Origin of the sequence: Halorubrum ezzemoulense (assembly GCF_004126515.1) — an archaeon.
GTDB lineage: Archaea > Halobacteriota > Halobacteria > Halobacteriales > Haloferacaceae > Halorubrum > Halorubrum ezzemoulense.
In genome coordinates this window covers 2,012,973-2,067,664 of record NZ_CP034940.1, presented here as the reverse complement: position 1 = coordinate 2,067,664, position 54,692 = coordinate 2,012,973, and the positions used below count along the sequence as shown (strand labels likewise).

The following is a 54,692-nucleotide window of genomic DNA, read 5'->3' as shown; positions in this document are numbered from 1 at the left end:
GAGCCTCACGGGATCGCTTCGCCGTCGACGCTCAAATACCTTCAGGCGGATTGCGCGCGGCTGACGACCGCCCCCGGCGAGCGCGATGACTCCCGCACTTTCAATACCCGTCCCGTCGAACTCTCAGAACGGACCATGAACATCTCTGATATCGCAGTGCCGGAATACGTCGAGGTCGACGTCGACGAGCGTCTCGCCAAGGTCCGTTCTATCTTCGAGCGAGAGAACCCGAAGGGGATCGTCGTCGTCGAGGACGGCGAGTACGCCGGGGTCGTCGGGGAGAAACAGCTCATGCGCTCGCGCATGGAGGACGACACGAAGGTGTCGGCGGTAATGAAGCCGGCGCCCTCCGTCGACCGTCACGAGGACGTCCGCGAGACCGCCCGGCTCCTCGTCGAGGGCGACGTGAAGATCGCGCCCGTCTACGAGGGCGAGAAGCTCTTCGGTATCGTCACGGTCGACCAGATCCTCGAGGCCGTCCTCGACAGCCTCGACGCGATCACCGTCGGCCAGATCGCCACCGAGGACGTGATCGGCATCGGTGAGACCGAGAGCGTCGGGCGCGCCATCAACCGCCTCCGCGAGAACGGCGTCTCCCGACTGCCGGTCCTCGGCGACGACGGCGACCTCGTCGGCGTCGTCACCACGAACGACATCGTGGAGTTCGTCGTCCGCGACCAAGAGCGACAGGGCAGCGGCGACCGCGCGGGCGACATCGACCGGATGCTCGACATCCCCGTCTACGACATCATGTCGAGCCCCGTCGTCACCGCGCGGAACGACGAGACCGCCCAGGCGGTCGTCGAGCGCATGTTCGACAACGACGTCTCCGGGCTCGTCGTCACGCCCGAGGGCGTCGACACCGTCGCCGGGATGGTGACGAAGACCGACGTGCTGCGCGCGCTCACGTTCACCGAACAGGATTCGATGGACGTCCAGATCACCAACGTCGACCTGTTGGAGGGGACCTCCCGCGAACACATCGTTGAGTCCATCGAGCAGGTCGCCGACAAGTACGCGGACATGCACGTCATCCACGCGCACGTCCGACTCCACGCGCACAAGGAGAAGCTCCGCGGCACGCCCCTGATCCAGTGTCAGATCCGCCTCCGCACCAACGAGGGTCAGGTCGGCGGCTCCGGCGAGGGGTACGGCGCCGAACACGCCTTCCACGTCGCGCTCGACAAGCTGGAGCGGAACGTCTTGGAGATCAAGGGCGTCAACGCTGACGAAGAATACCGCGGCCAGCTCCTCCGGAAGCTCGGCGACCTCTAAGTCGGTAGCGACCCGCGACGGCGGACGCGCGCTTCGCGTCGCCGTCGACAGACCCCGACCGCACCGCCGGGACGGGACCGTCTCCGGCGTGCGTTTCCGTCGCTGCGTCTCATTCTTCCCCGCCGATCACGCGTCCGAGCCCTCGGCGAGTCCGTCGCCGACGATCCGGAAGGTCGCGGTGTCGCCGGCCGGCTTCGACCGGTGCTTCTCGAGGGTGGCACGGCGGTTCCCACCGCGGTACCGGTCGACGCGCAGGATGGCCCCGGTCCAGTGGTTGAGGGTGTTCCCGCCGAGCGCGCGGTCGCGGTCGCCGTCCGGGTCGGTGAACACCTGGTTCGTGATGATCACAGCGATGTCGTGACGGCGGGCTAACGAGAGGAGGTGCGTCACCTGCTTCGCGACCTTCCGGAGCGACTCGCCGCCCTCGGTGTCACCGGCGCGCTCCAGCCGGTAGAAGCCCGTCGCGGAGTCCAACACGATCAGCTCGACCTCCTCGGCGAGCTCCTCGGCGTCGCGCACCGCCTCGCGCTGGTCGTCGAAGTCGTACGCCTCGGAGATCACGAGCCGCGAGGCGATCGAATCGACCGTCTCGTCGGTGTCCGGGTCGTCGGCGCGGCCCGCGGCCAGCTGCTCGAACCGATCGATCGAGAGCCCCTCGGTGTCGACGTAGAGGGCGCGGTCGCCGCCGGCCGCGACCTCTACCGCGGCCGCGAGCGCGAGGTTCGTCTTCCCGGCGGCCGGCGGCCCGTACACCTGCGTGACGACGCCGCGCTCGAAGCCGCCGCCCAACAGCTCGTCGACCGGGCGACAGCCGGTCGGGATCGGATCGCTCACTGTGAAGTGATCTGCCCGCGCTCGTATTTAAACGGTCGATCGCGTCGCTGTCGGGAGAGCGCCGTCCCACATCGAAATGAGTCACTCCCCGTCGGAGAGAGCCGGCGCTCGTCGGGGTGTGATAAGTGTGAGAGAAACGGAGATAGGCGCCATTCGCGTCGAACGACGGCCGAAATCCGGTAGTGCGTGCGGACGCGCTGTCCGCTACGTGGGGGTTAGTTGCGGACGAGGTTCGTCGCGCGGGGTCCCTTGGGGGACGATTCGATGTCGAATTCCACTTCCTGACCCTCCTCGAGGTCCGGGCCGCCGACGTCTTCCATGTGGAAGAACACGTCTTCGTCGTCGTCGAGGTCGCCGTCGTCAGTCGAGATGAAACCGTAGCCGCCAGTGTCGTTGAAGAAATCAACCTTACCGTTTGCCATTGCGAATAAACGTACAGCCCGTTCGGAGATAACCCTTGCGAGGGCCACGGTACCACGGAGGTTCCGGATGTTCGTCTATCGGAGATGTTCCGTGTACGGCCGTCTCTCAGGGGCGTCTCGCCGGTCTGCGGCGGTCGCGGTCGTGTTCACCGCGCGCAACCAGCCGCGGGGTTCATTTACGAGCGACTACGTAGTTCGGGCAACGACATGGAGCGCCGCCACTTCCTCCGATCGCTCGCCGCCACCGGAACCGCCGCCGGCGCGACCGCCACGGCCGGCTGCGCCGGCGTCCTCGGCGACTCCGGCGACGACGGGACGATCCTCGGCCCGCCGGAACAGAATCGCGGCGAGCCGGTCCACCCGATCCACGGCGACGAGATGCCCGAGTTCACCGTTCCCGACCCGATCGCGGGCGAGGAGATATCGACGACGCAGTTCGAGGGCGAGCGCGCGTTCCTGTGGACGTCCTTCTACACCAACTGCCCCGACGGCGTCTGTCCGGCGCTCATCCTCCGGCTGCGCCGCGTTCAGGAGGTCGCCGCCGAAGAGGGGTTCGGCGACGAGGCCGCGTTCCTCCCGCTCACCTTCGACCCGGAGCGCGACACGGCGGACGTGCTCCGCGAGTACGCCGGGCAGCGCGGCGTCGACCTCGACGCCGGGAACTGGCACTTCCTCCGCCCGGAGAGCTACGAGGCGGGCGTGGAGCTGATGGACGAGAACTTCGGACTCAAGATCGAGAAGACGGACGGCGAACAGTACGAGAACCTGGAGTACGCGTTCCCGCACTACGGGCTCATCCTGCTGGTCAACAAGCGGGGTATCGTCGAGCGGGCGTACCCGCGCGGGCCGGCCACCGACGTCGAACGGGTCGTCGACGACTTCCGACGGGTGGTCACGGCGTGAGGCGACGGCACCTCCTGGCGGGGCTCGCGAGCGTCGGCGTCCTCGGCGGCGCGGGGGCCGTCGCGACCGGCGGGGTACCGGACGCGCTCGGTGGCAGCGACGCGCCCGAACTCGTCGAGCCGATAACGCTCGACACGGTCGACGCGCCGGGGAGCCGCGATGGCGAGGTGACGCTGCCCGCCCCGGACCGACCGACGTTCGTCGACTTCTTCGGGACGTGGTGTCCGCCCTGCGCCGAGCAGATGCCGGCCCTCGCGGAGGCGCACGAGCGGATCGGCGACGAGGTGCTGTTCGTGTCGGTGACGACGGAGCCCGTCGGTGAGGCGGTCAGCGAGGAGACGGTGGCCGACTGGTGGCGGGAGAACGACGGCGACTGGCTCGTCGCCGCCGACGTCTCCGCCGAACTCGCGGCGCGACTCAACGTCGGAAGCTACCCGAGCGCGCGCGCCGTCGACGCCTCCGGGCGCGTCCGCTGGGCCACGTCCGGGACCCACACCACCGAGGAGTTCATCGAGGGTATACGGCAGGCGCTCGACGGATGACGGGGCGACCCGACTCATGACCGACGTCTCGCTTGCGACAAACGTCCCGCTGGCCGTGACCGCGGGTGTGACAACGTTCTTCTCGCCGTGCGCGTACCCGCTCCTGCCGGGATACGTGGGCTTCTACGTGAACTCCGTCGACGCCGACTCCGCGTCCGTCGTCGGGGCGGGGGCTCGAGGGATCGCGGCCGCGGTCGGCGTGTTAGCGACGTTCGCGCTGCTCGCGGGCGCGACCGTCCGGATCGGCTACTCGACGCTGTCGAACATCACGGTGTTCGAGACGCTCGTCGGCGGGCTGCTGATCGCCTTCGGACTGCTCGTGGTCTCCGGGCGCGCGCCGTCGATATCCGTGCCGCTGCCGGAGCGGCGGTCGAGCGTGTTCGGGTTCGGCGTCTTCGGCGCGGGGTACGCACTGGCCGGCGCCGGCTGTGTGGCCCCGGTGTTTCTCAGCGTCGTCGCCCGGGCGATCGCGCTCCCGTCCGAGACGGCGGTACTCCTCCTCGCCGTCTACGCCGGAACCGTCGCCGTCCTGATGGCCGCGACGACCGTCGCGACGGGCGTCGGTCTCGTCAGCAACGCCAACCGGGTGATGAACCACGCGGGACTGCTGAAGCGGATCGCGGGCGCCGTGATGATCGTCGCGGGGATCGGCCAGCTGTACCTCTCGCTGGTCGTGTATTGAGGCCGGACTCGTCTCCCGAACACGGACGGGCCGCGTCTCGCTCCCCGAAACGGGTCCCGTAGATTCTTAACCGATACAGCGGAACTTCCGTACAGCCGAACCGATCGGTTCGGTCCCCGTATCATGAACCTAGACGAGTTCACCGCCGCGAACGCACCGACCGACAGCGCGGAACCGTTCCAGCGCGAGAACAGCTACACCCTAGACGTCGACGTCGACGGCACCGTCATGGCGAAGGCCGGCTCGATGGTGGCGTTCACGGGCGACGTGTCCTTCACCGGGAAGGCCTCCGCGGAGGGCGGTATCACCGGGTTCCTCAAGGAGGCCGCTACGAGCGAAGGAACGCCGATCATGGCCGTCGAGGGGCAGGGCCACGTTTACTTCGCCGACGACGGCAAGAAGGTCCAAGTCGTCGAGCTCGACGCCGGCGAGTCGATCACGGTCAACGGCGAGGACGTGCTCGCCTTCGAGGAGTCGCTCTCCTACGAGATCAACACGATCGACAGCCTCGCCGGCGCGCTCGCCGGGGGCTTCAGCAACGTCTATCTCGAGGGGCCGGGCTACGTCGCGATCACCACCCACGGCGACCCGATCGTCCTCGAACCGCCGGTGTCGACCGACCCGAGCGCGACCGTCGCGTGGAGCGGCACGTCGCCGGACGTGGAGGTCAACCGCAGCCTCTCGGACATGATCGGCCAGGAGTCGGGCGAGCGCTACCAGATGCGCTTCGGCGGCGAGGGGTTCGTCGTGGTCCAGCCGCGCGAGGAACACGTCTGAGGCGGCGACGGGAAGTCAGCCCGGTAGCCCGGGGCTATCGCGCCGCCAGCCAGCCGGCGAAGTCGTCGGTGAGGAAGCCGACGTAGTCGACGACGCCGAGGTACAGCACGACGACCACGACGATCAGGATCGGGACCCGGACCGCCCAGATCCAGACTGCGTCGAGGCCGGCGCCGTCAGCGATCCCCTTTCTGAGCTCCTCGCGGCCGACGTCCGGGATCACCCAGCCGACGAACAGCGCGAGCAGCAGCGAGCCGAGGACGAGCAGGATCCCGTCCGCGAGCCCGTCGTACAGGCCGAGGAAGATCGAGTCGATCGTGACCGGGACGCCGAGCAGGAAGACGGCGGCTCCGAGCGCGGCCGACGCGGGCACCCGGGCGACACCGACCTCGTCGATGAGGTAGGAGACGAGCACCTCGAGGATACTGATCGCGGAGGAGAGCGCGGCGATCCCGACCATGCCGAAGAAGACGACGCCGAGGATCCGGCCGCCGGGAATGCCCGCGAACGCGGCGGTGAGGCTCACGAAGATCGTCCGCGGGCCGCCGGCGCCCGGTTCGATCCCGATCGAAAAGAGGACGGGGAAGACGACGAAGCCGACGAGGACGGCGACGAGCGTGTCCAGCGCCGCAATGATCCCGGCGTCGGCCGCGAGGTTCCGGTCCTCGCCGAGGTAGGAGGCGTACGTTATCATCACGCCCATCCCGAGCGACAGCGTGAAGAACGCCTGTCCGGCGGCGGCGGGGAGGATCTCAGTCCAGTTCGCGGCGATTGTGGCGAAGTCGGGCGAGAGGTAGTAGGCGTACGCCGCGCTCGCGCCGTCGAGGGTGAACCCGTACGCGGCCAGTCCGACGAGCAGGACGAGTATGGCCGGCACCATCACCTTCACGCTCAGTTCGATCCCCCGCCTGACGCCGGCGGCGATGATCCCGACGACGAGCAGCATGAACATGGCGTGGAAGAGGAGGGTGTCGAGCCCGGTCGAGACCGACTCGTACAGCGCGTCCGCGGCCGCCGGGTCGGCGACGGTGAACCCCTCTGTGATCCCGATGAGCGTGTAGCGCAGGAACCACCCCGCGACGACGCTGTAGTACGAGAGGATGATGAAGCCGGTGACGACGAACAGCCAGCCGGCGGACGACCAGACGCCGCTGCCCAGTTCCCGAAGCGCCCCGACTGGGTTCCGGTCGGTGCGGCGCCCGATGACGAACTCCACGAGGATCGCCGGGAACCCGATCAGCGCGACGAACGCGAGGTAGGTGATCAGAAACGACGATCCGCCGTACTGGCCGGTGATGAACGGGAACCGCCAGATGTTCCCCAGCCCGACCGCGCTCCCGACCGCGGCGAGGATGAACCCCGCCCGCGTCGCCCACGTCTCGCGTGCCATTGGTGTGCTGGATGAAATCCCTCTCCCCGATAAAAACGTGTCTCTCTGGGCCGCTTACTGCTGATAATCGAACATGATCAATCGGTCACCGGCCCGGAAACGAACGTTCGCCGCCGTGCGTCCGTCGACACGTCGGCCGGTCGGACCCGCATCGGGGACCGTGAATTTAATAGCCGGACAGGGACCTCACGAGGTATGGAACGCGTAGATGTCGCGATCGTGGGCGGCGGGCCGGCCGGGTCGTCCGCGGCGCACGCGGCCGCGACCGGCGGGGCGGACGCCCTGGTCGTCGAGAAAGGGGTCCCCCGGGCCGACCGCGACGGCCTCGGTCCCGACTCGACCGACGCGGCCGGGATCTTGGACTACTGGGTGGACATCATGGGGATCCACCCCGACGAGTTCGACGACGGAGTAATTCAACGCGAGCTGAACCGCGCCGAGTTCCGGGGGCCCGACGAGTCGGCGACGCTCACTTCCACCGGCATCGACTCCTCGTACGACAAGTTCGGCTACACCTTCCAGCGGGCGCGGTTCGACGACTGGCTCCGCGACCGAGCCGAGGAGGCCGGGGCCGAGTACCGCGTCGGGACCTCCGTCCGCGGCGTCAACACTGACCTCTCGGTGGGCCCCGCCGACGGCGATCCGCGCCACACGCTCGAAATCGCGGACGGCGGCACCGTCGGCGCCGACTTCGTCGTTCTCACCGACGGCCCGCAGCGGACGGTGACGAACCGCGTCCTCGACGAGTACCTGCCCGCGGACGCGCAGGCCTCCGAGCGGTTGGCCTCCCGGACCGCCAACCACATCGCGTATCAGGAGTATCGGCGCGTTCCCGAAGACGTGTTCGAGGAGGTCGAGGACGCGCTCGTCTTCTGGTGGGGCGTGATGCCGGGCGAGACCGCGTACCCGTGGATCTTCCCGAACGCGGACCGCGTCTGCCGGGTCGGGCTGACGATGCCGATCGGCCTCGACATCGACGAGATCGACGCCTCGGAGTACGCCCTCCTCCGCGAGGACGACGAGTCGATCCCGCAGGGCGGCGAGTACATCCGCCGACTCTTGGAGTGGCAGTACGGCGAGGAGTACGACATCGAAGAGGAGTTCCCGCTCGTCGAGGACGCGGGCAAGCGGGGCGGGACGGAGACGTACCCGATCTCGTCTACCCGGCCGATCGACTCGCCCGTGGAGGCCGGCATCGCGGTCGCGGGCGGCGCGATGGGGACCACGTCGGCGTTCCACGAGGGCGGCGATCACGTCGCGGTCCGAACCGGCGCGATCGCGGGCGAACTCGCCGCCGAGGGCGACTTGGCCTCGTATAACCGCCGCTGGAAGGAAGCGATCGGCGACGAGGTCGTCCGCAACGTGACGATGGCCGACATGGTCGCGGAGTACGAGCCCGCCGACTGGGACCGCGTCATCGGCGCGGCCGACGCGATGCTCGCCGCCGAGACCGGCGACGACCTCCTCTCGCAGCCGTACCGCTCCGGGTGGGAGTCGCTCAAGCTGCTGGTCGGTTACAAGTGGAACAAGCGCCGGGTGAAGAAGGGGTACGTCGGCATCGACGAGAGCGAGTACGTGTACTGACCCGCGGACGCCGTCGACCGCGTCGCCGGCGGCGCTGCCCCCGACGAGACCGGTCCCGCTACCGGATCACGGGCGCCGCCAGCTCCACCGGCTCCGCGTCGATCCCCGCCACGTCAACCGGTTCGGTCTCGTGGGTTGGCCACCGACCGGTCTTCGTGAGCCGCTCCGTCAGGTCCGGCGCGACGAGGTGCGTGTCCTCGCTTTTCGTTCCTCGGACCGTCGGATTCCACGCGTAGCCCATCGGCCACCGGACGGGCTCGTCGCCGTCGGGCGTCGCTATCCACTCTCGGCCCGCGAACCCGGCCGCGCCGCCCTGGTGGTGCTTCTCCCATTCGTCGGCGAAGCCGACCGCGTCGTACGCCTCTCGGATCGCCTCGAACACGTCACCGGCGGCGTCGGGGGCGTCCGCGGACCCGGCGTCACCGTCTCCTCCGACGAGCGTCCCGGCCGCCGCGGCCTCGGTGGCTCGGATCGCGGTGGCCTCGACGCGCGCCGCGGCGCGGTGTCGCTCCTCGAACCAGTCCGGCGCGTCGAAGGCCACCGTCCGCGTCATCGAGGCGTAGAGCCCCGCCCGCTCCGCGGTGACCGAGACGAGCGCGTAGTCGCCGAGCGCGGCGTCGCTCGGGGTGTAGTGGCGGAACGCCTGCGCTCGCTCCGCGCCGCCGACGAGGACGACCGGCGTGTCCACGTCGCGGGAGGCGAGCGAGATGTCAATGCCGGCCGCGACCTCGTACTCCGGGTCGTCGGGTTCGAGGTTCCGGCAGACGGTCTCGACGGCGGCCGCGACCTCCCGACCCAGCTCGCGGTACCGCTCGACGTCGTCGTCGGTGAGGGGTTGTCGGAGCCGGCTCCCGTCGACCGCCTCGAAGCCGGACACGTCGAAGTCCGCGGCGGCGGGCTCGGGCGACCGCTCGGCGACCGCCGCGGCGAGTGAGTCGGCGTACCACGGGAACGACTCGACCGCGAACGCGTCCGGAAGCTCCTCGTCGGCGAGCCGGTCCGCCTCGATGTCGTCGGCGATCACGCGGAGTTCGCCGTCGTAGCCAGCGGCCGCGACGCCCGTCGCCGCGTCGGCGTCCACGACGTTGTCGCCGCCGGTGAGCCACGCGAACCCGTTCGGCCGCGCGAACCAGACCGCTTCGAGTCCGCGCTCGGCGAGGTAGGCGTCCAGCCTGTCCGTGCGGGCGGCAAGGTCGACCATACGGACGGACTGTCGCCGAACGGGTAAAACCGGTCGGAAGCCGTCTGCGCGCGGACGCCGTGCGACCGCTCCGTACCCGCCGTCCGGTCGACACCGACCGACGACCCGCCTGGGCCGCGACCGTCGCCGCGCTGTCTCCCGATCGAGCCGCCGGGCCGGCCCCGCGGGCGGTTCGAAACGAAAGGTTCAATTACGTCCCACGGAAACGACGAGACGCGTCAGTAAGCCCCTTCGGGTTGGTAGTCTAGTCCGGTTATGACACCTCCTTGACATGGAGGAGGCCGGCGGTTCAAATCCGCCCCAACCCACTTTCTTGCGGCCGATACCACACGACTGCGGGAGTCCCGGATGTAATCACCGGACGATATAGCGACGAGTTCAGCGGAGGCAGTGCGTTACTCTGTCTAACTGAACACTGAACGAGTCATCAGACTGTGATCGCAAACCCGTCGCTCGGGGAGATTTTCTGAGCAGAGATTCTTCCCTCCGAGCATAAGTTTCCGATCCGAGGCCACCTCCGAATTCGGCTCCCGATTTGCGCTACAACTCCCGGTTGTAATCGTCGCGGTCGTGGCGGTAACCGGATTGTCACTGTACCTCTCTGTGACTATGGCCGCGGCTTCCGGCCTCCTCGTCGGAACCATCGTCGCCTTGCTCGTCGCTGCTCTCGCAACGATACTCGATTAATTCCATCGGCTATCGGTGGACGACCCGGGACGGACGCTTGATCCGGCGGTACGTCGAGGGGTCCTGATCCGCCGCGAGCCGGGGGGCCTCACGGCGTCGGTCGGGGGTGGCTAATGAGAAGTTTCTTTTACCTCACCCCGGAGAATAGCGGTAGATGAGTGACCGAGGCGGTCGACCGTCGGACCGAACCGAATCCCCCGCTTCGAGCGGTGAAACGGCGGGTTCCTTCGATCCGGCGTCGCTGACCTCGTCCGCCCCGGTCGCCGACGACGGCGCGTCGACCGGGCGACTGGTCGTCGTCTGCGGGCTGCCCGGCGTCGGCAAGACGACCGTCGCCGAGCGGATCGCCGACCACGTCGACGGGCGGATCCGGCGGACCGACGTGATACGCAAGCAGCTGTTCGACGACCCGGAGTACACCGACGCGGAGACCGAGGCGGTCTACGCCGAACTGCTCGCGCGCGCTCGCGACGACGTCGGCGACGGGGGCGCCGTCGTCCTCGACGCGACGTTCGCGGACGCCCGGTTCCGGGCGGACGCCCGGGAGACGGCCGCCGAGGCCGCGGCCGAGTTCGACCTCGTCGAGGTCGCCTGCGACGAGGCGGTCGTCGAGCGCCGGATCGAGCGCCGAGACGGGATCAGCGACGCCGACTTCGAGATCCACCTCCACTTCAAGGAGCTGTTCGACGAGGTGGCGTCGGAGCACGTCGTCGTCGACAACTCCGGGACCGAGGCTGAGACGTTCGCGCAGGTCGACGCGGCGTTCGGCGAGCGGGCGACCGACGGTGACGCGGCCGGGTACGACGCGACCGACGGCGACGCGACCGGCGAAGGTACGGCCGTCGAAGGTTCGACCGTTGACGGAGACGATCGGTCGACCACGCTCACCGACGCGGAGTGAGTTCGGTCCGGCGCTCCGGGGCGCCGTCGTCGTGCGAACGGATCGCGTGACGGGCGCACACACGCGTCTCCAATCACTTATACGGGCGAGCGCACAACGGAAGGTATGAGCGAAGAATCCGGGCGGAAGAACCTCCGCATGCCCAACGACGACGAAGTGTTCGCCGTAGTGACAGAACACCTCGGCGGCAACCACGTCCAACTGCGCTGCGCCGACGGCGAGGAACGACTCGGCCGGATCCCCGGCCGCATGAAGTACCGCACGTGGATCAACGAGGGCGACGTGGTCCTCGCCGAGCCGTGGGACTGGCAGGACGAGAAGGCGAACGTCGAGTGGCGGTACGATGACGAGGACGCCGACCAGCTCCGCCGCGAAGGCCACATCCAGTAGCGACGCCCGACTCGTCGGGCGAGCGGACCGCCCCGGACGCGCAGTTGTGTTGTCACCGATCGATGCTCTCGCCGCTCTTCTCGATTACGCCGCGACCCGGCAGCGGGTCGTCTCGGTCCCCGAACCGGCCGGCGGAAAGATACGGTCAGTACGGCGACGGCCACCGATTCCGCCGGAATCGGGACCGATCGAGAGCGGCCGGGGCGGCCGAGTCGCTCCGGCTCATCCTCCGTAGTGTGTAGTATTGTGGTCTATATCCAAAACCGTTATCAGTCCCGGGCGTGTACCAAGTGGTATGAGTTCGACAGAAGCCGCTCCCGCAGAACCGATCCAGCTGGACGACGCCGACGCGTTCGACGACCGAGTCGCCGAGAACGATGTCGTTCTCGTCGACTTCTACGCCGACTGGTGCGGTCCGTGCCGGATGATGGAGCCCGCCGTCGAGGCGGTCGCGAGCGACACCGACGCGGCGGTGCTGAAGGTCGACGTCGACGTCCACCAGGCCCTGGCCGGCGAGTACGGCGTCCAGGGGATCCCGACGCTGCTCGTGTTCGCCGACGGTGAGCCGGTTGAGCGTATGGTCGGCGCGCAGAGCGAGCAGGCGCTGACCGACGCGGTCGGCGAACACACCGCCTGAATCGGTCCGACAGGCGTCACACACTGAACACCCGAGACGCGGGACCGCGCCGGCCATCGCGGCCCGAGTCGCCGAAACCGACACCATGAGAACGATCCAACTCGACGACGACGGTATGACCCCGAGAGAGCTCCGCGCGGACGTCCCGGCCCTCGGCGACGCGGCGTACTTCAACTTCGGCGCGCACGGGCCGAGCCCGGAGTACGTCGTCGAGGCGGCCGGGTCCTTCATCGAGGAGCACGAGTACGGCTCCGCGACCACCGACCCGTACGGCCACGCGTTCGAGACGTACGACCGCGTTCGCGAGCGGATCGCGGCGTTCGTCGGCGCCGACCCCGAGGAGGTCGCGCTGACGGAGAGCACGACCGACGGGATCACCCGCGTCGCCGGCGCGATCGACTGGGAACCGGGCGACGTGGTCGTCCGGACCGATCTCGAACACCCGGCAGGCGTCCTCCCGTGGAAGCGCCTCGAACGCGAGGGCGTCGAAGTCCGCGTCCTCGAAACGGAGGCGGGCCGCGTCGACCGCGACGAGTACGCAGCGGCGGTCGCGGACGCCCGGCTCGTCTGTTTCAGCGCGATCACGTGGACCCACGGCACCCGCCTCCCCGTCGCCGACCTCGTTGAGGTCGCGAACGACGCGGGCGCGTTCACCCTCGTCGACGCGGTTCAGTCGCCCGGGCAGGGCGCGATGGACGTGAGCGAGTGGGGCGCCGACGCGGTCGCCGCGGCCGGCCACAAGTGGACGCTCGGCCCGTGGGGCGCCGGATTCCTCTACGTGGACCGCGACGCCGCGGCCGATCTCGCGCCCCACGCGGTCGGCTACCGCGGCGTCGAGGACCCGACCGGCGACGAGATCGAGTTCAAGCCGGCCGCAGGGCGCTTCGAGGTCGGGACGACGACGGCGGCGGCGCACGTCGGCCTCGTCGAGGCGCTCGACGCCATCGAGGCGGTCGGCCTCGACGCGATCGAGGCGCGGATCGAGGCGCTCACCGACCGGCTCAAGGACGGCGTCCCCGAGGACCGACTCCTCAGCCCGCGGGCGTTCGAGTCCGGGCTCGTGACGATCGACGTCGACGACCCGGAGGCGACCGTCGAGCGACTCGGCGAGCGGGACATCGTCGTCCGGTCGCTCCCGCACCCGGACGGGATCCGGGTGTCGGTCCACGCCGTCTCGACGGAGGCGGAGGTCGACCGGCTCCTCGACGCGCTGGAACCCGAGTGGTGACCGGCGGGACGGGTCGCCGTCCCGTTCCACGTCGCGGGGTCGCGTCGGCTCAGTCGCACGCGCCTCGACCGGACGCGTTTTAGTACTCGACGCGCAATACCGCCCATGGGATTCCACACGTTCGACGCCGAGCAGGCGTCGCAGCTCGAGCGCCCGAGCCGCTACCGATGGGTCTCCGCGGAGGAGCTTATCGGCCCGCTGGTCGAGGTCGGCGCCGCGGTCGTCGCCGACCTCGGCAGCGGTACCGGCTTCTACACCGACGCCGTCGCCGAACACGCCGAGACCGTCTACGGCGTCGACGTCCAGTCGGAGATGCACGAGTACTACCGCGACAAGGGGCTCCCGGAGAACGTCGACCTCGTCGCGAGCGACGTCTCGGACCTCCCCCTCGCCGACGGCGAACTCGACGGGGCGTGCTCGACGATGACGTACCACGAGTTCGCGAGTCCGGACGCGATCGGCGAGCTCGCCCGCGTCCTCCGCTCCGACGGGCGGCTCGTCGTGTTCGACTGGTCGGCCGACGGCGACGGCGACCACGGGCCGCCGGTCGACGAGCGCTTCGCTGCGCGCGACGCGCGCGAAACGCTCGCCGACGCCGGGTTCGAGATCGAGCGCGCCGAGACGCGGACCGAAACGTTCGGCGTCGTCGCGCGGGCACCCTAAACGACCGTCCCGTATCTGTCCGAAACCGCCGCCACACCGTCGCATTCGAACGTTCGTGAAGAAATACCGTTAGGTGTATCCAGCCCGTACGAGGGGTATGTCCGTCCGTCACCGATCGGTAGCCGTCGCCGCGCTCGCCATGTTCGCGACGCTCGCCGCGCGACCGGCCGCGGCCCACGTCGACTACGTTACCGAGGACTCCGGCGACCCGCTCGACGCTGTGGCGTTCGTCGTCGAGGTGCTCTCGGACCCGTTCAACGCGGCGCTGTTCGCGGGGTCCGGAGCGCTCGGGCTCGTCGGCATCGCGGCGTACCTCTGGGTGCGACCGACGATCGTCGACATCGTCGTCCTCCGCGAAAAGCTCGCCGGGTACGCCGACCTCGTCCCGTGGATGCTCCGCCTCGCCGTCGGGCTCCCGCTCGTCGGCGCCGGCTTCGAGGGGTATCTCTTCGCGCCGACGCTCGCGTTCGACACCGGGGCGAGCCCGCTCCTCCGGGTGCTGTTCATCGGGCTCGGGTTCTTCACCCTCTTCGGGCTGGCGACGCGGATCACCGCGACGGTCGGCCTGCTGACGTACGCGTGGGTGTTCCTCGCGGTCGACCCCCTCGTCTTCCTCGCCGTGGAGTACGTCCCGGTGTTCCTCGCGCTGCTGATCCTCGGCGGCGGCCGCCCGAGCGCCGACGACATGCTGCTGGCGGTCGCGAGCACGCCGGGCTCATACTACGGCCGGGTCGACCCCGTCCAGTACCTCAAGTCGTTCCTCGACGAGTCGACGGCCCCGCTGCGGCGCTACGTCCCGGCGGTGCTCCGGGTCGGGATGGGCGTCTCGTTCGTCTACCTCGGCCTCATTCAGAAGCTCGCCGACCCCGCGAGCGCGCTCCAGGTCGTCGAGAAGTACGACCTCACGGCGGTGGTCCCGGTCGACCCGGGGCTGTGGGTCGTCGGCGCGGGGGTGACCGAGGTCGCCGTGGGGCTCGCGCTGATCGCGGGTTTCTTCACCCGCGGCGCGGCCGCGCTCTCGTTCGTCCTGTTCACGACGACCCTGTTCGGGCTCCCGGACGATCCCGTCCTCGCGCACGTGGCGCTGTTCGGGATGGCGTCGGCGGTGTTCACGCTCGGCTCCGGCCCGCTCGCGTTCGACTACTGGTTCGGTCGGCCGGCGCTCGACGGCGACGACTCGGCGGTCGCGGCGGACTGACCGCGACGGGTGCTCGTCCGTGACGGGCCACGACCGCGGGCGGGCGCCGCGACCGCGACCCCCCGCCGGCTTTTAAGTTACTCTCGCGCGGTGAGGGAGGTATGCGAGTGGACCTCGGCAACGCCCTGGCGACGACGCCCGGGCTCACGACGGCAACGCTGGACCGACTCGACGACCGCGTCGCGGCCGCGCACGAGCGGATCGCGGCCGGGATGGCCGACGACGAGTTCGGGTACGCCGCCCTGACGCTCCCCGAGACCGCGGACCCGGACGCGATCTACGCCGCGGTCGAGGGGTTCGACCGCCCCGAGGCGGTGTTGACGGTCGGGATCGGTGGCAGCGCGCTCGGCGCGGCGACGCTGTCGAACGCCCTCGACAGCGACGTGGACGCGTACGTCCTCGACAACGTCGACCCCGACGAGACGCGGCGCCGCCTCGCCGACCTCCCGCTCGACGACACCGTCGTCAACGTGGTGTCGAAGTCGGGGACGACCGCGGAGACGCTCGCGAACTTTCTCGTCGTCCGCGAGGCGATGGCCGACGCGGGTGTCGACTGGACCGAGCGCACCCTCGTCACGACGGGCGAGTCGGGGAACCTCCGCCGGCTGGCCGACCGCCACGACCTTCCGTCGCTCCCGGTGCCCGACGGCGTCCCCGGGCGCTTCTCGGCGCTGTCGACGGTCGGGCTCGCTGTCGCCGCGCTCCAGGGCCACGACGTCGAGTCCGTCCTCGCGGGGGGCCGCGACGGGATGGACGCGCTCGCCGGGTCGCTGTACGACTCGCCCGCGTACGCCTACGGGGCGGCGACGTACGCGCTCGCGGAGCGGGGCGCGCTCACCAACGCCGTGATGCCGTACGCTGAGTCGCTGGAGACGTTCGCGGAGTGGTTCGCCCAACTGTGGGCCGAGAGCCTCGGGAAGGACGGGCTGGGGCAGACCCCGGCGCGCGCGCTCGGGGCGACCGATCAACACTCCCAGCTCCAGCTGTACCGCGCCGGGCCACCCGACAAGCTGGTGACGCTCGTCCGGCCGACAGAGCGCGCCGACGCGCCGATCCCCGAGACGGACCTCGACGGGCTCGCGTACCTCGGCGGCTCGTCGCTCGGCGGCCTGCTCGACGCCGAGTTCGAGGCGACTGAGGCGAGCCTCGCGGCCGCCGACGTCCCCAACGTGCGGGTCGAGATCGACCGCGTCGACGAACGCGCGCTCGGCGAACTCCTGTTCGGGATGGAGGCCGCTTGCGTGCTGTACGGCGAGCTCGCGAGCGTCTCGACGTTCACCCAGCCCGCCGTCGAATGGGGCAAGAAGGCGGCCCGCGGGCTGCTCGGCGGCGGCGACTTCGAGGAGGCCGAGGCGGTCGCGGAGAAGCGCGAGCTGCGAATAGACTGATCTGCTCTGCGAGTGGGGACGTCGTCGGCGCCGATCCCCTTCCGGTGCGTCTAAAGCCCTTGCGAGTCGTGTTCACTGTAATGAGCGACGACCTCTCGGCCTCGGCGGTCGGCCAGCGCGTGTTCCGCGTCGCGAGCGCCCTGTTCGCGATCGTGTTCGCGCTCCTCGTCGCGAGCGCGATCACCGCGCCGGGCGCGGAGCTGGCCGCCTCCCTCGGGCTGGTGTCGGAGGGCACGACCGGCTACCAGCTCCTTCAGACGCTGCTCCAGTTCGTCGGGTTCGCGATCGCGGTCGCCGGCTACCTCGCGATCACCGACCAGTGGACGCTCGCCCGGATCTCCCGCCCTGACGCCCGCGAAGCGGCGATCATCGTCGGCGGGGGTATCGCCCTCTTCGCGTTCCAGTACGGCGCGCTGTTCGCGCTCGATCAGGTCGGCCTCTCGACCGGGCAGAATCAGGCGGTCGTCCCCGCCGGCAACCCCGTCCCGTACTACCTCGCGATGATCGCGGTGTCGCTCGCGGTGGTCGGCCCGGTCGAGGAGCTGCTGTTCCGCGGCGTCGTCCAAGGCACCGTCCGCCGCGCGTTCGACGCGGTCCCCGCGGTGCTCATCGCGAGCCTCGCGTTCGGGCTGATCCACCTCCCCTCGGTCTCGGGGACGCCGGTCGAGCAGTGGGCGTACGTCGGTATCGTGGTCGTGTTGGGGTCCGTCCTCGGCGCGTTCTACGAGTGGACGGACAACGTGGTGGTGCCGGGGCTGGTCCACGGCATCTACAACGCGGTCACCTACGCGGTGCTGCTCGCGCAGGCCCTCTGAGGGGCACCGGTTCAGTACGTCTCTTTCCCCCACCGCAGGTCGTCGTAGGTCGCCTGCTGGTCGCTGCCGAGCCGCTCCTCGAACTTCCGGCGGAGCGCCGCCTTCTCGCTGGCTGAGATGCGCGCCAGCGCGTCCGCCTTCGCGACCGGCTCCGGCGGGCCGCGGGTCGCCGCCACCTCGGCGACCACCTGCCGGGTGAGCCGTTCGCGGGTCCCCGCGTCGCGGGTGAACGCGTACGGCGCCTCCAGCTTGTAGGTCACGTCGGTCCGCGGGTCGTAGACGACCATGAACGTGGGCTCGTACAGCTCGGGGTCGAGCTCGCGGTCGACACCGAGCGCGTCGCCGTCGGCGGCCATCGGCGCGTCCGCGCCGCCGCGGCTGCGGAACCACGTGGTGAACGTGAGGTCGTCGTCGAGCCGCGCGCCGCGCTCTGCGCCCCGGTCGTCGTCGGTGAACTCTCCGTCGCCGGCGGCCCCGTACGGCTCGCGGCGCTCCAACAGCCGGGTGAACAGCGCGGTGTCGTCGGGCCACGGCGACTCGACGCCGGCGCGCGAGAGCGCGCGGACAGCGGTGCCGCTCGCGGGGTTCTTCACGAAGCCGGCCAGCGGCACGTCGCGCTCGACGAACCGCTCGACGAGGCGGACGTACTTCTCGATCACCGCTCGCGGCTTCGCCTCGCGGGCGAGCGCGCCGAGCTCCGGGTCGCGGTCGGCCCACGTGAACAGCTCCTTCGGGTAGATGGGGCCGTCGAGGACGAGCAGGTCCTCCACCCGGTCCGCGTGGTCGAGCGCGTGGGTCCCCTCCGCGAGGTATAAGGCGAGCGCGTGGACGACCCGCTCCGCGTAGCGGTTCACCCGCGGGACGTGGAGGACGCGCTGCTTGGTGTGGCCCTCGTCGCGGCGCGTCCACTCGCTGTCGAAGCCGGCGGTCGAGTCGCCGGCGTGGACGGTGGCCACGATGGTGCGGTCGCGGTGGAGGTCGAGGTCGGTCGGCGAGCTCGCCATCGCCGCGTGGGCGACGTCGACGACGAGGCCGTTCTTGAACGTCGTCGGGTTGATCGTCCCCGAGTCGAGCCCGTGGACCGCCTCGAACGGGCGCTCGGCGAGCGCCACGTCGTCGATGGCGGCCCGATGGCGCTCGTGGTCGCCGAGCGCCGCGAGCACGACCCGGCCGTCGCGGCGTAGTTCGGGGAGCCACTCCCGCCAGACGCGCTCGGCGAGGTCGTCGTGGTCCGTCGCGTCCACGTCGCCGCCGATGCCGTACGCGAGCCGGGCGATGTTCTCGACGTGGATCGGATCGAGCGTCACGACCGTACGGCGGGCCGGACCAATATAAAAGGCGTCGGCCGCGCGGTCGACGACCTGGGCGCCCGGCGCGAGTTCGCTCAGCGGGGGTTCACTCGGCGGGAGTTCGCTCAGTGAAACCGGTTCCGTCCGGTGAAGTTCGTGCCACTCAATGAGGTCATTCCGCCCGCCGGGACGAACGTGTTCGATCATCGCCGAACAATCGGCAACGTCGTGGGGTAAATTGTGTCAGCGCGATATCACTCAGCGGCTTAATTACCAGCGTCTCAGGACCTGAGAGACGGTATCAGCGATAATATCTGGAGGCGACGTGTTTTTATACCGTGCGACAATCGTCGCCCATGGCAGAGACTGCGACCGGCGTGGACGCGGGGGGATCGGGCGGGCTGGCGGAGAGCGTGCGGGACGTGATCCGCTACATCCCGGACGGCACCTCGATGCCGGAGGAAATGTGGAGCCCGCGGCATCGGAACATCCTGATTTCGATCGCGGTCCAGGTGCCGCTGCTGATCGGGCTCGGCCTCTACAACGGGACGGAGTCGTTCACCGGCGCGCAGATTCCGGCGACGCCGCTGTGGATGCTCGGCGGGTTCGTCGCCGTCATCCTCGGCACCGGCGCGCTGGCAAGCTGGTCGCGGCTCGGCCGCCGCCAGCGGACGGTGCTCTCCGCGTTCAGCCTCATGACCGTCTCGATGGCGATGGTCAAGCTGTCGGGCGGCTACATCGAGGCGCACTTCAGCTTCTTCGTGTTTATCGGGGTGCTCGCGCTGTACGAGGACTGGCTCCCGTTCGCCGTCGGCGTCGTGTACGTGGCGGTCGGCCACGGCGCGTTCAGCCTCATCGATTCGAGTCTCGTCTACAACCACACCGCGGCGATACAGAACCCGATCGTCTGGGGCGGCATTCACGCGGTCTTCGTCCTCGCGCTGGCCAGCGCGCTGATGGTCAACTGGTACTCGATCGAGAAGTCGCGCGAGGCGGCGCGCGAGCAGCTGGAACTGGCGGAGCGGAAGCAGGCGGAGATCCAGGACGTCGAGGCGGCGAAGGCGGAGGTCGAGGAGCGCCGGGAGGAGGTCGAGCGGCTGAACAGCCACCTCGAGACGAAGGCGGACGACTACAGCGCCGCGATGGGCCGGGCGGCAGACGGCGACCTCACGGTCCGGCTCGACGCGGAGAGCGAGAGCGAGGCGATGGCGCAGATCGGCGCGGCGTTCAACGAGATGATGGAGGACATCGACGCGGCGATGGGCGAGGTGCGGTCGTTCGCGCAGGACGTGTCGACCGCGAGCGCGGACACGGTCGACGGCGTCGAGACCGCGTCCGACCGGAGCGAGGCCGTCAGCCGGTCGGTCACGGAGATCGCCGAGGGCGCCGACGAGCAGCGCGAGATGCTGCGGCAGGTGTCCGACGAGATGAACGACCTCTCGGCGACGATCGAGGAGGTCGCCTCCTCGACCGAGACGGTCGTCTCGGTCGCCGAGCAGACCGCCGACATCGCCGACGAGGGCGAGGAGACCGCCGAGGCGGCGATCGGCCGCGTCGAGGAGTCGCGCGAGGCGCTCGACTCGGCCGCGGGGACCGTCCAGCAGCTCGACGACCGGATGGAGGACATCGGCGAGATCGTCGACCTCATCGGCGACATCGCCGAGCAGACGAACCTGCTCGCCTTGAACGCGAACATCGAGGCCGCCCGCGCGGGTGGCAGCGGCGGCGGGAGCGACGGGTTCGCGGTCGTCGCCGACGAGGTGAAGCAACTCGCGGAGGAGACGCAGGACGCCGCCACCGAGATCGAGGAGCTCATCGGCGCCACGCAGTCGCAGACCGAGGGGACCGTCGAGGCGGTCCGGAGCGCCGAGGAGAACATCGCCGCCGGGGCCGACGCCGTCGAGGACGCCGCGGACGCGTTCGCGCGGGTGTCGGAGAACGCCGCGGAGACCGACGAGGGGATCCGCGAGATCAGCCGGGCCACCGACGATCAGGCGGCCAGCACTGAGGAGACCGTCTCGATGGCCGAGGAGGTCGCGGAGATCAGCGGGTCGACGGCCGACGAGGCCGACGCGGTCGCCGAGGCCGCTGACGAGCAGCTGACCGCGATGAGCGAGGCGACGACGGCGGCCGGGTCGCTCGCGGAGCAGGCGGAGCGGCTCGGCTCGCTCGTCCGGGACTTCGACGTCTCCGGCGGCGGGACCGGTCCCGCGTCGGGCCCCGGCCCGAGCGCGGCGGTCGGCGACGGCGGCCAGCGCGAGTAGACGCGCGGCGACGAGACGTTTTTCCGCGGTTCGGCGCTGCCCGGCTATCTATCGTCCGACTCGCTCCGAACAGCTTCGAGGACCGCCAGCGCGCGCTTCACTCCCGCGCCGTCCTCCACGAACACAAGCGTCCGGGGCGGGCGGACCGCCTTCGGCCGGACGCGGAGGTCGACCTCCCTCGCCGCGTCCGCGACCGCGTCCGGGGCCGCGACCGCTTCGATCCGCGCGCGGTCCGGCTGGACGTACACCTCGGCGACGGTCGGGTCGGGGTCGGTCTCCGCGGACGCGTCCCCGTCTGGCGAGCCGTCGCGCTCGCGGACGATCCGGTACGCCAGCGCGCCGTCGGCGGTCGGCTCGACGTCGGGGTCGGCGTCGGCGACGGTCAGCCCGCGGAGCCGGCTCTCGTTCCCCGTCACCTCGGAGGCGAGGAGCTGAGCGATCCGGACGCCGTCCGCGAGTCGGTCCGTCACCATCTCACGCCGCCCCCGAGTCGTCGGCGTCGGTCGGATCGCCTCCCGCGTCGCCCGCCTCGGCGGCGAGCTCCTCGCGCACGTCGACCGCGAGGCGGTCGACCGCGACGCCCTGCTCGCGGGCGTAGAGGACCGCGGCGGCCTCGATGGTGACCGCCAGCGCCCGCTGACGCTCGTTGATCGCGGCGACGGCGCGCTGCTTCTCGACGCCCGCGGCGACGACGGCGTCGAGCGCGCTCTCGAAGGTGGACTGCTCGCGGAGGACCGACTCGTCCGGGGTGAACCCCTCCGGGACGGTCACCTCGGCCGGGTCGAACTGCGGGACCAGATCGCCGTCCTCGGACGCCAGCAGGCCGCGGCCGAGCGCGACGTCGACGAGCCGCTTCGCCTGGTCGGGCGAGAACCACTCGCGCTCCAGCGACAGCGCGACGACGAACTCCCCCTGCCCGAGCCGGTCCTGTGCCCGAGCCTTGAACGGGGCGGCGACGGCGACCTCCAGACTCATGTGAGACGAACGGCCCGGCGGGCGCGTAAACGTGTCGAACCCGGGGGCGACCGGACGATCCCGGGACTCAGTCGTCGCCGGGGGCGGCGGTCTCCGCCGGGTCGGCGTCGGCCGAGGTCGGATCCGCGTCGATCGTGAGGCCGGTCCCGGCCATAACGAACAGCACAAACGGCGAGAGGAACGCGAACAGGTAGTACGGCGCGTACTCGATGGTCGGGACGCCCGTGGCGCTCGCCATGAAGACGGCGCCCGCGTGCCACGGCATCAGGGCGCCGGTCGGCGTCCCGGCCGCTTCGACCGCGCGCGAGAGCTGGTCGGTGTCGAGGCCGAGTTCGTCGTAGGTGTTCCGGAGCGTGACGCCCGGCAGGACGATGCTCATGTACTGTTGGGCCGTGAGGGCGTTGATGAAGATCGCGGAGACACCAGTTCCGGCGACGAGCGCGCCCGGACTCCGTACGGACGAGGTGAACGCGTGGGCGATCACCGCGAGGACGCCGGTGCGCTCCAAGATGCCGCCGAGTGACAGCGCGGCGACGATGACCGTGATCGTCCACGCGGAGCCGGTGAGTCCCCCGGTCGCGAGGAGTTCGTTCACGGTCGTAGAGGCCGACTCCGGCGAGGTCCCGTACATGAATATCTCCCAGGCGGCGACGAATCCGGTCCCTTGGAGGAGGATCGTCGTGAGCGCGCCGGCGAACACGCCCGCGACGAGTGTCGGCAGCGCGGCGTACCCCCGCAGCGCCAGCCCGAAGGTGACGACGAGCGGGACGAAGGCGACGGCGGTGACCGCGTACGTCTCGGTGAGACCGCCCTGGATCGCCGCGATCTCGCCGGCGGGAATGTCGCCGCTCGTGCGGAGGCCGAGCGCGGCGAAGCCGAGGACCGCGAGACCGAAGGCGATCGCGGTGCCGGTCCGCATCCGTCGGATGTGCCCGTACAGGTCGGTGTTGGTGACGCCGGCGGCGAGGTTCGTGGTGTCGGAGAGCGGCGACTGCTTGTCGCCGGCGTACGCGCCCGAGAGGACCGCGCCGACCGTCATCGGTGCGGGGACGCCGAGCCCCGCGCCGATGCCCACGAAGGCGACGCCGAGCGTCCCGACGGTGGTCCACGAGGAACCGATGGCGAACGCGACGATCGCGGCGAGGACCGCTGCCGCGGGGAGGAACGTCGTCGGGGACAAGATCTCCAGGCCGTAGTACATCATGCTGGGGATCGTGCCGGCGCTGACCCACGTCGCGATCAGCCCGTAGATGGTGAAGATGATGAGGAGCGCCTGGAGCCCCATGACGAGGCCGTTCGCGATCCCGTCGAACAGCGCGTCCCAGTCGTAGCCGAGCCACAGGCCGAACGCGCCGACGAAGGCGATGCTCCACAACAGCGGCGGGTGCGGGTCGAGGCCGAGGACGGCCGAGCCGATTCCGAGGAACGCCACGACGGCGAGGACCGGGACCAGCGCCGCCGCGAGACTCGGGCGGCGGTCTGGATCCAGGTCGTCGTACGCCGTCGGGGTGAACGAGCGTGCCATATCCGATTGTATTCCTTTGAAGCATAAGTATGGCTCGAAATATGCGTGTGATAGATAGCGATAGATCTTGCCGCTTACGGTGAGCGGCTTCGGCAGGCCCCGCGGCACCCGCCGCGTCCGCCCGTGTGCCGCCGTGTCGCGGCGGTCCGCGAACGGACGCTCTTATACGCGTCGGCGGCGAAGCCGGGGTAACATGATATTCGAGGGCCTCCCGACGACTCCGCGCTCCGAGGAGCTCGTCGACAAGGCGTTCTCGCGGGCGGCGCGAGCCGGGCGCGCGAAGCGCGGCCACGAGGCGCAGGAGTCGATGCTACGGACCGCCGGCAACGTGCTCTCGGACAACTTGGAGAACGTCGTCACCTCGTGGCCCGACTTCGGCTTCGACGTCGACCCGTTCTACTACGAGCTCGCGGACGCACTCGTCGACGTCGACCGCCTCCGCCAGGCGCTCTCGCAGGTGATGTGGGCGAGCCGCCAGATCGAGGACCTCCGCGACGAGTACACGACGAAGGTCCGGAACTCCGACGTGGACACCGCGCGGAAACACCGGAAGCAGGCGTTCGCCCGCATGGCGGACATCATGGACCAGATCGAAGACGACCTGCGCTACATCGGCGACTCCCGGGACCAGCTGAAGGTCCTGCCGGACGTGGACCCGGACGAGCCGGCCGTCGTCGTCGCCGGCTACCCGAACGTCGGCAAGTCGTCGTTCGTCAACCGGGTCACCCGCGCGTCGAACCAGATCGCGGAGTACCCGTTCACCACGAAGGGCGTCCAGATCGGCCACTTCGAGCGCGACCACATCCGCTACCAGATCGTCGACACGCCCGGACTCTTAGACCGGCCGGCGGACGAGCGCAACGATATCGAGCGGCAGGCGGTGAGCGCCCTCGAACACCTCGCGGACGCCGTGATCTTCGTCATCGACCCCTCCGGCGACTGCGGCTACCCGCTCGAGGTCCAGCTCGAACTCCGCGAGGAGGCCCGCGAGCTGTTCGGCGCGGCCGTGCCGCTGCTCACGGTGGCGAACAAACACGACCGCTTCGAGGGCGTCAAGGCGGAATCAGTCGACGCGACGATGAGCGTCACGGAAGACGAGAACGTCGAGGATGTCCTCGACATGGCCGTCGACGCGGTCGGCTACGAGCCCGACCTCCCCACCCGCGACGGGGAGTAGTCGGTCGACGCGCTTGACGGTCGCGAACCGCGAAAAAAGGCTCCTCGCGGCGCTACGCCGGCGTCGCCTCGTACACGACGTTCACCGAGACGCTCACGCTCACGTCGCCACTCTCGACGGCGGTCGCGGCCCCGGCGTCGCCGCCCGCGGCCGACTCGTACGTCTGGGCGACGTACGGCCGCGACTGCGACCGCCCGGTCGACACCTCGTAGACCCCCGAGACCTCGAGCCCGCTCGCGTCGGCGAGCGCGGCGGCGTCGGCGTCGGCGTTCGACATTGCCTGTGCGATCGCCTCCTCGCGGACCTCCCGCTCGGTCTCCTCGCTCAGCCCGAACTCGATCCGCTGGACCTCGTCCGCGCCGGCGTCGATCGCGACGTCGATCACCTCGCCGACCGCGCCGACGTCGTCGAGTTCGATCGCGTACTGGTGGACGCCCTGGTACCGCGTCCGGTTCGGGTCGTCGCGGGTCTCGTAGCTCTCCTGTACGTCGTACCGCTCCGTCCGGATCGCGTCGTCGCTGAGGCCCCACTCGGTCAGCGCCGCCCGGAGATCCTCCTCGCCCGCGGCCAGTTCGTCGCGCACGGCCGCGGCGTCCGACCCGGTCGCGGTGACCGCGACGCGGAGGGTGGCGCGGTCGGGCGCCGAGGTCGCCTCGCCCGTCGCCGTCACTTCGATGTTCCGTTCCAGTTGCGCCTCGTCGCCGTCCGTCGGGGTCGCGGTGCCCGCGAACCCCGCACAGCCGGCCAACGCGACGAGGGCCGCGATGCCAACGATCGCTGTCAGTCGCCTGTTCATACGCGCTTAGTCGGTCCGAAAGCACGTATAAACCGCAGATAACGCAAAGAGTCGTTTTCGTTACCGCCCGTCGTCGCCGTCGCGCTCGCCGGCCGCGTCCTCGGTGATCTCCTCGTCCGCGTCGTCGTGGTCCGCGATGAACGCGTCGTCGCTCGCGCCTCCGGAGTCGCCCGCGTCCGCGTCGTCGGAGTCGCCGTCGCCCTGCGAGCTGGTACCCTCGATACCGCCGTCACCGCGGTCCGCGGCGGACTGCACGTCCGTCCCTTCGGAGCGGTTCGACTCGCGCTCGACGCCGCCGGTCACGGTTGCGGCGCGGCGGCCGGAGCCGAACAGCCGCTCGCGTAGCGACCGGCTGCTGGGCCGCTCTGTGAGGAGCACCGAGGCGTCAACCTCGTGGATGACGTCGAGGTGGAGCGAGTTGGAGACGAGCCGCGAGAGCAGCCCCTTCTCCGTGGCTCCGATGATGACCAGCGTCTTTCCGGCGGCCGCCCGACAGATGCCGTCCTCCACGTCGCCGCCGTCGTCGACGACGAGCTCCGCGTCGTCGAGGTCGTGTTCCGCCGCCCAGTTCGCGAGGAACGCCTCGCCCCGTCCCCTGTTTCCGGGCCCGTCCACCACGTGAAGCAGCGTCACCTCGGCCCCGGTGGCGTCGGCGAGCACCTTCGCTACCTCCGCGCTGAGGTCGGAGTCGGGGCCGCCGGAGGTGGGGATGAGGATCCGCGAGGTGTCGAGATCGCGCTCGTTGAGGATGAGGAAGTCGCAGGGAAGCTGGTTGGTGAGCTCGTCGATCGGCCGCTCGGCGCGGGCGGCGCTCCAGAGCTGGTCGTCGCCCCAGCCCATCAGCACCGCGTCCGGCCGGGTCCGTCGCGCCATGTTGAACACCTCCTCGAACGAGCGGTGCGAGACGACCGTGGAGGTCGACACCTCCACGTCGTAGTCGGCCGCGGTCGACCGGAGGTTCGCCATCCCCTCGCCGGAGACGTCCGCGATGCGCCGCCCGGCGTCCCCGGTGGACAGCGACATGCGCTCGGGCGCCTGAACGACGTGGACGATGTGGACGACGCCATCGTCGTGGTCGCTCGCGAGCCGCGCCGCTAGGTCGACGATCGGGCCGTCGGTCCGGGGGTTCGTGATCGGTACCATGACCCGGTACCCCTCGCCCGCGAACAGCGTCGCCTCGGTGGCGTCCAATATCGGGACGTACGAGCGCCCGGCCGCGCGGCCGAACACCCACTCGGGGACCGTGAGGCGGCGGCTCACGCCCTCGAAACGCGCCTCTTCGAGGCGCTCCTCGCTGGTCTGGAAGTAGTTGACGAGCGTGACGAGGACGACCCCGCCGATGGTGTTCCCGAGCAGGACCGGGAGGACGAAGCCGACGAGCCCGGAGAAGAGGCTGATCTCCGCGCCGTACAGCGGGATGCCGTGCTGGAAGAACAGGTACAGCACCTCGGTGAAGGAGACGACCACGTGAAACAGGTCGCCGAGCGGGATCGCGAGGAACGCGAGGTAGACGACGAGCATCCGGCTGACGGAGTCGGTGGAGGCGAAGCCGACCCAGACGACGCCGGCGACGACGAGCCCCGCCATCGCGGCCTTGAAGAACAGCGGCACGAACGGGACGCCGAATCCCCCCTCGGAGATGTACCGCGCCGCGTCGACGGTGTCGCCCGTGAAGACGCCGCCGTACGAGAGGACGGCCGCGCCGATCCCGCCGCCGACGAAGTTGCCCGCGAGGACGATCGTCCAGTGCCGGAGGAGCGTGGGGAGGCTCGCGAGCCGCTCCAAGGTCAGGGCCACCGGCGGCAGGGTGTTCTCGGTGTACAGCTGGTACCCGCCGATGATGATGTAGATGAACCCGAGCGGGTAGAGGAGGACGCTCAGTATCGGGTGAGAGTCGGTCGCCGCGGTCAGCGACGCGTACAGCATGAACGTGATCGTGATAGCCAGCCCGGCGGCGAGCCCGCTGAAGAAGAGTTCGCGGCTCCCGGAGGTCACCTCCTCGTCCGCGGCCGCGATGATCCGCTGGAACACCTCGTCGGAGGAGAACCGGTCCCGGACGGCCTCGCCGACCGCGGGCGCGCCGCTCCGGGACCGCTCGACGACCTCTCGCATGGAATCGTCGTCGGATTGCGTGGGATCCGTCACTGGCCGAGCCCACGGAGGCCCGATAAAAAGCCCTTGCTCTTCCGATCACGCGGACGCGAACCGGCGGACCGCAGCGACGGGCGAAACGAGACGAGTTCAGGGGCGGTCGGGCGAAACGAGACGGACTTAGGGCGGTCGGGAGAACGAGACGGACTCAGGCGCGCTCGACGGTCACCGAGCGGACCTCGACCTCCACCTCGCCGCCGACGACCGACTCGATCCGGTCGTCGAGCGCGGGCGCGAGCCCCTCGACGGTGCCGCCGGGGGGCGTGCCGACCCGGATCACGACCCGGTCGGTCTCGAGCGGCGGGACGGTTCCCGTCCGCTCGACGGTCAGATCGAGGAGTTCGAACTCCGCGTCCAGCGCGGTCAACTCGTCGCTCGCGGCGGCGCGGATGTCGGCCTCGGTGGTCGAGGCGACGTACGACTCGTAGGTGACGCCGCCGAGGAACACCGACAGCAGCGCGATGGCGACCGCGAGGACGGCGGCGCGCTTGAGGAACGCGGCGCGTGCCTCGTCCTCCCGGAACCACCGCTGCGGGCGGTACCCCTCGTACCACAGCATCACGAGCGCCGAGAGGTTGATCGAGAGGACGTTCACCGCGACGATGACGCCCGCCCCGATCACGAGCCGCGGGATCCGAAAGGCGATTCCGATGCCGACCGCGGCCGCGGGCGGGATGAGCGCCACCGCGATCATCACGCCGACGAGCGTCGCGGAGACGCCGGTCATCAGCGAGACGATGCCCGCGATCCCGGCCCCGACCGCGACGACCAACACGAGGACGTTCGGCGCGAGTCGCTCCGACACCTCCGCGAGTTCGAGCGGGTCCAGCCCGGGCGGAACCAAGGCGAGCGAGCGCAGCGCGAACGCGAACGCCGTCGCCGCGATAACTGCGACCGCGACGCCGATCACCTGCATCCGCACTCCCCGCCGGAACAGCGCCTCGTCGTCGACGACGGTGCCGATCGCCGCCGACATCGCCGGCCCAATGAGCGGCGCGATCACCATCGAGCCGACCACGGTGGCGGGCGAGTCGAGCAGCAGCCCCGCCGTGGCGATCACCGACGAGATGACGGTCATCAGCACGTACGTGCCGAGCCCCGAGGCGAGGTCGTCCGCCTTCGCCTGGAGCTCCTCCCGCGAGATGCGGTCGCCGCTCCGCTCGGCGTCCGCCTCGTACTCTTCTTCGAGCGCCTCGAACCGGCGCGAGATGACCGTTTCGGCCGCGACGATCACGGTGTACGTGCTCTCGTCGATCCCCGCCTCCCGGAGTCGGTCGAGGACCGGCTCGACGGCGGCGGTCGGCAGCGGGAACGTCGCGACCGCGGTGTACTCCCGGCCGCTCGTCTCGTCGGTGACGACGTAGTCGACCCCCTCGTCGTCGAGCGCGCGGACGACAGCGGCCCGCTTGCCCGCCGGAATCATGACCTGAACGAGTCGCACGATCGGCGGTCGCGCCGACAGCCCTTATAAGATCGGCACGCAGCGGCCCGGCCGGGCCACGAGAAACGGAACTTTAATGCGCGAATCGCTCGCACCTCCGGACAAGAATGATCTCGCCGCTGGTCATCGACACGTTCCTGCTCGACTACCACCTCGGGCACGTCCTACTGTTCGGGCTCGTCGTCTCGCTTCTGGGTGTCGCGCCGCTGAAGTCCCAGAAGGCCCTCGCGTCGATCATGGCCGTGTTCGGAGTCATCTTCCTGATGGCCCCGTACACGACGATGCCGCCGACGTTCATCCTCCTCGGCATCCCGCTCGTCCTCGTCGGCACGCTGCTGTGGACGATGGCGCGCTGAGAACCGCGTCAACTGACCGTCGAGCGGCGCGCGCGGCCGAACTCTCTTCCTCTCAGCTCTTTCGACCCCCTAGACGGACTCGGTCGGCTCCCCCGCGGTTTCGACTTCTGTTCGATCCCGCTCCTTTTTGCCCCACCGGGGACACTCCCCGCCATGGTAACGGTACGGGCCCCCGCGACGAGCGCGAACTTGGGGAGCGGCTTCGACGTGTTCGGGGCGGCCCTCTCGCGGCCGGCCGACGTCGTCACCGTCGAGAAGGCGGCCGAGACGACGATCGAGGTCACCGGCGTCGGCGCGCAGTACATTCCGGAAGACCCCGACAAGAACACGGTCGGCGCCGTCGTCGAGGCCCTCGACGCCCCCGCGCGCATCCACATCGACAAGGGGGTGCGCCCGGCGTCGGGGCTCGGCTCCTCCGCCGCGAGCGCCGCGGGCGCGGCCGTGGCGCTCAACCGACTGTACGACAGGGGCCGCTCCCGGGAGGAGCTGGTCCCGATCGCCGCCGAGGGCGAGGCGGTGGTCTCCGGGGTCGCGCACGCGGACAACGTGGCGCCCTCGATCCTCGGCGGCTTCACCGTGACGACCGCCCAGGGCACGCACTCGGTCGACGCCGCGGTCCCCCTGGTCGTCTGTCTCCCCGACGTGGCGGTCTCGACCCGCGACGCGCGCCGGGTCGTCCCCGAGACCGCCTCGATGGAGGACCTCGTGGAGACGGTCGGCAACGCGGCGACGCTCGCGGTCGGGATGTGTCGCTCCGACCCGGCCCTCGTCGGTCTCGGCATGACCGATCCGGTGGTCACGCCCGAGCGCGCGCGCCTGATCACCGGCTACGACGACGTGCGCGAACGCGCCTTCGACGCCGGCGCGACGGGCGTCACCGTCAGCGGCGCCGGTCCGGCGGTGATCGCGGCCTGCCGCGAGCGCGACCGCCGGGCCGTCGCGGCCGAGATGCTCGACGCCTTCGCCGGCGCCGGGATCGAGGCGCGCGCCTACCAGACCCGCATCGGCCGCGGTACGACCGTGCTGGACGAGTGAGCCCGGGCGGCCGTCCCGCTCGCAGCGGATCACGCGGTCGGCGCGTGGTCCGGCCGATAAGTCGACGGTGACGAGCCGCCGTCGATCGCGCCCTCTCGTCCGGCCCATCCCTCCCAACGGACACGCCGGACGGCGCGGCTCCGCCGCGACCGGACAAGCGTAAAGAGCCGCCGGCGAGAACTGGTGGTATGAACGACACCGCAGGGCTCCGGCTCACGGTGCGTGCCGCCGAGAAGCGGGACGCGGGCCGGGGCATCGCCAGGCTCCCCGAGTCGGCCCGCAAGCGGCTCGCCCTCCTCAGCGGCGACACGGTCGAGGTGCGCGGCGAGCGCACCGCCGTCGCGAAGGTGTGGCCGGGCGGTCCCGACGCCGCCGAGGGCTCCGTCCTCATCGACGCCGACACCCGTGCGAACGCCGGCGTGAAGGTCGGCGATACTGTCACGATCGCGGCCGTCGACGTCGCCGACGCCGACCGCGTGACGCTGGCCGCGCCCGGGCGGCTCGCCGAGGTGGACGTGAGCCGCGAGGTGGTCGAGCGGGCGCTCTCCCGCGAGCTCCGCGACCGCCCCGTCACCGAGGGCGAGGCCGTCCACGTCGAGCGACTGGGCGGGCTCCGGTTCGTGGTCGCTCGGACCGACCCGGCGGGCACCGTCCGCATCACGGCCTCGACGGACGTCTCCGTCGAGTACAAGGACGGCGCCGGGTCCGCCGGAGACCGCGCCGACGCGTCGGCCGCGCCGGGGAGCGACCGCGCCAGCGGGCCGGCGAATCCGGGGACCGAGACGCCCGGCGACGACGGCCGTCCGAAGGGCGGGTCGCCGCCCGAGGAACACACCGCAGGCGCGACCTACGAGGACATCGGCGGATTGGACGAGGAGCTGGAGCTGGTCCGGGAGACCATCGAGCTCCCGCTCTCCGAGCCGGAGGTGTTCACCCGGCTCGGCGTCGACCCGCCGAAGGGGGTCCTCCTCCACGGCCCGCCGGGGACGGGGAAGACGCTCATCGCCCGCGCCGTCGCCAACGAGGTCGACGCGACGTTCATCACCGTCGACGGCCCGGAGATCATGTCGAAGTACAAGGGCGAGTCGGAGGAGCGGCTCCGCGAGGTGTTCGAGCGCGCGAGCGACGACGCCCCCGCGATCGTTTTCTTCGACGAGATCGACTCGATCGCGGGCAAGCGCGACGACGGCGGCGACGTGGAGAACCGCGTCGTCGGCCAGCTGCTCTCGCTGATGGACGGGCTCGACGCCCGTGGCGACGTGATCGTCATCGGCGCGACGAACCGCGTCGACACCATCGACCCCGCCCTCCGGCGCGGCGGGCGGTTCGACCGCGAGATCGAGATCGGCGTGCCCGGCGAGTCGGGGCGGCGGCAGATCCTCGATGTCCACACGCGCCGGATGCCGCTCGCGGACGACGTGGACTTGGACCGGATCGCGGGCCGGACGCACGGGTTCGTCGGCGCCGACATCGAGGGGCTATCGCAGGAGGCGGCGATGACCGCGCTCCGTCGCGCCCGGGAGTCGGACTCGCGGGCGCTGAACGACGTGACCGTCACGAAGGCGGACTTCGAGGCGGCGCACGCCAACGTCGAGCCGAGCGCGATGCGCGAGTACGTCGCCGAGCAGCCGACCACCGACTTCGCGGACGTCGGCGGCCTCGACGACGCCAAGGGGGAGCTCGAACGCGCCGTGACGTGGCCGCTGTCGTACGGGCCGCTGTTTGACGCCGCCGGCGCCGACCCCCCGACCGGCGTCCTGCTGTACGGCCCGCCGGGCACCGGGAAGACGCTGCTCGCGCGCGCCATCGCCGGCGAGAGCGGCGTCAACTTCATCCAGGTCGCCGGGCCGGAGCTGCTCGACCGGTACGTCGGGGAGTCGGAGAAGGCGGTCCGCGAGCTGTTCGACCGCGCGCGGCAGGCGGCCCCCGCGATCGTCTTCTTCGACGAGATCGACGCGGTCGCGACCGACCGGGACGCGGCGGGCGGCGACGGCTCGGGCGTGAGCGAGCGCGTCGTCTCCCAGCTCCTGACGGAGCTCGACCGGGCCAGCGACAACCCGAACCTCGTCGTCCTCGCGGCCACCAACCGGCGGGACGCGCTCGACCCCGCGCTGCTCCGCCCCGGCCGGCTCGAGACGCACGTCGAGGTGCCGGAGCCGGACCGCGAGGCGCGCCGCAAGATCCTGGAGGTCCACACCCGCGGGAAGCCCCTCACGGACGAGGTTGACCTGGAGCGCGTCGCCGACGAGACGGAGGGGTTCTCCGGGGCCGAGATCGCCTCGCTGTCGCGGGCGGCGGCGATGCGCGCCATCGAGCGCGTCGCCGACGAGCACGGCGAGGCCGCCAACGACCACGCCGACGAGGTCGGGATCACCGGCGAGGACTTCGACGCGGCGCTCGAGTCCGTCCGGCCCGAGAGCGTCTGAGGGCGCCGAGGTCCCGCGGGCCGGTCCCGTCTCCGGTCAGTCGTCTCCGCTCGACTCGGCGGCCGCGCCGTCCTCCGTTCCCTTCTCTTCCACCTCTCTGCCCTCCGTTCCCCCGTCGTCGGACTCGCCGTGATCGTGTCCGCCGTGCGCGCCGGCGTCTCCGAGCGCGCCGGGACCGAACTCGTCGACCGGGGTGACGCTGTAATCGACCGTGAGCGTGTCTTTCGTCGCGCGGACCTTGCCCACGAACGTCGATATCTCCGCGAGCTCGCCCTCCAACACGAACAGCTCCATGCAGTACTGCGAGCCCACGTGGCTGTGGAAGTTCGAGGCGACGATCCCCTCGTCCTCGTGGCGCAGGCGCATCATCCGCTCCTCGACGTTCGTCGTCTCGTAGTTGAAAAGCACCGTCACGACGGCCATGAGGTCGCGGTCCTTGAGCTTCGCGTCCTCGAACTCGCCGAGGAGGTTCCGGGAGGCCTCGCGGACGACCTCGCTGCGGCCGGTGTACCCGTGCTCGTCGGAGAAGTTGTCGATGCGCTCTAGCAGCTCCTCCGGCATGGACACGCTGACGACTGTCATATATTAAATCATACCGCGGAAGTTGTTAATCCTTGAGGTCCGGGCCGCCGCGTTCCGCTTCTCGCTCGGGCCGGTCGCCGCCTCCTCCGGTCCCCTCGCTGTCGCCGCCTGCGATCCGCTCGCCGAGCCACGCGTAGTGGTCGAGTAGGGCTGCCTCGCCCGCCTCGGTGAGCGCGTACACGTCCGCGATCCCCTCGGTGCGCCGGCGGAGGTGGCCGGCCTCGACGAGCGCCGAGAGCGTGCCGTAGAACGATCCCGGATCGATCCGCTCGTCGTAGTGCGATTCGAGCCGGCTCTTCAGCGACTGCGCGCGCAGCTCCCCGTGTTCGTACAGGAGCGCGCAGAGGTCGCGGCGGCGGCCGCTGTGGAACCACTTCGTCATGTGTCGCGAGTCGGCCCGCGGCGGCATAAATCGCTCACGACGCGTCGACAAGCTCGTCGAGCCGGCGCACGCGCCGGTCCCCGAGCACGCACCGCCCGCGCTCGTCGTGGCCGACGCGCTCGACGTGGACCGCGTCGAGGCCGGCGTTCCAGGCGGCCGCCACGTCGCTCTCGCCGTCGCCGACGTAGTAGCCGCGACCTCGGGTCGGATCGACGCCGAGGTCTCTCATCGCGGTCTCGATCGGGTCGGGGGACGGCTTCCACCCCGTCTCGTCGGTGCAGCAGACGACGGCGTCGAAGCGGTCGTCGAGGCCGACGCGGTCGAGGACTGGCTCGGCGAGGAACTCCTGACAGTGGGTGACGAGCCCCGTCGGCCCGCCGACCTCCTCGACGCGGTCGAGCAGCCGCGCGGCGTCGTCGTGGAGGTACGTCGCCTCCGCGCGGGCGACCGGGTCCTCGACGGAGTGAAACGCGGGCCAGAACGCCTCGGGGTCGACCCCCATCCCGCGGAGCGTCTCCGCGCGAGACCCGCCGAGACCGCTCCAGAGGACCCGCGCCTCCCGGTCCGAGAACTCGCGGCCCAGCCGGCCGCCGACGCGGTCGAACACCGCTCGGGTGTACTCCCACTCGGCGTCGACGAGGGTCCCGTCGAGGTCGAACAGGTGGAAGTCGTAATCGGTGACGGCCATACGGTGCACCCGTACGCCGGGGGCGGGCAAGTGCGTTGCGGGTGCGCGGGATCCCTGCTCACACCGACCGGAGCCGTCCGGGCGGCCGGCTTCCCCCCCTCGCGTCACTCCCGGACGTGGACCGACGAGCCGAGGTACTTTCGGAGGACCTCGTCGACCGAGTCGGCGTTGAAGCGGCCGAGGTCCGCGGCGATCGCGTCCGTCAGCGCGTCGCGGTACGCCTCGTCGGTGCGGAGTTCGCGGAAGTCGGCGGCGGCGACCTCGACGCTCGCGGCGTCCGCCAGTCCGAGGCGCTCCGCGGCCAGCCGCCGGAACGACGGCTCGTCGCCGACCTCGCCGCGCCACAGCCGGTCGCGGAAGAACAGCCACCCGTCGGCACCGGGGTCGCTCGCGGGGAGTTCCATCGTCGTCTCGAACCGGCCCGGGTCGACGGCGGCGTCCGCGGGATCGAGTCGGACGGCGACGCGGAAGACGTAGGCGGCCTCCATGCGTCGACCGTCGCCGGACCGATTCATAAAGCTACATACCGTTCGGCGTCGTGGACCCCGTCATGTGGCAGCGTCTCCGCGGCCTCGCCGGGCGCGCGTACCGGCGGCACCTCCGCCGCGAGATCGACGACGTCCCCGACCACGTCGCCGTCATCCAGGACGGGAACCGTCGGTACGCCCGCGAGCAGGGCGACGACGCTCCCGAGGGACACCGCGCCGGCGCGGACACCACCGAACAGGTCCTCGACTGGTGCGCCGACCTCGGCGTCTCGGAGCTCACCCTCTACGCCTTCTCCACCGAGAACTTCGAGCGCCCGGACGAGGAGCTGGAACCCCTCTTCGACCTGCTCGAACGCAAGCTGCGCGAGTTCGCCGACGCCGACCGCGTCCACGATGAGGGCGTCCGCGTCCGCGCCATCGGCGACGTGGCCCGGCTCCCGCCGCGCGTCCGCGACGCGGTCGAGTACGCGGAGCGGCGCACCGCCGGCAACGACCGGTTCACGCTCAACGTCGCGCTGGCGTACGGCGGCCGGACCGAACTGCTCGACGCCGCGCGCGCCATCGCCCGCGACGTGGACGCGGGCGAGATGGCTCCCGGGGACGTCGACGTCGAGACCGTCGAGTCGCGCCTGTACGACCGCCCGATCCGCGACGTTGACCTGATCGTCCGCACCGGCGGCGACGAGCGCACCTCGAACTTCCTCCCGTGGCACGCCAACGGCAACGAGGCCGCCGTCTACTTCTGTGCCCCCTACTGGCCTGAGTTCTCCGAGGTCGACTTCCTGCGCGCGATCCGCACCTACGAGTCGCGCGAGGAGTCGTGGCAGCGCGCACGGGCCGAGCGCGCGGTCGCGTTGGTGCGCGCGCTCGCCGAGGTGGAGTTCGCCGAAGCCCGCGCCGCCGCCGCCAGGCTCCGCGAGCGGATCCCCCGGCTCGACGGCAGCGACCTCTCCGACGACGCGCTCGACATCGCCGACGGTGACTCGGCCGGCCCGGCCGACGGCGAGTCCGCCGGTCGGATCGACGGCGACGGGCCCGAGTCGACGGGAGCCGACTAGGCGGCGCCGGGCGCGACGCCGCCCTCGTTCCGCGTCAGCAGGTACAGCGCGAACGACGAGAGCCAGTGCGACCCCGCGTAGTCGTCGGTGAGCACGTCCGCGGCCCCGGCCTCCGCGTGGCGGCGCGCCGCGTCGTCGAGGGGCTCCCGGAGCCGGTCCGCGGCCGGGCCGTCCCGCCCGTCGAGCGCGTCGGCCACTCCGGCGAGACACCACGCCCGGGAGACGTTGAGCCCGATCAGGTGTATCGCGGCGCCGTCGCCCTCGTCGGGCTCCACGTCGACCGGCGAACACAGCGCGTCGTGCGGCGGCGCGGCGAGGTCCGGGAGGAAGTCGTCGAGCCACGACGCGAATGGGTCCGGGTCGAGGACGCGGCGCATGAGGTCCGCCTCGGTCAGCGCGGGCGAGACGAAGTCCCAACCGACCGGCTCCGCGCCGACGACCGCGGCGGTGTCGTCCGCGTAGAGGCGGCGCGCCGCAGCCGCGGCCTCGCGTTCGAGGTCGGCGTCGCCGACGACCCGCGCGTAGTCGAGCACGCCGGCGAGCGCGAACGCGGTGTTGCCGTGCGTACCGACGCGGTGAGCGCGGTCGATCCCGAGGAACGACTCTCGGACCCCCTCCCGGACCCGCCCTTCCAGCGGGCGGAGGGTCTCGCGCCACGCGTCGGCGCGCGGGTCGTCCCACAGGTCGAGTTCGGCGGCGAGCCGGAGCAGCCACGCCCAGCCGTACGGCTCCTCGAAGCCGGGGTTCTCGTCGAGGTACGCGACCTCGCTCGCGACGCTCTCGGGAGCCAGTCGCTCGTCGATCCCGGCAGCGATATCGGCCTCGTCCGGGTGGTGCGGAACGAGCCGCAGCGCGCGGACGAGCGCCCAGTGGCTGTGGACCGCCGAGTGCCAGTCGAAGCAGCCGTAGAAGACGGGGTGGTCCTCCGACGGGGGCGGCGGCGCCTCCGGCCCCTCGACGGCGCCCCGATAGTGGGGGTACTCGGTCTCGACACCGTCGAGCGGGTGGGCGGCGAGCGCGGTCGCGACCGCGTCGTCGAGCGCGTCCGCCCGCCCGGATCGGAGCGCGTCCGGCGACAGCTCCTCGAAGGCGTTCATGCCGGTCGGTCGGCGGGGCGCCTGTTCAATCGGTCGGTCGGGTGCGGACCGGTCGCACGCGGCTCGGGAGCGCGAGGGAACGACTCGCGCCGCGGCGCTCCGGCGGCCCGGTCACGCGGGGTTCTTCCGCGTCAGGTCGCTGCCGCAGATCGGACACCGCTCCTTGTTCTCGTCGAAGGTGCGGTTGCAGCCGACGCACTGGAAGCGCCACTCGCGCTCCTCGGTGATCCCATCGCGCTCGATGGGCTCGACCGGGAGGTCGAGCCGCTCGGCGACGTTCTGCATCGCGTAGTCGTCGGTGACGAGCGTCCCGTGAAGCTCCAGCGCGGTCGCGATGAGCCGGATGTCGGTGTCGGACAGCTCAGCGGCGTCGCCCGACCCCTTCGCGGCCCGGCGGACTCGGTCGACCGCCTCGGGCGCCGGGACGTGAACGGTCATCCCGGAGCCCTCCATCGCGTCGAACCGGAGCGCGACCTCGCCTGTCAGTTCGTCGTGGACCGCCGGGATGGAGACCACGTCCTCGTCGGTCGTGTACTCGTGGATGAACGCGGACGAGTCGAGGACCTGCATCAGCGGGCGACGACGATGTAGTCTTTCACCGCCTGTACGTTCGCGACCGGGACCCGGAGCCGCCCCATCTCGTCGACGTCGAAGTCGACGCGCTCGCTCCTGAGCTGCTCGTGCGGGCTGACGAGCAGGTGGTTCAGCTCGCCGGACTCGAGGTTCATCGTGATGTTGTACAGGTCCCCGAGCTCCGTGCCGTCGGCGCTCATCACCGCCTTCCCGGAGAGGTTCTCCGCGAGGATGTCGACCATACCCGCACGGTCCCGGGCGACGGTCTTAAACGCCACGGGCCGTCCGACGGGCGACCGACGCGGACGGGCTCGGCGCCGGGCGCTCGGTGACTGGGCACCGGTTTCGCCGCCGCGGATCACCGCGGCGTTTTGAAAGGCTTAACTGACGGCCGGAACGAATGGTGGCTATAACCTTCTCGGGGCGATCACATATGACCGACCACACACACGCGGACACCCTGCGAACCCCCATCGTCGCCGTGCTGGGTCACGTCGACCACGGCAAGACGAGCCTGCTCGACACGATCCGCGGCTCCGCCGTCAGCGAGGGCGAGGCCGGCGCGATCACCCAACACATCGGGGCGACGGACATCCCGCTCGACACCATCTCCGGCATGGCGGGCGAGCTGATCGACCCGTCCGACTTCGACCTCCCCGGCCTGCTGTTCATCGACACGCCGGGCCACCACTCCTTCTCGACGCTGCGCGCCCGCGGCGGCGCGCTCGCCGACATCGCGGTGCTCGTCGTCGACGTCAACGACGGCTTCCAGCCGCAGACGGAGGAGGCGATAGACATCCTCCGGCGGACGGGGACGCCGTTCGTCGTCGCGGCCAACAAGGCCGACACGACGCCGGGGTGGAACCCGCAGGACGGCGAACCGATCCAGAAGAGCATGGAGGCGCAGTCGGAGCGCGCGAAGTCCATGCTCGACGAGAACCTCTACGAGATTATCGGCCAGCTGTCCGACGCCGGCTTCTCCGCCGACCTCTACTGGCGCGTCCAGGACTTCCAGAAGAACATCGGCGTCGTCCCGCTCTCGGCGCTCACCGGCGAGGGCGTCCCGGACCTCCTGACGGTCCTCATGGGTCTCTCCCAGCGGTTCATGAAAGAGGAGATGGCGATCGACGTCACGGGGCCCGGCGAGGGGACGGTCCTCGAAGTGAAAGACGAGCGGGGGTTCGGCGCGACCGTCGACACCGTCGTCTACGACGGCGTGATCCGGAACGGCGACACCATCGTGGTCGGCGGACAGAACGAGCCGATCGTCACCGAGATCCGCGCGCTGCTCCGTCCGCGGCCGCTCGCGGAGATCCGCACCGAGAAGGAGTTCGAGAAGGTCGGCGAGATCGGCGCCGCGGCCGGCGTGAAGATCGCCGCGCCCGACCTCGACCAGGCGATGGCGGGCGCGCCGGTCCGGGTCGTCCGCGACCGCACCGCCGATCAGGTCATCGAGGAAGTGAAGGCCGAACTCGCCGAGATAGAGGTCGAGACCGCCGACAACGGCGTCGTCGTCAAGGCGGACACGCTCGGCTCGCTGGAGGCGATGGCGAACGCCCTCCGCGAGGCGGAGGTCCCGATCCTGCGCGCCGAGGTCGGCGACATCGCGCCGCGCGACATCGCGGTCGCCGAGACGGCGAACCAGGACGAACACAAGGCGATCCTCGGGTTCAACGTCGACCTCCTCAAGAACGCGGAGTCGGACTTAGAGAACGCGGACGTGAAGCTGTTCAAAAACGAGGTCATCTACCAGCTGGTCGAAGACTACGAGCGCTACGTCGAGGAGAAGCAGCGCGCGCAACAGGAGACGGTGCTGGACAAAGTGGTCCGCCCGGCCCGCTTCCGCATCCTCCCCGACCACACGTTCCGGCAGAACGACCCCGCGGTCGTCGGCGTCGAGATCATCTCCGGCACGCTCCAGAACAACCGCAACGTCGGCTACTTCGAGGGCAACGAGTTCGAGCGCGTCGGCGACCTCTCCGGGATCCAGAAACAGGGCGACGACGTCGACGAGGCTCGCGCCGGCGAGCGCGTCAGCATCGCTATCGACGGCCCGACCGTCGGCCGCGGCATCGAGGAGGGCGACACCCTCTGGACCGAGGTGCCAGAGAAGCACGCGAAGATCCTCGAACAGGAATTAAAAGAGGAGATCACCGCAGACGAGCGCGAGGCCCTCCAAGGCTACTTGGAGACGCGCCGGAAGCGCGACCCCTTCTGGGGGAAGTGACTCCGACAAGACTCTTGTAATCGGCGTCGCCACGTCTGCCTATGGTCTCCCGAGAGAACGCGGTCATCCTCCTGTTCATGGCGGCCGGCTTGGCGCTGGCGTACGGCGGTCGCGTCGCGACGGGCCTGAGCGACACCGTCCTGATCGGCGTGCTGATACTGGTCGGCGTCGTGGCGCCGCAGGCGGTGATTGGCTACCTCGACGCCGAGAGCTCGGGGTGACGCGGCCCCGTCCCCTCCGAGCGCACCCGTCGATCGCGTGTCGCCGTTATGTGCGTCGAGCCCGTAACGGGGGTATGGAGACGACCGTGATCGAACACGACGGCGCGATGCTCGCGCGGCTGGAGGGCGACGACCGGGTGTTCGAGGTGCGCTTCGACGCGCTCGAACCGACCGACGTGACGCTGCGGTTCCGCCGCGACGGCGAGCGCGTCGGGAGCGTCTACAACGACGACGGCACGAAGCGAACGATGGCGCGCCTCACGACCGCTCGCGAGGGGACCGACTTCATCGGCGTCGAGGTGCCGAAGGAGTTCGTCGCCGAGGTCCTGGACACGGCGCTTGAAACGGGCCGCGTCACCGACGAGACCGCAGCCGAGGGGTATCGACTCCGGGTGCTCTGAGCCGACGCGCCGCGCCCCCGGAGTCAGGCGTACAACAGGATGATCACCGCGACGAACGCCAACTCGCCGCCGACGAGCAACGCGGCCAACAGCCAGGCCTTGTAGGTCCACAGCCACTCGCGGGCGTCCGCGAACCGGCTCCCGCCGTCCGCCTCCGAAGCGGCGCGGTACGCGGCGTCGACCCGCCAGCCCGTCTCCGAGTCGTACGTCGCTGGCACGCGGGTGCCGACGAGCTCGTCGACGTCGAGCGGCGAAACGCCCGCGGCGTCCAGAAATCCGAGGAATTCCTCGGACTCCTGAAGCGATCCGTCGCGGGGCGCGTCGAACCGCTCGGTGTGCGTGGCGTCGCCGTGCGGCGGACGCATCTCGACGACCACTCGGTCGCCGACCGAGCGTACCCGAGTGACGATCAGCGCGTTCTCCTCGTCGTTGAGGTACGCCTCGCGGAGCCGGCGCTTCACCTCCTCGTCGACGCCGGCGTCGTCGAGGTCGTCGGGGAGGGTCTCGGAGTCGGGGAACGCGTCGGCGTCCGCGTTGTCAGCGCCTTCGCGGTCGGCGGTCGTCGAGACGCTCTCGTCACCGCCGGATCGGTCCGCCATCGACCCGGGATTGGCGACGCGCTCTGATAAGGTCACGGCCGCTCCCCGAACGCGATACGTGACTGTCGTCGCTACGAGCGACCCCCTGACCGAGCATAGCGAAGCCCCGGCCGCTCGGCGATGCGCGGTCACCGACCCGAGCACGACCGCCGAAGCCCCGGCCGCGCGCCTCACGCCTCCCCAGCCTCGTCGCTGGCGCCGTAGTACCTCAGGGAAGATACTGAATAGCTGGAGCTAATTGCGGGTAGTATGGTTGGTCGTGAGAAAGAGGTCGTGAAGCACCTCAGTAGGGAAGATTTAGATCGACTTCAAGCTGAGACTGACAATCTCAAGACCTACAAGCGGCTTACCTTTCTCAAGCATCTCTACGACGGTGAAACGTTAGCTGAGGCAGCTGACAAGGTCGGTATCTCGAATGGAGCGGCTAGTAACTGGGTGCGTCGCTGGAATCAAGGAGGCCTTGGGAAACTCACCCCGAACTTCGGGGGCGGCAGGCCCCCGAAGCTCGATGAAACCGAACAAGAACAACTCATTGAACGCCTCCGCGAGGATCAACCATGGAAGAAACAAGAGATCGAACATCTTCTTGACGAGGAGTTCAACGTTGAGTACCACAAAAACTACCTCCCGACGTTCTTGGATGAGCTTGGACTGCATTACGCGATTCCTCGGACAAAACGTCCTGACCGACCAGAGAATGCCGAAGAGATCCTCGACGAACGCGTCGAATACGCGTTCGACGAGGACGCTCACAACGAACCACACAACAAACGAGAGGATGATGAAGAAGATGAAGACTGGAATGCTGACGACGATATTTACACTGACGGTGGCACCGTAGTGGGATTTTTCGATATCTCTCACCCGCAACCATGGGACAATTCACAGCGAGTATACTCAGTTGATGAGCCGCACATCGAACGGCCGCTGGTGAAAGTAGACACACCAGCGGCCGGGTTTTACGCACTCAATGGGACGAGTGTGTTATCATTTCCACCAGATCAAACGAAAGAAGAGATCTGTGCGTGCTTCGAGGCAATCCGCGAGCAGAATCCCGGCAAGCGGATTCTGCTCGTCTTGGACAATTTCTCTTCACACATCTGCAAGTACACACGCAAGCGCGCTCACGAGCTAGGCATTGATCTGGTCTTTCTCCCTGTTGGGTCACCGCATCTCAATCCGATTGAGCCAGTCTGGAAGAGCCTCAAATGGGAGTCCTCGCCGTTGATTGTCGACGGCGAAGACGAGTACAGATCACTGCTTGATGAGATATTTGGGAACCTCACAGAGAAGCTCAGCTTCGCTGAATCGTGGATCGAAAACCATCTCAGCGGGTTCTTCAGTAAGATGTCCTAATCACTACGGCGCCAGCGACTCCCTCGCGCGTGCGGCTCGGCCGCGAGGCGGCCTCGCAGGCACGCGCCACCGCACCTCGACTGTCAGCCGCTCACTGGAGCCGGTAGCGTAAGATCGCGGCGATACCGCCGAGGTTGGCGAGCTGCTCGCCCGGCGCGAACTCCGAAGAGAAGACGACCACGTCGCCGCCCTGCTGCTCGACCGACTCGATCACCGCGTTCACGTCGATCTCCCAGTCGCCGTCCCCCTGCCGCTCCGTGCGGAGGCGCTCGTCGACGACGAGCAGCGTCTCGACCGCGCCGAACTCGGCGGCCTCGGCGGTGTCGTCCGGGCCGTACGTCGCCTTCTCGCCCGTCGCGATGTTCTCGGTCAGCTCGTCGATGAGGCTCGCCTCCTTCGAGATGCGGGTCTCCTTCTGGACCTCGTCGACCGCGCCGCGCTTGAGCACCTCGTGGACGCCGCGGTCGCCGGCCGCGGAGGTGTCGACGGTGGTGATCCGGTCGGAGAGGTCGCGGAACTCCTCGTCGACGTAGTCGCGGGCGTCGTTCTTCGTGAAGCCGGGCCCGGCCAAGATTACGGCGTCGGCGTCGAGGTGCGCGAGCGCCTCGCCGAGTTCCGCGAACAGCTCCTCGCGGGGGCGAGAGAACTCGCCTTTGCCGGTCGGCTTCGTGAACGAGGCGTACTCCTCCGTGCCGTACTGCTGGACCGTGTGGACGTACGCCGCGCCCTCTTCCACGGTCGCGATGGCCACGTCGGGGTTCTCCGCGGCCTCGGTGGCCTCCTCCAACCGCTCCGTCTGGTCGGGCTTGAAGTGCTTCTCGACGGTTATCTCGTCGTGCTCCTCGACGTTGAGCGTGTGGTGGGCGTTGAGCTGGTCCTCCCGCGAGCAGCCGACGATGACGCCCGAGACGCGGAGGCGGTTGGCGAACCGCGCGAACTCCACGTCCTCCACCTGAAGGGTGACGAAGATGTGTTCGCGCTGCCCGCCGGTGTCCCGCATCTGGTCGTCGTTCCGCTGGATACGTCTGGTGGTGTCGCCCTCGACGAGGTCCCCGGGTTCGAGGACGTGCGCGAGGTGCCAGAGGTCGTCCACGTTCTCGGGGACCAGCGTGAGCCGTTCCCGGCCCTCTTCGCCGTACCCCCGCTCGGAGATGCGCATGTCCGAGCGTTCGCTCGGGACCGTATCAACTCTTGTCTTCCGCGTCGGAGAGCCGCGGCCCCCACACGAAGCCGCCGTCCGGGCCGGCGGCGTCGGGCTCGTCGGCGTCCGTCCCGTCCGGTTCGGCGGCATCCGCGTTGACCTCCGCGGTCGCGTCGGCCGGGTCATCTCCGCCCTCGATCGGCACGGTTCGACCGGTCTGGACCGCGGCCGGCGGCTCGCTCCGCATCGGCCGCCCGCCGTCGCCGGACACGGCGGGAACCGACGGGGCGTCGCGTTCGCGGCCGACCTCGGCAGCCGCTGTGCCGCCCCGAGCCGCCACCTTGCCGCGAGTCTCCGTGCCGCCCCGAGCCGTCGCGTTGCCGCGAGTTATCGCGTCGCCGCGGGTCGCCGCGTCACCACGAGCCGTCACATCACCGTGCGTCGCACCCGTTTCGCGGAGCGCTCGGCCACCGGCGTCCGTGGCGATGTGAGCCTCCGTAACGCCCGGCTCCGTCCGGCTGTCGGGGCCACCCGCCATGGCGGCGGCCGCGCCCCGTCCGTAGAGTCCGTGTGCGACGACGCGGACGAGGAAGGCGAGCGCGACGCCGACGACCAGCGGCGCTGTCGGCGCCGCGACGGCGTACCCGACGGCGAGCGCCCCGGCGGCGAGCGTCCACCCGGTGGCGTACGGGCCCGTCGCGGCGATGTCGGCCACCGTCTGCGGACTCAACCCGTCCCTGAGCCGCCCGGAGGCGGCGAACGCGGCGAGCGCCGCCGGGCGGACGTACGCGAACGCGAGGAGGTACGCCCCGACGAGGGCGGCGACGACGCCGACGGCCGCGACCGCGACGACCGCCGGCCCGCCCGGCCCGAGCGCCGACTCGACCGCCGTCGCTGTCGCCGCCGGGTCGACCGGCCCCTCGATGAGGGCCGCGACGACGCCTCCGGCGACCGCGAGCCCCCCCGCGAGCGGCGCGAGCAGCGCCGCGGACAGCAGCACCGACTTGACGCCGTCTCTGACCAACTCCCCCCACGCGACCAGCGAGGGCGTGCCCGTCGCCTCACCGGTCTGGATCGCGCTTCGAGTCACCCGGACGAAGTACCCCCGCGCGACGAGCCACGGCGCGAGCGCGACCGGCGCCGCCGCGGCGACCGCCGGGCTGACGAAGAGGACGCCGACGAGCCACGCCGGCGTCAGCACCCACGCCAGCAGGGTCACGGCGCCGCCGACGAGGACGACGCCCGCGGTGTCGTCGGTTCGGGTCAGCGCCGTCGCGGCCGCGGTGAGCATGTGACTACACACAGGAGCGGGAGCAGCATAAATGGTCTCCGGCCCGAGCGTTTATACCACTCCACGGGTTACACCAAGTTGGCCGCGCGGGACAATCGTGTGCCTCTGACAACCTATCTGCGGCCGCCACTCGGCGGTCGTCCCCCGCCCGCGGCTTTCGTCTGACCGTACCATCCCAGCGGCGGCGCCGCCGGCGTGTGCCGGTACCGATTTATCCCGTCCCGCCGACGGATCGGGTATGACCGGCGACGAGCGGACGGCCGACGTGGAGCCGGCGCTCCGCAGCTACGGCGTCAGCGTCGAATCGATCGACGGGGGCGACCCGCTGGAGCTGACGTACATGACCGCCTTCCCCGGCCGCGAGGTCCACCGCGGCGAGATCGGGCGCGCGCTCAACGCGCTCATCGACCGCGCGGAGGCCGACGAGTGGGACCCCGTCCGCGTCGAGGGCACGGTCGTGCGGTCTCCCGGCGATGTCCTCGGGACGTGGCACGCCGAGGCGGAGTGGTTCGAGGCGCTCGCGCGCTACGAGATCTCCGAGACGGAGTTCTCGGCCCGTGTGCTCGACACACTGAACGAGACCGAGGCGGAGGGCGAACCCCCGGGCGCGTCCGGCGGACCGGACGCGTCCGAGGCGGATCCGGAGGGCGACCGGTGACCCGCCGACATCCCGTCAACCGAGCGCAGCGCCGCCTCGCGCGCCCGGCCCGAGAGCGGTTCGCCACCCGGGCGGTCGCGTTCGACGCCGACGGAGCGACCTGTCGCGGGACGCTGTACCTGCCCGGCGGCGACGCCGACGACCCGCCGATCGTCGTGATGGCGCCCGGGCTCGGCGCGGAGCGCACCTTCGGTTACCCGGCCGTCGCGGAGCGGTTCGCCGACGCGGGCTACGCCGCCCTCCTCTTCGATCACCCGGAGTTCGGCGAGTCGGACGGCGACTCGCAGACGGTCGACCTCGCCCGCCAGCGCGCGGCGTACGAGGCCGCGATCGACCGCGCGGGCCGCCTCGACGACGCGGGCGACGACCTCGTGTTGTGGGGCGCGTCGCTGTCGGCCGCGCACGTCCTGACGCTCGCCGCGGAGCGCCGGGACGTCGACGCGGTCGTGGGCCTCGTCCCGATGCTCGACGGGCGCGCGATCGCCCGCCGACGCGGCGGGCGGTACCTGCTCCGCTCCGGCATCGCAGGGCTCCGCGACCTCGTCGGGCACCGGGTCGGTCGCGGTCGCACCGTCCCCATCGTCGGCGGGACGGACGAGCGCGCGGCGATCACGGAGCCGGGGACGAAGCGGAAGTACCTCGACCTCGTCGACCGCGAGTCGGCGTGGCGCAACGAGACCCCCGCCCGGTCGCTGCTCGGGCTCGTCGGCTACCGCCCCGTGACGCGACTCGACGAGGTCGACGCGCCGACGCTGCTGCTCGCGGGGACCGACGACAACATCGTTGACGCCGAGTCGGTCGCGGACGCCGGCGAGCGGCTCTCGCGCGGGACCGTCGTCACCATGCCCGCCGACCACTTCTCGGTGCTCGGCGACGACTTCGAGGGCGCGATCGGACACCAGCTCTCCTTCCTGCGCGACGCGCTGGAGTAGGTCGCCGCGGGAGAGGCGAACTCGGGCGTCGTCGCCCGCGCGACCGCTTAAGTGAGTCCGCGGCGCATCCCCGCCCATGACAGCCATCGCGATGCTGAGCGTCGCCCCGGTGGTCGAGGAGAGCATGGCCGAGGAGGTGGCGGCCGCCGTCGCCGCGCTCGACGACTTCGACGTGAGCTACGAGACGAACCCGATGGGGACCGTGATCGAGGCCGACGACGCCGAGACGCTGTTCGCGGCCGCGGCGGCGGCCCACGACGCGGTCGACGGCGACCGCGTCTCGACGGTCCTGAAGATCGACGACAAGCGGGCGAGCGACGGGACCGCGGACGAGAAGGTCGAGGCCGTCGAGGAACAGCTCGGTCGGGAGGCGAAGCGGGAGCGCTGATTCTGCGCTGGGGGCGGGCGGGCGACCGGGCCCGTCGTCACCCCTTGATGTTACAGACCGGGAACGTGCGGGCGACCTTGTCGCCGATGCCGAGCTCGTCGCTCACGCGGATCACCTCGTCGATGTCCTTGTAGACGCCGGGGGCCTCCTCGGCGATGGTGGCGCCGGACTGCGCCTTCACGTAGATCTGTTGGCCGTCTTCGAGGTCGTCCTGTACGTCGCCGCCCCAGAACTCCTGTTTCGCCTGCGTGCGGCTCATCAGCCGCCCCGCGCCGTGGGCGGTCGAGCCGAACGAGACGCCCATCGACTCCTCGCCGCCGCGGAGGACGTACGAGCCCGCGCCCATGCTGCCGGGGATGATGACGGGCTGGCCGACCCCGCGGTACGCCTCGGGCACGTCCCCGTTGCCGGCGGGAAATGCCCGCGTCGCGCCCTTGCGGTGGACGTACAGCTCGCGCTCCGCGCGGTCGACGGCCGCGTCGCCGACGGCCGGGCGCCCCTCGGCGTCGACGCCGACCTCGTGGGTCTCCTTCTTGGCGATGTTGTGCGCCACGTCGTACAGCAGCTCCATCCCGAGGTCCTCGATCGGGTCGGCGTCGAACACCTGGCCGAACGTCTCGCGCGCCTGATGCGTGATCAGCTGGCGGTTCACCCACGCGAAGTTGATACACGCGCCCATCGCGCCGTAGTACTCGTCGGCCAGGTCGGAGCCGGCCGGCGCGGCCGCGAGCTCCTTGTCGGGGAGCTCGGCGAGCAGGTCGTCGTGCTCCTGCTCGATCCGCCGGAGGTAGTCGTTACAGGTCTGGTGGCCCAGCCCGCGGCTCCCGCAGTGGATTAAGACGACGATGCCGTCCGCTTCGAGGCCGTACGCCTCGGCCACGTCCCCGCGGAACACGTCGGTGACGCGCTGGACCTCCAGGAAGTGGTTGCCCGAACCGAGCGACCCCATCTGGTTCCGGCCGCGGTCCATCGCCTTCTGGGAGACGTACTCCGGCCGGGCGTCGGGGCGACGCCCCTCGTCCTCGCAGCGCGCGAGGTCGCTCTCGATCCCGTACCCCTCCTCGACCGCCCACTCGACGCCCCGTTCGAGCGCGCCCTCGATCGCGTCGGCGTCGCCGTCTATCACGCCGCCGCCGCCCAGTCCCGACGGGACGGCCTCGAACAGCGCGTCGACCAGCTCCTCCTCCCGGCCGCGCACGTCGTCGTAGGTGAGATTCGTTCGCACCATTCTGACGCCGCAGTTGATGTCATAGCCGACCGCTCCCGGCGAAATACAGCCGGTTCGGGCGTCGATAGCGCCCACGCCGCCGACCGGGAAGCCGTACCCCTGGTGCCCGTCGGGCATACAGAGCGCGGGCTCGACGATGCCGGGAAGGTGAGTGGCGTTTTTCAACTGCTGGAGCGAGTCGTCGTCGCCAATCTCCTCGAGCAGCGACTCGCTGGCGAGGACCCGGGCGGGGACGTTCATGTCGCCCTCGCGGGGGATCTCCCAGACGTGCTCGCGCACTTTCTCCAGTCGGATCCCATCGAACTCGCGCGTTGTCATACCCGGCGTTCGACGCGGGGAGGCAAGGGCGTTGCGTCAGCGGGCGGCGACGCGAGCGAGTCCGTCGAGGTCGACGCCCGTCGGCCGACCGCGACCGCCTACTGGTCGAGCGGGTCGATCGGGAGCCAGCCGATCGCGCCCTCGGCGAGCGTGAACGCGGCGAAGACTCGGCCGAGGACGAGCCCGTACAGCAGGTGCGCGACCGCGATGACCGCGCCGAACTCGAAGCTGGCCGTCAGTCCCGGCACCGGGAGCGTCGGCACCGGCAGCGCGGTCGCGCCCTCGATCGCGATCGCGGCCGGCAACAGCAGGCCGCCGGTGAGCACGCCCAGCAGCGCGGAGTGGACGACGCCGAGCGAGAGGCACCCGCCGACATCTCCCCGGAGCTCCGCGAAGAAGGGGCGGTCGAAGACGGCGACGAACAGCGCACCGAACAGCGCGCTGTTGAACAGGTGGACGGCCCACCCGACGAGGACCGTCTCTACCCCGACCAGCGCGCCGATCGTCGGCATGAGCCCGAGACCGAAGTGTAACACGGCGCCCATCGCGGCGCCGGCCACGAGCCCGCCGCTCGCCCCCGCGCGCCACCGCCGCTCCGCCACCGTCGATCCGATCCCGTCGCTCCGCTCTGAGTGTGACATACGTTACCAATGTGCTCGATAACTATAATGGTTCCTCACGGCCGGCTCCGAGGCGGGGGGCACGGCCTCACACGTCGAACACGACGTACGCGTACCACTCGTCGCCGCGGCGTTCGAGAGCCATCTCGGAGTAGGTGACGGCCTTGATCTCTCGGGCGGCCACCGCGCCGAGCGGGACGCCGCGCGCGCTGGCCGCGAGCCGCCACTCGCCCGGCTCCGCGGGGTCGTCCTCGCCGTTCCCGTCGTCCGGTTCGGCGACCGTACAGCGGTGATCGGCCGGGAGCACGAGCCGCACGTCGCGCTCGTATATCAGCCGGTCGAGGTAGTCGAACAGCAGCGCCTCGCGGCTCTCGGCGGTGACCGTTAGCTCGAACCGCTCGCCGCCCGTCGCCGGAACGGACTCCGCGCTCGCGGCCGTAAGTCCGTCGGCGACCGCGGCGAACAGCGCCGAGGGGGTCTCGGCGGTCGCCTCGACGGCGACGTCGGCGGTGTGGTCGCGGAGCTCGTAGGTCATCGCTCGTCCACGCTTCGGCCGCCCTCGCGGCCCTCTCCGCCGGTCTTGTGGTTCTCTCCACCGCCCTTTCGACCCTCTCCGCCGCTCTCGTCGCGGGGCTCCTCCGCGTTCTCCGGTCGCCCGTCCGCCGGGAACCGGGCGTCGATGGTCCGCTCCGGCGCGCCGGGGCGGAGGTCATCCGGGTCGACGTCGTCGAGGTCGGCCGCGACCTCCTCCAGCGCGACCCCGCTCGTGACCAGCGCGCGGATCCCCTCGTCGACGGTCAGTTCGACGTCGACGACCCGGCGGTCGGGGACGAAAACGACGTGCCCGCCCATCACCGGGTTCGGGGCCATCGGCATGAACAGCGTTCGCATCCCGTCGCCCTCGCCGTCCGCGTGGTCCGCGATGACGTCGGGGGTCTCGCTCGTGACGAACGCGAGCGTGTACGTCCCCTCGGTCGGGAACTCGACGAGGACGACCTCGCGGAAGTTCCCGCCCTCCGAGTCGAGCATCGCGTCGCTCATCTGTCGGAACCCCTGGTAGACGGAGCCGACGCCCGGGACCCGCTCGACCGCGTCGTCGACGTAGTCGACCGCGCGCTCGCCGTACCGCGAGGACTCGACGCCGGCGCCCACGAGGAGGATCGCGGCCACGAACACGACCGGCGTCGCGACCTCGATCGCGGTCTCGCGGGAGACCGCGCCGATCACCGGGAGTCCGGCTCCCGGCGTCACGGCCACGACCGCCGAGGAGAACGCGTCGAGGTAGTCGTACACCGCGTTGAACGCGAACGCGAGCACGGCCAGCGTGATGACGGCGGGGACGATGACGGCGACGCCGGTGAGGAAGGCCCGTCGGAGCAGCTCGACCCCCGACGACTCGTCGGTCATTGATCGCGACCACGCGCGACCGCGACAAAACGTTTCCGTCGAGCGCTCGGCCCGCGCCGGCGTCCGCAGGCGGTCCGGGTACCGACCCGCCTCGGACCCGGCCTTCGATACGGTCCCGACCCGTTGAGAGCGGAGCTACCGCCCGCAACGGTCCCCGCTGGCGGTGGAGTTATATTCCGCCCGCGTGTTAGGTCATCGCAGTGAGCGTCAACGTCGAGAAACGGACCGACCCGCCCGGCGAGTCCGACTACGCGACCGCCGCGTGGGAGCTCAAAGAGCAGATTCGGTCCGCTGAGGGCGTCCTCCGACAGCGACGCGGCTTCTTCGTCGACGCGTACCGCCGGTCGACTGCCCACCTCCTCGTCGAGAACGACCGGCTCGTCGCGTTCGCCTCCGTCCGGCGCGACGGCTACATCCTCTTTCTCGCCGTTCACCCCGATCACCGCGGCCGCGGCCACGCCGAGCGCCTGATCGCCGACGTCGCGGAGAACCACCGGTCCGTCACCTGTCACGCCCGCACGACCAACCGGCAGGCGCTCGGCTTCTACGAGCACCTCGGCTTCGAGGTGATCCGCCGCATCGACGACTACTACGAGGACGGGGGCGACGCCTACTACCTCAAGCTCGGCGGCGAGTCGCTCCGCGAGCGGCTCTCGGGGTTCGTCGGCCGGTAGCTCGCCCCGTCGGTCCGCTCCGCTCGCCCCGGGAGGCCCGCCGAACCGACAGTAATTAGCGCCCGCCGCGAGGAGAGGGCGGCATGTCGCAACCGACTCCCGCGGACCTCGCGGCCCGGGTCCGCGACGGCGACCTCCGCTTCCACGAGCTGGAAGACCACGCCGACGCCGACGCCGCGGCCGCCGCGCGCCGGCTGCTCGTCGCGGAGGCGACCGACGCCGACCTCGACCCGCTCGGCGAGTACGCGTTCGACGCCGCGGCGGTCCACGGCTCGAACATCGAGAACACCCTCGGCGGGGTCCAGGTCCCCGTCGGCGTCGCCGGTCCGGTGACCGTCGACGGCGGCGCGGGGACGGCCGAGCGCTACCTGCCGCTGGCGACCACCGAGGGCGCGCTGGTCGCGTCGATCAACCGCGGCTGCTCCGTCGTCGAGGACGCCGGCGGCGCGACCGCGCGCGTGACGAAGAGCGGGATGACGCGCGCGCCCGTCTTCCAGGTCGCTGGCGTCGCCGAGGCCGAGGCGCTCGTCGCGTGGCTGCGCGACAACGTCCCCGCGCTGCGCGAGGCCGCGGAGTCGACGACGAGCCACGGCGAACTGCTCGACGTGACGCCGTACGTCGTCGGCAACAACGTGTTCTGCCGGTTCCGCTACGACACGAAAGACGCGATGGGGATGAACATGGCAACCATCGCGACCCGAGAGGCCTGCGACGTTATCGAGGCGGAGACGGACGCCTCGCTGGTCGCGCTGTCGGGGAACCTCTGTTCGGACAAGAAGCCGGCCGCGATCAACGCCGTCGAGGGGCGCGGGCGCTCGGTCGTCGCCGACGCGACGGTCCCACGCGAGACCGTCGAGGAGCGCCTCCACACGACCCCGGAGGCGATCGCTGAGATCAACACCCGGAAGAACCTCGTCGGCTCCGCGAAGGCGGGCGCGCTCGGCTTCAACGCCCACGTCGCCAACGCGGTCGCGGCGATGTTCCTCGCCACCGGGCAGGACGAGGCGCAGGTCGTCGAGGGGGCGAACGCGATCACGACCGCCGAGACGACCGCCGACGGCGACCTCTACGTCTCCGTCTCGCTGGCAAGTCTCGAAGTGGGGACGGTCGGCGGCGGGACGAAGCTCCCGACCCAGCAGGCGAGCCTGGAAATCCTCGGCGTCGCCGGCGGCGGCGCTCCCGCCGGCAGCAACGCCGACGCGCTCGCGGAGTCGATCGCGGTCTGCGCGCTCGCCGGCGAACTGTCGCTGCTCGCGGCGCTCGGCTCCCGCCACCTCTCGTCGGCGCACGCGGAACTCGGGCGGTAGTCGGGCGCCGCGGCCCGCAGAGCGCCCTCCGCCTCAGTCCGACCAGCGCGGGCAGTCGTCGCGGAGCGCCGCCCGCCCCGCGTCGGTGAGACGGTAGACGGTCTCTCCGGTCACGCGCTCGACGAGCCCCGCGGCCGCGAGCGCCTCCAGCCGCGACTCGACGTGGTCGGCGTACAGTCCCGTGTTGCTCGCGACGAAGGCCGGGTAGTCCGTCCCCACGTCGTCGAGGTACGCCAACAGCCGCTCGTCGGAGCGCGTCAGCGAGGGCGCGTCGAGGCTCTCTCCGCGGCCGTCGCCGTCGCTCTCTCCCGAGCGGCCGACCGGCTGTGCGTCGGGTGCGGTCATCTCACACGTGGTGACGTGTGACATAATAAAGGGCGTACCGGGGGTTCCCACTCGATGAGAGTCGCCAGGGGTCCGGCGGAACGTGTTCGGCCGCTAACCGATCCGTCGGCACCGGTTCAGTCGTCGGCGTCGGCCGGCGGCGTTCCGACCGCGCCGCCGCCGCGTCCGCCGTCGGACGAGCGGTTCGCGAGCAGTGGGGTCCCGTCGGCGCGGGGGCCGAGACGCGGGCCGTGCGGCCCGTCGTCGGGGTCGATCCGGCGCCGGGTCCGGTAGTCGGTCGAGCGCTCGACCGGGGTCCGGCCGATCGCCGTGATCATCTCGACGTAGTCGTCGAACGAGCGGTACTCGCCGTACTCGCCGCCCGCGCGGCTGGTGATCTCCTCCGAGAGGATGGTGCCCATGAAGTCGTCCGCGCCGCAGTTGAGGAGTTTGAGCCCGTGGGCGTCGCCCGACTTCACCCACGACGCCTGGACGTGATCGACGTTGTCTAAGAAGAGCCGCGCGACCGCGACCACGAGCTCGTCCTCGGCGTGCGAGGGGCCGGAGTCGACGACGCCGCGCCGGTAGAGCGGGGTGTTCTGGTGGATGAAGGAGAGCGGAACGAACTCCGTGATCGCGCCCGTGCGGTCTTGGAGGTCCCGGATCACCTTCAGGTGTTGCGCGCGGTGCGCGACCGTCTCGACGTGGCCGTACATCATCGTCGAGGTGACGTCGAGGCCGGCGGCGGCCGCGCCCTCCATCGCCGCCACCCAGTCGTCGGTGCGGATCTTCCCCGGACAGATCACGTCGCGGACCTCGTCGACGAGGATCTCGGCGGCGGTGCCCGGTGCGGAGTCGAGCCCGGCGGCCGCCAGCTCGCGGTACACAGACTCGTACTCCCAATCGGTGCCCCGAGAGGCGTGATACGCTTCCTCCGGGGTCATCGAGTGGAGGTGGACGCCGCCGACCGACATCGCGTCCAACTGCTCGACGTAGGTGCCCGGGTCGGTCGCGTACCGCTCTGGCGGCTTGTAGTTCACCTCGCTCGCGGGGTCGTCGTGCGCGGCGAGGATCTCGTGATGTTCCTCGTTCAGGGCGAACGCGGGGTGGAGCCCCGAGACGGAGCATACCTCGTAGATCCCCATGTCGAGGGCGTCTTCGACGACCGCGCGCGACTCGGCGGGCGGCTTGGTGAACCCCGCGTGCTCGACGTCGCTGTCTGCCTCGAACGCGTGCGCGGAGTCCTTGAAGTTACAGAACAGGCAGCCGGTGTTACACGCGGTGGTGACGTTGTTGTTCAGGTTGGCGACGAAGGTGACCTCGTCGCCCACCTCCTCGCGCCGGCGCCGGTCGGCGGCCTCTAACACCGCCTCCTTGCGGACGGGGTCGATCCCGGCCGCCCCCGTGCCGGTGGCGAGCAGTTCGGTGGCGTCGTCGACCGTCAGCCGAGCGCCGTCGCGGGCCTTCGCGAGCGCGTTCTCGAACGACTGGTCGGTCGCGGGCGCGGCGAAGTCGAACTCCTCCGCGCCGCTCACGGTCCCGCCCTCTCCGCCTCCGCTCGATCCGCTCGCGCCGGAACTGCCCCCCGAACTCATCCCCTAACGTTCCCGGTTCCACCGTGATAAACGGGAGGGTCGCGACAGCCGATGCGTCCCCGGCGGGTCGTTCGGACGCGTCGGCTACCGCCGAGCGAAGGGGGGACACGAGCGGCACAGACTGTCCGCGTTCGCACCGAATCGCTGTACCCTGACGCTCCGAGCGGAACGCGACCGGTCACAGA

57 protein-coding genes and 1 tRNA gene (1 of these 58 only partly in view) are annotated in these 54,692 nt (G+C 70.5%); 30 read left to right on the top strand and 28 right to left on the bottom strand.

The window, feature by feature from the left end; genetic code table 11:
• A protein-coding gene (locus EO776_RS18980; protein ID WP_176450672.1) for a hypothetical protein crosses the window boundary here: on the bottom strand, positions 1-9 show its 5' end (the start). It extends 132 nt beyond the left edge of the window; only the first 9 of its 141 coding nucleotides appear in the window; it begins with the start codon at positions 7-9; the stop codon falls past the left edge of the window.
• A 126-nt stretch (positions 10-135) separates the two neighbouring features.
• On the opposite strand from EO776_RS18980, the gene EO776_RS10345 reads away from it, so the two are divergent.
• The gene (locus EO776_RS10345) at positions 136-1,275 is read left to right on the top strand and encodes a CBS domain-containing protein (protein WP_094520903.1); all 1,140 of its coding nucleotides are present in this window, start codon (positions 136-138) and stop codon (positions 1,273-1,275) included.
• 126 nt (positions 1,276-1,401) lie between these two features.
• Here EO776_RS10345 and radB read toward each other — a convergent pair whose 3' ends face one another.
• Both radB and EO776_RS10335 read right to left on the bottom strand, forming a co-directional pair.
• Positions 1,402-2,109 carry a DNA repair and recombination protein RadB gene (gene radB, locus EO776_RS10340; RefSeq protein WP_086219108.1) on the bottom strand — a complete coding sequence of 236 codons (708 nt, stop codon included), beginning with the start codon at positions 2,107-2,109 and terminating at the stop codon, positions 1,402-1,404.
• Between the two features lie 215 nt (positions 2,110-2,324).
• Entirely contained in the window at positions 2,325-2,531 is a 207-nt protein-coding gene (locus tag EO776_RS10335) for a cold-shock protein (protein ID WP_004595330.1), read from the bottom strand.
• 207 nt (positions 2,532-2,738) lie between these two features.
• On the opposite strand from EO776_RS10335, the gene EO776_RS10330 reads away from it, so the two are divergent.
• The 4 genes from EO776_RS10330 to EO776_RS10315 all read left to right on the top strand — a co-directional run bounded on the left by EO776_RS10330 (position 2,739) and on the right by EO776_RS10315 (position 5,435).
• Positions 2,739-3,434: an SCO family protein gene (locus EO776_RS10330; RefSeq protein ID WP_094520904.1), complete on the top strand. Its 696-nt coding sequence runs from the start codon at positions 2,739-2,741 to the stop codon at positions 3,432-3,434.
• A complete protein-coding gene (locus EO776_RS10325) occupies positions 3,431-3,976 on the top strand; it encodes a TlpA family protein disulfide reductase (RefSeq protein ID WP_094520905.1) in 546 nt (181 codons plus the stop codon). Before EO776_RS10330 ends, EO776_RS10325 begins: the two co-directional genes overlap by 4 nt.
• A gap of 16 nt (positions 3,977-3,992) precedes the next feature.
• Positions 3,993-4,658: a cytochrome c biogenesis protein CcdA gene (locus tag EO776_RS10320; RefSeq protein ID WP_007345107.1), complete on the top strand. Its 666-nt coding sequence runs from the start codon at positions 3,993-3,995 to the stop codon at positions 4,656-4,658.
• A 123-nt stretch (positions 4,659-4,781) separates the two neighbouring features.
• Positions 4,782-5,435, top strand: a complete 654-nt coding sequence (locus EO776_RS10315; RefSeq protein WP_049930842.1) for an AIM24 family protein — start codon at positions 4,782-4,784, stop codon at positions 5,433-5,435.
• A gap of 34 nt (positions 5,436-5,469) precedes the next feature.
• Here EO776_RS10315 and EO776_RS10310 read toward each other — a convergent pair whose 3' ends face one another.
• Positions 5,470-6,825: a sodium-dependent transporter gene (locus EO776_RS10310; RefSeq protein ID WP_094520907.1), complete on the bottom strand. Its 1,356-nt coding sequence runs from the start codon at positions 6,823-6,825 to the stop codon at positions 5,470-5,472.
• 195 nt (positions 6,826-7,020) lie between these two features.
• On the opposite strand from EO776_RS10310, the gene EO776_RS10305 reads away from it, so the two are divergent.
• Positions 7,021-8,409 carry an NAD(P)/FAD-dependent oxidoreductase gene (locus EO776_RS10305; RefSeq protein ID WP_094520908.1) on the top strand — a complete coding sequence of 463 codons (1,389 nt, stop codon included), beginning with the start codon at positions 7,021-7,023 and terminating at the stop codon, positions 8,407-8,409.
• Positions 8,410-8,467: 58 nt separating this feature from the next.
• On the opposite strand, the gene EO776_RS10300 is transcribed toward EO776_RS10305, so the two are convergent.
• Positions 8,468-9,610, bottom strand: coding sequence for a M24 family metallopeptidase (locus EO776_RS10300; RefSeq protein WP_094520909.1), 1,143 nt, complete (start codon positions 9,608-9,610; stop codon positions 8,468-8,470).
• A gap of 233 nt (positions 9,611-9,843) precedes the next feature.
• On the opposite strand from EO776_RS10300, the gene EO776_RS10295 reads away from it, so the two are divergent.
• From EO776_RS10295 to EO776_RS10255, 9 genes are all read left to right on the top strand, one after another.
• Positions 9,844-9,918: transfer RNA gene (locus tag EO776_RS10295), tRNA-Val, on the top strand.
• Positions 9,919-10,451: 533 nt separating this feature from the next.
• On the top strand, positions 10,452-11,198 hold the full coding sequence (locus EO776_RS10290) for an AAA family ATPase (RefSeq protein ID WP_094520910.1): 747 nt from the start codon (positions 10,452-10,454) through the stop codon (positions 11,196-11,198).
• 105 nt (positions 11,199-11,303) lie between these two features.
• Positions 11,304-11,588, top strand: a complete 285-nt coding sequence (locus EO776_RS10285) for a translation initiation factor eIF-1A (RefSeq protein ID WP_049930850.1) — start codon at positions 11,304-11,306, stop codon at positions 11,586-11,588.
• Positions 11,589-11,883: 295 nt separating this feature from the next.
• Entirely contained in the window at positions 11,884-12,225 is a 342-nt protein-coding gene (trxA, locus tag EO776_RS10280) for a thioredoxin (protein WP_049930851.1), read from the top strand.
• Between the two features lie 85 nt (positions 12,226-12,310).
• Complete coding sequence (locus EO776_RS10275) at positions 12,311-13,453, top strand: aminotransferase class V-fold PLP-dependent enzyme (protein WP_086215378.1); 1,143 nt, start codon at positions 12,311-12,313, stop codon at positions 13,451-13,453.
• Between the two features lie 105 nt (positions 13,454-13,558).
• The gene (locus EO776_RS10270; RefSeq protein ID WP_086215377.1) at positions 13,559-14,116 is read left to right on the top strand and encodes a class I SAM-dependent methyltransferase; all 558 of its coding nucleotides are present in this window, start codon (positions 13,559-13,561) and stop codon (positions 14,114-14,116) included.
• Positions 14,117-14,213: 97 nt separating this feature from the next.
• Complete coding sequence (locus tag EO776_RS10265) at positions 14,214-15,314, top strand: DoxX family protein (protein ID WP_049930856.1); 1,101 nt, start codon at positions 14,214-14,216, stop codon at positions 15,312-15,314.
• 101 nt (positions 15,315-15,415) lie between these two features.
• A complete protein-coding gene (locus EO776_RS10260) occupies positions 15,416-16,702 on the top strand; it encodes a glucose-6-phosphate isomerase (protein WP_094495202.1) in 1,287 nt (428 codons plus the stop codon).
• An 80-nt stretch (positions 16,703-16,782) separates the two neighbouring features.
• The gene (locus EO776_RS10255) at positions 16,783-17,517 is read left to right on the top strand and encodes a CPBP family intramembrane glutamic endopeptidase (protein ID WP_094520911.1); all 735 of its coding nucleotides are present in this window, start codon (positions 16,783-16,785) and stop codon (positions 17,515-17,517) included.
• 11 nt (positions 17,518-17,528) lie between these two features.
• Here EO776_RS10255 and EO776_RS10250 read toward each other — a convergent pair whose 3' ends face one another.
• Positions 17,529-18,824 (bottom strand): DNA double-strand break repair nuclease NurA, encoded by a 1,296-nt coding sequence (locus tag EO776_RS10250; RefSeq protein WP_086215374.1) that lies wholly within the window; start codon positions 18,822-18,824, stop codon positions 17,529-17,531.
• A gap of 338 nt (positions 18,825-19,162) precedes the next feature.
• On the opposite strand from EO776_RS10250, the gene EO776_RS10245 reads away from it, so the two are divergent.
• Complete coding sequence (locus tag EO776_RS10245; RefSeq protein ID WP_049930862.1) at positions 19,163-21,070, top strand: methyl-accepting chemotaxis protein; 1,908 nt, start codon at positions 19,163-19,165, stop codon at positions 21,068-21,070.
• A gap of 44 nt (positions 21,071-21,114) precedes the next feature.
• Here EO776_RS10245 and EO776_RS10240 read toward each other — a convergent pair whose 3' ends face one another.
• The 3 genes from EO776_RS10240 to arcD all read right to left on the bottom strand — a co-directional run bounded on the left by EO776_RS10240 (position 21,115) and on the right by arcD (position 23,570).
• On the bottom strand, positions 21,115-21,543 hold the full coding sequence (locus tag EO776_RS10240) for a hypothetical protein (RefSeq protein ID WP_086219681.1): 429 nt from the start codon (positions 21,541-21,543) through the stop codon (positions 21,115-21,117).
• A gap of 1 nt (position 21,544) precedes the next feature.
• Positions 21,545-22,045 carry a DUF2240 family protein gene (locus EO776_RS10235; RefSeq protein WP_176450702.1) on the bottom strand — a complete coding sequence of 167 codons (501 nt, stop codon included), beginning with the start codon at positions 22,043-22,045 and terminating at the stop codon, positions 21,545-21,547.
• 67 nt (positions 22,046-22,112) lie between these two features.
• The gene (arcD, locus tag EO776_RS10230) at positions 22,113-23,570 is read right to left on the bottom strand and encodes an arginine/ornithine antiporter ArcD (protein WP_094520912.1); all 1,458 of its coding nucleotides are present in this window, start codon (positions 23,568-23,570) and stop codon (positions 22,113-22,115) included.
• A gap of 193 nt (positions 23,571-23,763) precedes the next feature.
• On the opposite strand from arcD, the gene EO776_RS10225 reads away from it, so the two are divergent.
• Positions 23,764-24,747 (top strand): NOG1 family protein, encoded by a 984-nt coding sequence (locus EO776_RS10225; protein WP_049930867.1) that lies wholly within the window; start codon positions 23,764-23,766, stop codon positions 24,745-24,747.
• 52 nt (positions 24,748-24,799) lie between these two features.
• Here the strand turns inward: EO776_RS10225 and EO776_RS10220 are convergent, their stop codons facing one another.
• The 3 genes from EO776_RS10220 to EO776_RS10210 all read right to left on the bottom strand — a co-directional run bounded on the left by EO776_RS10220 (position 24,800) and on the right by EO776_RS10210 (position 29,117).
• Complete coding sequence (locus EO776_RS10220; protein ID WP_094520008.1) at positions 24,800-25,543, bottom strand: SIMPL domain-containing protein; 744 nt, start codon at positions 25,541-25,543, stop codon at positions 24,800-24,802.
• 60 nt (positions 25,544-25,603) lie between these two features.
• Positions 25,604-27,688, bottom strand: a complete 2,085-nt coding sequence (locus EO776_RS10215) for a formate/nitrite transporter family protein (RefSeq protein ID WP_049930869.1) — start codon at positions 27,686-27,688, stop codon at positions 25,604-25,606.
• A 154-nt stretch (positions 27,689-27,842) separates the two neighbouring features.
• Entirely contained in the window at positions 27,843-29,117 is a 1,275-nt protein-coding gene (locus EO776_RS10210) for a TIGR00341 family protein (RefSeq protein ID WP_049931052.1), read from the bottom strand.
• A gap of 125 nt (positions 29,118-29,242) precedes the next feature.
• On the opposite strand from EO776_RS10210, the gene EO776_RS10205 reads away from it, so the two are divergent.
• The 3 genes from EO776_RS10205 to EO776_RS10195 all read left to right on the top strand — a co-directional run bounded on the left by EO776_RS10205 (position 29,243) and on the right by EO776_RS10195 (position 32,952).
• Entirely contained in the window at positions 29,243-29,491 is a 249-nt protein-coding gene (locus EO776_RS10205) for a hypothetical protein (RefSeq protein ID WP_049930871.1), read from the top strand.
• 153 nt (positions 29,492-29,644) lie between these two features.
• Positions 29,645-30,526 (top strand): homoserine kinase, encoded by an 882-nt coding sequence (locus EO776_RS10200; RefSeq protein ID WP_049930873.1) that lies wholly within the window; start codon positions 29,645-29,647, stop codon positions 30,524-30,526.
• A 188-nt stretch (positions 30,527-30,714) separates the two neighbouring features.
• Positions 30,715-32,952: an AAA family ATPase gene (locus EO776_RS10195; RefSeq protein ID WP_049930874.1), complete on the top strand. Its 2,238-nt coding sequence runs from the start codon at positions 30,715-30,717 to the stop codon at positions 32,950-32,952.
• A 36-nt stretch (positions 32,953-32,988) separates the two neighbouring features.
• Here the strand turns inward: EO776_RS10195 and EO776_RS10190 are convergent, their stop codons facing one another.
• The 4 genes from EO776_RS10190 to lwrS all read right to left on the bottom strand — a co-directional run bounded on the left by EO776_RS10190 (position 32,989) and on the right by lwrS (position 35,092).
• Positions 32,989-33,534: a CopG family ribbon-helix-helix protein gene (locus tag EO776_RS10190; protein WP_241897948.1), complete on the bottom strand. Its 546-nt coding sequence runs from the start codon at positions 33,532-33,534 to the stop codon at positions 32,989-32,991.
• Between the two features lie 25 nt (positions 33,535-33,559).
• A complete protein-coding gene (locus EO776_RS10185) occupies positions 33,560-33,916 on the bottom strand; it encodes a helix-turn-helix transcriptional regulator (protein WP_049930878.1) in 357 nt (118 codons plus the stop codon).
• Between the two features lie 34 nt (positions 33,917-33,950).
• The gene (locus EO776_RS10180; RefSeq protein ID WP_086215367.1) at positions 33,951-34,604 is read right to left on the bottom strand and encodes an HAD family hydrolase; all 654 of its coding nucleotides are present in this window, start codon (positions 34,602-34,604) and stop codon (positions 33,951-33,953) included.
• 104 nt (positions 34,605-34,708) lie between these two features.
• Positions 34,709-35,092 carry an LWR-salt protein gene (gene lwrS / locus EO776_RS10175; protein ID WP_094520007.1) on the bottom strand — a complete coding sequence of 128 codons (384 nt, stop codon included), beginning with the start codon at positions 35,090-35,092 and terminating at the stop codon, positions 34,709-34,711.
• Between the two features lie 62 nt (positions 35,093-35,154).
• Between lwrS and uppS the strand changes: the two genes are divergently transcribed.
• A complete protein-coding gene (uppS, locus tag EO776_RS10170; protein ID WP_049931053.1) occupies positions 35,155-36,150 on the top strand; it encodes a polyprenyl diphosphate synthase in 996 nt (331 codons plus the stop codon).
• Here uppS and EO776_RS10165 read toward each other — a convergent pair.
• From EO776_RS10165 to EO776_RS10155, 3 genes are all read right to left on the bottom strand, one after another.
• Positions 36,147-37,247 (bottom strand): DUF2891 domain-containing protein, encoded by a 1,101-nt coding sequence (locus EO776_RS10165; RefSeq protein ID WP_099289128.1) that lies wholly within the window; start codon positions 37,245-37,247, stop codon positions 36,147-36,149. The two genes, uppS and EO776_RS10165, sit on opposite strands and share 4 nt — an antisense overlap.
• Before the next feature lie 111 nt (positions 37,248-37,358).
• Positions 37,359-37,817 carry an NOB1 family endonuclease gene (locus EO776_RS10160; RefSeq protein ID WP_049930887.1) on the bottom strand — a complete coding sequence of 153 codons (459 nt, stop codon included), beginning with the start codon at positions 37,815-37,817 and terminating at the stop codon, positions 37,359-37,361.
• Entirely contained in the window at positions 37,817-38,062 is a 246-nt protein-coding gene (locus EO776_RS10155) for a PRC-barrel domain-containing protein (RefSeq protein WP_049930889.1), read from the bottom strand. The genes EO776_RS10160 and EO776_RS10155 overlap by 1 nt, the downstream gene beginning before the upstream one ends.
• Positions 38,063-38,253: 191 nt before the next feature.
• Between EO776_RS10155 and infB the strand changes: the two genes are divergently transcribed.
• The 3 genes from infB (at position 38,254) to EO776_RS10140 (ending at position 40,669) form a co-directional block, all read left to right on the top strand.
• Complete coding sequence (infB, locus tag EO776_RS10150; RefSeq protein ID WP_049930890.1) at positions 38,254-40,047, top strand: translation initiation factor IF-2; 1,794 nt, start codon at positions 38,254-38,256, stop codon at positions 40,045-40,047.
• Between the two features lie 41 nt (positions 40,048-40,088).
• Positions 40,089-40,268 carry a hypothetical protein gene (locus tag EO776_RS10145; RefSeq protein ID WP_049897959.1) on the top strand — a complete coding sequence of 60 codons (180 nt, stop codon included), beginning with the start codon at positions 40,089-40,091 and terminating at the stop codon, positions 40,266-40,268.
• 74 nt (positions 40,269-40,342) lie between these two features.
• Entirely contained in the window at positions 40,343-40,669 is a 327-nt protein-coding gene (locus EO776_RS10140; RefSeq protein ID WP_007345153.1) for a hypothetical protein, read from the top strand.
• Positions 40,670-40,692: 23 nt separating this feature from the next.
• Here EO776_RS10140 and EO776_RS10135 read toward each other — a convergent pair whose 3' ends face one another.
• Positions 40,693-41,268: a hypothetical protein gene (locus tag EO776_RS10135; RefSeq protein ID WP_049930897.1), complete on the bottom strand. Its 576-nt coding sequence runs from the start codon at positions 41,266-41,268 to the stop codon at positions 40,693-40,695.
• Positions 41,269-41,517: 249 nt separating this feature from the next.
• On the opposite strand from EO776_RS10135, the gene EO776_RS10130 reads away from it, so the two are divergent.
• Positions 41,518-42,624, top strand: a complete 1,107-nt coding sequence (locus EO776_RS10130; RefSeq protein ID WP_100050283.1) for an IS630 family transposase — start codon at positions 41,518-41,520, stop codon at positions 42,622-42,624.
• Between the two features lie 91 nt (positions 42,625-42,715).
• On the opposite strand, the gene EO776_RS10125 is transcribed toward EO776_RS10130, so the two are convergent.
• Together EO776_RS10125 and EO776_RS10120 are read right to left on the bottom strand one after the other, a co-directional pair.
• On the bottom strand, positions 42,716-43,783 hold the full coding sequence (locus EO776_RS10125) for an mRNA surveillance protein pelota (RefSeq protein ID WP_049930899.1): 1,068 nt from the start codon (positions 43,781-43,783) through the stop codon (positions 42,716-42,718).
• 25 nt (positions 43,784-43,808) lie between these two features.
• A complete protein-coding gene (locus EO776_RS10120; protein WP_099289129.1) occupies positions 43,809-45,056 on the bottom strand; it encodes a DUF4013 domain-containing protein in 1,248 nt (415 codons plus the stop codon).
• Between the two features lie 238 nt (positions 45,057-45,294).
• Between EO776_RS10120 and EO776_RS10115 the strand changes: the two genes are divergently transcribed.
• The 3 genes from EO776_RS10115 to EO776_RS10105 all read left to right on the top strand — a co-directional run bounded on the left by EO776_RS10115 (position 45,295) and on the right by EO776_RS10105 (position 47,034).
• Positions 45,295-45,714 carry a hypothetical protein gene (locus EO776_RS10115; RefSeq protein WP_086215362.1) on the top strand — a complete coding sequence of 140 codons (420 nt, stop codon included), beginning with the start codon at positions 45,295-45,297 and terminating at the stop codon, positions 45,712-45,714.
• Positions 45,711-46,646 (top strand): alpha/beta hydrolase, encoded by a 936-nt coding sequence (locus EO776_RS10110; protein ID WP_049930905.1) that lies wholly within the window; start codon positions 45,711-45,713, stop codon positions 46,644-46,646. The genes EO776_RS10115 and EO776_RS10110 overlap by 4 nt, the downstream gene beginning before the upstream one ends.
• Positions 46,647-46,722: 76 nt before the next feature.
• Positions 46,723-47,034, top strand: a complete 312-nt coding sequence (locus EO776_RS10105) for an MTH1187 family thiamine-binding protein (RefSeq protein WP_049930907.1) — start codon at positions 46,723-46,725, stop codon at positions 47,032-47,034.
• Between the two features lie 37 nt (positions 47,035-47,071).
• On the opposite strand, the gene EO776_RS10100 is transcribed toward EO776_RS10105, so the two are convergent.
• The 4 genes from EO776_RS10100 to EO776_RS10085 all read right to left on the bottom strand — a co-directional run bounded on the left by EO776_RS10100 (position 47,072) and on the right by EO776_RS10085 (position 50,607).
• Entirely contained in the window at positions 47,072-48,580 is a 1,509-nt protein-coding gene (locus EO776_RS10100; RefSeq protein WP_094495211.1) for an RtcB family protein, read from the bottom strand.
• Positions 48,581-48,678: 98 nt separating this feature from the next.
• A complete protein-coding gene (locus tag EO776_RS10095) occupies positions 48,679-49,221 on the bottom strand; it encodes a hypothetical protein (RefSeq protein WP_049930911.1) in 543 nt (180 codons plus the stop codon).
• Positions 49,222-49,288: 67 nt separating this feature from the next.
• Complete coding sequence (locus EO776_RS10090; RefSeq protein ID WP_049930913.1) at positions 49,289-49,735, bottom strand: archease; 447 nt, start codon at positions 49,733-49,735, stop codon at positions 49,289-49,291.
• A complete protein-coding gene (locus EO776_RS10085) occupies positions 49,732-50,607 on the bottom strand; it encodes a DUF502 domain-containing protein (protein WP_094520718.1) in 876 nt (291 codons plus the stop codon). The genes EO776_RS10090 and EO776_RS10085 overlap by 4 nt, the downstream gene beginning before the upstream one ends.
• Before the next feature lie 200 nt (positions 50,608-50,807).
• Here EO776_RS10085 and EO776_RS10080 point away from each other — a divergent pair, with 200 nt between their 5' ends.
• Both EO776_RS10080 and hmgA read left to right on the top strand, forming a co-directional pair.
• A complete protein-coding gene (locus EO776_RS10080) occupies positions 50,808-51,281 on the top strand; it encodes a GNAT family N-acetyltransferase (RefSeq protein WP_086216885.1) in 474 nt (157 codons plus the stop codon).
• An 83-nt stretch (positions 51,282-51,364) separates the two neighbouring features.
• Positions 51,365-52,588 carry a hydroxymethylglutaryl-CoA reductase (NADPH) gene (hmgA, locus tag EO776_RS10075; RefSeq protein WP_094520719.1) on the top strand — a complete coding sequence of 408 codons (1,224 nt, stop codon included), beginning with the start codon at positions 51,365-51,367 and terminating at the stop codon, positions 52,586-52,588.
• Between the two features lie 33 nt (positions 52,589-52,621).
• Here hmgA and EO776_RS10070 read toward each other — a convergent pair whose 3' ends face one another.
• On the bottom strand, positions 52,622-52,933 hold the full coding sequence (locus EO776_RS10070) for a DUF2250 domain-containing protein (protein WP_086219452.1): 312 nt from the start codon (positions 52,931-52,933) through the stop codon (positions 52,622-52,624).
• Positions 52,934-53,049: 116 nt separating this feature from the next.
• Positions 53,050-54,507, bottom strand: coding sequence for a 7,8-didemethyl-8-hydroxy-5-deazariboflavin synthase subunit CofH (gene cofH / locus EO776_RS10065; RefSeq protein WP_049930920.1), 1,458 nt, complete (start codon positions 54,505-54,507; stop codon positions 53,050-53,052).
• Between the last annotated feature and the right edge of the window lie 185 nt (positions 54,508-54,692).

Bases quoted from the DNA above. Each gene is read 5' to 3' on its own strand.
- EO776_RS10315 (WP_049930842.1), top strand. From the start codon at position 4,782: ATGAACCTAGACGAGTTCACCGCCGCGAACGCACCGACCGACAGCGCG.
- EO776_RS10200 (WP_049930873.1), top strand. From the start codon at position 29,645: ATGGTAACGGTACGGGCCCCCGCGACGAGCGCGAACTTGGGGAGCGGC.
- EO776_RS10305 (WP_094520908.1), top strand. From the start codon at position 7,021: ATGGAACGCGTAGATGTCGCGATCGTGGGCGGCGGGCCGGCCGGGTCG.
- EO776_RS10165 (WP_099289128.1), bottom strand. From the start codon at position 37,247: ATGAACGCCTTCGAGGAGCTGTCGCCGGACGCGCTCCGATCCGGGCGG.
- EO776_RS10245 (WP_049930862.1), top strand. From the start codon at position 19,163: ATGGCAGAGACTGCGACCGGCGTGGACGCGGGGGGATCGGGCGGGCTG.
- EO776_RS10095 (WP_049930911.1), bottom strand. From the start codon at position 49,221: ATGTCACACTCAGAGCGGAGCGACGGGATCGGATCGACGGTGGCGGAG.
- EO776_RS10115 (WP_086215362.1), top strand. From the start codon at position 45,295: ATGACCGGCGACGAGCGGACGGCCGACGTGGAGCCGGCGCTCCGCAGC.
- EO776_RS10070 (WP_086219452.1), bottom strand. From the start codon at position 52,933: ATGACCGCACCCGACGCACAGCCGGTCGGCCGCTCGGGAGAGAGCGAC.
- EO776_RS10345 (WP_094520903.1), top strand. From the start codon at position 136: ATGAACATCTCTGATATCGCAGTGCCGGAATACGTCGAGGTCGACGTC.
- EO776_RS10090 (WP_049930913.1), bottom strand. From the start codon at position 49,735: ATGACCTACGAGCTCCGCGACCACACCGCCGACGTCGCCGTCGAGGCG.
- EO776_RS10135 (WP_049930897.1), bottom strand. From the start codon at position 41,268: ATGGCGGACCGATCCGGCGGTGACGAGAGCGTCTCGACGACCGCCGAC.
- EO776_RS10290 (WP_094520910.1), top strand. From the start codon at position 10,452: ATGAGTGACCGAGGCGGTCGACCGTCGGACCGAACCGAATCCCCCGCT.
- trxA (WP_049930851.1), top strand. From the start codon at position 11,884: ATGAGTTCGACAGAAGCCGCTCCCGCAGAACCGATCCAGCTGGACGAC.
- cofH (WP_049930920.1), bottom strand. From the start codon at position 54,507: ATGAGTTCGGGGGGCAGTTCCGGCGCGAGCGGATCGAGCGGAGGCGGA.
- EO776_RS10320 (WP_007345107.1), top strand. From the start codon at position 3,993: ATGACCGACGTCTCGCTTGCGACAAACGTCCCGCTGGCCGTGACCGCG.
- hmgA (WP_094520719.1), top strand. From the start codon at position 51,365: ATGTCGCAACCGACTCCCGCGGACCTCGCGGCCCGGGTCCGCGACGGC.
- EO776_RS10160 (WP_049930887.1), bottom strand. From the start codon at position 37,817: ATGCAGGTCCTCGACTCGTCCGCGTTCATCCACGAGTACACGACCGAC.
- EO776_RS10125 (WP_049930899.1), bottom strand. From the start codon at position 43,783: ATGCGCATCTCCGAGCGGGGGTACGGCGAAGAGGGCCGGGAACGGCTC.
- EO776_RS10285 (WP_049930850.1), top strand. From the start codon at position 11,304: ATGAGCGAAGAATCCGGGCGGAAGAACCTCCGCATGCCCAACGACGAC.
- EO776_RS10120 (WP_099289129.1), bottom strand. From the start codon at position 45,056: ATGCTCACCGCGGCCGCGACGGCGCTGACCCGAACCGACGACACCGCG.
- EO776_RS10140 (WP_007345153.1), top strand. From the start codon at position 40,343: ATGGAGACGACCGTGATCGAACACGACGGCGCGATGCTCGCGCGGCTG.
- EO776_RS10205 (WP_049930871.1), top strand. From the start codon at position 29,243: ATGATCTCGCCGCTGGTCATCGACACGTTCCTGCTCGACTACCACCTC.
- EO776_RS10260 (WP_094495202.1), top strand. From the start codon at position 15,416: ATGCGAGTGGACCTCGGCAACGCCCTGGCGACGACGCCCGGGCTCACG.
- EO776_RS10240 (WP_086219681.1), bottom strand. From the start codon at position 21,543: ATGGTGACGGACCGACTCGCGGACGGCGTCCGGATCGCTCAGCTCCTC.
- EO776_RS10225 (WP_049930867.1), top strand. From the start codon at position 23,764: ATGATATTCGAGGGCCTCCCGACGACTCCGCGCTCCGAGGAGCTCGTC.
- EO776_RS10155 (WP_049930889.1), bottom strand. From the start codon at position 38,062: ATGGTCGACATCCTCGCGGAGAACCTCTCCGGGAAGGCGGTGATGAGC.
- EO776_RS10185 (WP_049930878.1), bottom strand. From the start codon at position 33,916: ATGACGAAGTGGTTCCACAGCGGCCGCCGCCGCGACCTCTGCGCGCTC.
- EO776_RS10335 (WP_004595330.1), bottom strand. From the start codon at position 2,531: ATGGCAAACGGTAAGGTTGATTTCTTCAACGACACTGGCGGCTACGGT.
- EO776_RS10275 (WP_086215378.1), top strand. From the start codon at position 12,311: ATGAGAACGATCCAACTCGACGACGACGGTATGACCCCGAGAGAGCTC.
- EO776_RS10330 (WP_094520904.1), top strand. From the start codon at position 2,739: ATGGAGCGCCGCCACTTCCTCCGATCGCTCGCCGCCACCGGAACCGCC.
- EO776_RS10310 (WP_094520907.1), bottom strand. From the start codon at position 6,825: ATGGCACGCGAGACGTGGGCGACGCGGGCGGGGTTCATCCTCGCCGCG.
- EO776_RS10265 (WP_049930856.1), top strand. From the start codon at position 14,214: ATGTCCGTCCGTCACCGATCGGTAGCCGTCGCCGCGCTCGCCATGTTC.
- EO776_RS10105 (WP_049930907.1), top strand. From the start codon at position 46,723: ATGACAGCCATCGCGATGCTGAGCGTCGCCCCGGTGGTCGAGGAGAGC.
- EO776_RS10300 (WP_094520909.1), bottom strand. From the start codon at position 9,610: ATGGTCGACCTTGCCGCCCGCACGGACAGGCTGGACGCCTACCTCGCC.
- EO776_RS10145 (WP_049897959.1), top strand. From the start codon at position 40,089: ATGGTCTCCCGAGAGAACGCGGTCATCCTCCTGTTCATGGCGGCCGGC.
- EO776_RS10190 (WP_241897948.1), bottom strand. From the start codon at position 33,534: ATGACAGTCGTCAGCGTGTCCATGCCGGAGGAGCTGCTAGAGCGCATC.
- EO776_RS10085 (WP_094520718.1), bottom strand. From the start codon at position 50,607: ATGACCGACGAGTCGTCGGGGGTCGAGCTGCTCCGACGGGCCTTCCTC.
- EO776_RS10100 (WP_094495211.1), bottom strand. From the start codon at position 48,580: ATGACAACGCGCGAGTTCGATGGGATCCGACTGGAGAAAGTGCGCGAG.
- EO776_RS10270 (WP_086215377.1), top strand. From the start codon at position 13,559: ATGGGATTCCACACGTTCGACGCCGAGCAGGCGTCGCAGCTCGAGCGC.
- uppS (WP_049931053.1), top strand. From the start codon at position 35,155: ATGTGGCAGCGTCTCCGCGGCCTCGCCGGGCGCGCGTACCGGCGGCAC.
- infB (WP_049930890.1), top strand. From the start codon at position 38,254: ATGACCGACCACACACACGCGGACACCCTGCGAACCCCCATCGTCGCC.
- EO776_RS10195 (WP_049930874.1), top strand. From the start codon at position 30,715: ATGAACGACACCGCAGGGCTCCGGCTCACGGTGCGTGCCGCCGAGAAG.
- EO776_RS10220 (WP_094520008.1), bottom strand. From the start codon at position 25,543: ATGAACAGGCGACTGACAGCGATCGTTGGCATCGCGGCCCTCGTCGCG.
- EO776_RS10130 (WP_100050283.1), top strand. From the start codon at position 41,518: ATGGTTGGTCGTGAGAAAGAGGTCGTGAAGCACCTCAGTAGGGAAGAT.
- EO776_RS10235 (WP_176450702.1), bottom strand. From the start codon at position 22,045: ATGAGTCTGGAGGTCGCCGTCGCCGCCCCGTTCAAGGCTCGGGCACAG.
- arcD (WP_094520912.1), bottom strand. From the start codon at position 23,570: ATGGCACGCTCGTTCACCCCGACGGCGTACGACGACCTGGATCCAGAC.
- EO776_RS10180 (WP_086215367.1), bottom strand. From the start codon at position 34,604: ATGGCCGTCACCGATTACGACTTCCACCTGTTCGACCTCGACGGGACC.
- lwrS (WP_094520007.1), bottom strand. From the start codon at position 35,092: ATGGAGGCCGCCTACGTCTTCCGCGTCGCCGTCCGACTCGATCCCGCG.
- EO776_RS10210 (WP_049931052.1), bottom strand. From the start codon at position 29,117: ATGATTCCGGCGGGCAAGCGGGCCGCTGTCGTCCGCGCGCTCGACGAC.
- EO776_RS10255 (WP_094520911.1), top strand. From the start codon at position 16,783: ATGAGCGACGACCTCTCGGCCTCGGCGGTCGGCCAGCGCGTGTTCCGC.